This window comes from Microcoleus sp. POL10_C6, from assembly GCF_036701585.1.
In the GTDB taxonomy this organism is placed as follows: domain Bacteria; phylum Cyanobacteriota; class Cyanobacteriia; order Cyanobacteriales; family Microcoleaceae; genus Microcoleus.
The window spans coordinates 57,672-111,797 of the sequence record NZ_JAUBRB010000018.1 but is presented as its reverse complement, the minus strand read 5'-3'; the positions used below and the strand labels follow the sequence as shown (position 1 = coordinate 111,797).

Sequence of the window (54,126 nt, the reverse complement as noted above, 5' to 3'; positions counted from 1 at the left end):
TTACCAGTTGTACCGCCTTCTGTAGCTGTTGTCGAAGTGGGAGTGATTGTGACTCCGGCAATATCGTTATCAGTGATATTAGCTGTCACAGCAGCGACGGGAATGCTGTTGTAATTGGTATCCGCTGAAGTTGCAGTATGAGTAATAGTTCCACTATGGCTGCCTTCAACGAGGTTATCATTAACAGCCGTGACAGTTACGGTTTGCGGTGTATTCCAATTAGTTGAATTAAAGGTGAGTGTGGAAGCTGAAGTATTAGTTTGCGAAGTGTTGCCAATGGCAAGATTAACATCGGCTGTTGGTTGTGATGTTAAAACTACTGTGTAATTACCAGTTGTACCGCCTTCTGTAGCTGTTGTCGAAGTGGGAGTGATTGTGACTCCGGCAATATCGTTATCAGTGATGGTTCGCGAGGCGGTATTGTTGGGGGCAGCGGCGAGGTTGTAAGCTGCACCGTCTGTGAGGGTGATGGTAACGGTTTCATTGGGATCGACAATGGCATCGTCGGTGGGAACGACGTTAATAGTGGCAGTGGTTTGTCCGGCTGGGATGGTGACGGTTCCCGATAAGGTGGTGTAGTCAGTGCCATTGGTTGCGGTTCCCCCTACTGTGTAAGCCACTGTAAAACCATCCGGTGCAATATCGTTGAGGGTGATGGTAAAAGTGCCGCTTGCGCCACCTTCTGCGGGAGTAATGCCTGCGGCGATGCTGACAATGGGGGCGTTTTCGTAGTAGCGCGTGTTGCCGTCAAATGCCCCAACGAAGGCATCTAAATCGCCGTCGCCGTCAATATCGACTAAGGTCGGGGAGGCGTCAACCCCCACATCGGTGAGGTTGAAGGGGTTAGTTTGGGGGGCGGCAAAGGCTGGGGCGCTAGCGGTGCCGGTATTCCGGTAGTAGCGCGTGTTGCCGTCCCGTGCCCCAACAAAGGCATCTAAATCGCCGTCGCCGTCAATATCGACAAAGGTGGGGGAGGCAGCAGAACCCACATCGGTGAGGTTGAAGGGGTTTGTTTGGGGGGCGGCAAAGGCTGGGGCGCTAGCGGTGCCGGTATTCCGGTAGTAGTAAGTGTTGCCGTCAATTGCCCCAACAAAGGCATCTAAATCGCCGTCGCCGTCAATATCGACAAAGGTGGGGGAGGCGTAAGTCCCGACATCGGTGAGGTTGAAGGGGTTTGTTTGGGGGGCGGCAAAGACTGGGGCGCTAGCGGTGCCGGTATTCCGGTAGTAGTAAGTGTTGCCGTCACTTGCCCCAACAAAGGCATCTAAATCGCCGTCGCCGTCAATATCGACTAAGGTGGGGGAGGCGATACTCCCCACATCGGTGAGGTTGAAGGGGTTTGTTTGGGGGGCGGTAAAAGTTTTGGGTATGTTATCGGCGATTTGCAGTACGGCAGTTTTAGTCTTCGTTAGGTTGTATCCTGTGCCAGCAGTGAGGGTGATTTGTACGGTTTCGCTGGGATCGCTGACGTTATCTAAGACGGGAATGACGTTAATAGTGGCTGTGGTTTGCCCTGTGAGGATGGTGACGCTACCCGATAAGGCGGTGTAGTCGCTGCCCGGTGTGGCTTTACCGCTGACGGTGTAGTTGATGGTGGTGTTGGCGGTGGCGGGGGCTGAGAGGGTGACGACGAAGTTGCCGTTGACGGGGGCGGTGGGTTCGGCTTCGCTGGGTGTGGTGCCGGGGGCAATGCTGACACGGGGAAGCAAATCTTGGTAGTAGCGCGTGTTGCCGTCCTGTGCCCCAACGAAGGCATCTAAATCGCCGTCGCCGTCAATATCGACTAAGGTGGGGGAGGCGTAATTCCCCACATTGGTGAGGTTGAAGGGGTTAGTTAGGGGGGCGGCAAAGACTGGGGCGCTAGCGGTGCCGGTATTCCGGTAGTAGCGCGTGTTGCCGTCACCTGCCCCAACGAAGGCATCTAAATCGCCGTCGCCGTCAATATCGACTAAGGTGGGGGCGGCTAAATACCCCACATTGGTGAGGTTGAAGGGGTTTGTTTGGGGGGCGGCAAAGACTGGGGCGCTAGCGGTGCCGATATTCCGGTAGTAGCGCGTGGTGCCGTCAATTGCCCCAACGAAGGCATCTAAATCGCCGTCGCCGTCAATATCGACAAAGGTGGGGGAGGCGTAATTCCCCACATCGGTGAGGTTGAAGGGGTTAGTTTGGGGGGCGGCAAAGACTGGGGCGCTAGCGGTGCCGGTATTCTGGTAGTAGTAAGTGTTGCCGTCACCTGTCCCAACGAAGGCATCTAAATCGCCGTCGCTGTCAATATCGACAAAGGTGGGGGTGGCTAAAAACCCCACATTGGTGAGGTTGAAGGGGTTTGTTTGGGGGGCGGCAAAGACTGGGGCGCTAGCGGTGCCGGTATTCCGGTAGTAGAGCGTGAAGCCGTCACCTGCCCCAACGAAGGCATCTAAATCGCCGTCGCCGTCAATATCGACAAAGGTGGGGGAGGCGGAAGTCCCCACATCGGTGAGGTTGAAGGGGTTAGTTTGGGGGGCGGCAAAGGCGGGCATAGTTTTTTAATGGGTAATTGGCAATTGGATGGGAGGAACGCTCACTAAGAGTGCCAGTTGGCTTTAGTCCTGACTTTTTAAAGCAGTTTAACGGCGATGCGCGAAGAGCCTATTCCGGTTAAATAGGGGCGCAGATGCCGATTAAGGAAGGAGAGCATTGGCTCGTTGTCTGCCGCCACTGAAAAAGTGCCATTCTCTATCTCACTGTCGATTTGCAGTTTAATTGATGCGGCTAACAGGGATATTCCTCGACCTAATTTTTGATACTTTTTTCGCACCAATAAGCTGGAGTAGCGAATAGTATTTGGGGCGACGCGGTGGGTGATCATCCAGCCGATGACTTCTCCATTATGGCACAATCCTAAACTATTGAGCGGTTCGATTCTGGATTCGTCGCTAAAGGGATTCAATGGGTTTGGATATTCCCCTTGTTGAAGAATGGCTTGGCGCTCCTGGGCGGTGATTTCGCTCCCGGGAAAAACGGTAAATGAATCGGGTAAGGGGTATTTGTGCAGCCAAGGGGCTTCGGCAATTTTTTGGGTTGTGGTTTGGGCTAATAAAAAGGTGGTTTGAGGGGGGAGCCAGCCTTTGTTTTTTAATAGGGGTTCGAGGGCTAGTGCTGTTAATTCACTGCTTTTGTAGGAGATTTCGACTCGCTGACAACCGACTTTTTTCAGTTCTTTTTCCAAATTCCCGATCAGGGTTGTGCCGATGCTTTGATGGCGATGGTGGGGAACGACGTAGCAGGAGATGATGCTGGCAGATAAGGATGGCGGGTTCTGGGATTCGGGAAGGATTTCGGCGATCGCCATTCCTACCATTTGATGGGAAATGGTGGCAGAAATTCCTACAATTTCGCCCCGTTTAGTTTGGGTTTGCCAGCGTTTTTGCAGGCTGGGGAAGGTGAAGGCATCGTAGGCGGAAATATTGTCGGCTGTGAGGTTGTAAACAGCTTGGTATTTGACGGGATAGCGCGTTTCTTCTGGTTGACGCGGTGGGTTTAGCAAGGTTGGTTTTCCAGAAGTCAGGCTTTCAAGGGCTGTTCTCACTTCGGTATTGTCGGGTTTGAGGCGCAGCGCTTCTCTCAAATAACCTTCAGCTATGACAGTTTCTTGGCGCGAGGCGTGCAACTTTCCGAGGTTAAGATAGGCGAGATAGAAATTCGGATCGAGGCGTAGTGTTTCTTCATATCCAGCTTTTGCTGCTGCGATATTCCCTTGCAATAGGTAAGCGCTGGCGAGATTGCAGCGGGTGGCTGCTTGATTGGGATTAATCTCGATGGCGCGTTGGAGTAGGGCGATCGCTTCTGGGATTTTTCCCTGTAATTGCAGGAGATTTCCTAAGTTATTGTAGGCAGGGATATAGTTGCGATCGAGGGAAATGGCTTCTTGAAAATAAGCGGCTGCTTCTTCCAATTTTAGTTGTTTTTGTAACTCTCTGCCGCGATCAAAAGCTGCGGCTGCGGTTTCTAATTTTTCTGTGCCAATCACGGCAGGCACGAGGGATTCGCTGACTTTGACAGATGTTTCAGGGGGTTGATGAATGCCGGGTCTGATTGATATAATGCTAGAACCTGGGAAAGTAACTAATCGTTCGATTTCGTCGGTTTGAAATCCTAATGCCATTGGCTGCCGCACTCCGGGCAATACAGCAATGTCAAATAATTCTTTGACGACTTCTTCAAATATCAGCGAGTGGACGATATTGCCTGTGTTTAAATCCACTACCATCAATCCGCATTGAGGTTGTTGCTGTTGGGCGGATAAGCGATCGCTTAATGTCAATCCTTGAAAATTTTCATGTCTGGGTTTGGAGAGTCCGACGATCGCATAGTTGTTATGAAATGCCAACCCTCTGACGAAACCGGGGCAGAAGGCGATCGCCTGAAATTGTCCATTTTCTACATAGCCTAATTCGCCAGTACCGGAGTTGAGTACCCACAGTTTATTCTGGTAAAATCGGGGTGAGTGGGGCATGGTTAAGCCGCTACAAATGATTTCGTTAGAACGGATATCGATAATGCAGCCGCCGCCGCCTCGATGCGATCGCCAACCTGCGGGAATATCGGTTTGGGAACAAGCAGTGACGTAAGCGGGTTCGCCATCTACCATTGCTAAACCGTTGAGGTGACAGCGATCTTCGGCGGCGAGGGAGGAGATAAACGGCGGTTGCCAGATGGGGCGAAAACTGTAGTCGCGATCGCGTGTTGCCAGACAACTAAATTGGGTGTTGACAAATACCCAGTTTTGCGATTTATCTACGATTAGGTCGTGAGTATTTATGTCACCAGTGGTGTAGCCGATGCGGGGAACGTAGAGTTTGTCGTACCCTAAATAATCGCCCACTTCCTCACGGCAAAGATTGTCAAATTGCCAGATTTGATAACAGGTACTCATCACGAGGCCTTCTGAGGTGGCAAATAGTCCCATCGGGCGATCGAATTCGCGATCAAACACTGACAACCTGCCATCGGGTTTCAATCCAATCAAGAATAACCGATTGGTTTGATAGGTGGTGAAGGCGAGGCTGATTTTCTGTGCAGCCAGCCATTGATTGAAGTGTGTTAAGGGGGTAATCTGAATCATAGAACTCATAAATTGACTTTATAGTTAAAGATTTTTGGCCTTACTTAATCAGGGTATGAAAAAGAACCAGGCAAAAATCCAGAAGCTTTGTGGACAAGGGTTTTTATGATTTGCATATTTAGCCGTTCATACCGTAAATCAGCAACGCCGATATAATTATCCCATTGCCTAGTTAGTATCCAGCTTTTATGTGACGAATTTAGCTATGACAGAAACACCAAAATTTTATATTGTCAAACGTCCTGCGGGTAATTGCGATATTTTGCCGTTGGCGGAGCCCTCGCAGAGGATCGCCCAACTCGAAGAACAAAACCCCAGTATTATTGAAAAGTGGGGCCCTTACGATTCGCCAGAAGATGCCATCGCCCGCCGCATCGGATTAATTCGCGCCGGCAAATGCCAGCCGCAATGACCGATTGCCAAAAATAGCGAAGCATTCGAGTGTAAAATCTTGGCTTTTAGCCGTAAATCTTCCCCCGAATGCTTTTTTTAACTGAAACCTTACCCGAAAGAATTGGTTTAAAGCCGGAACCCATAAGCGGGAGAAATTAAAATCCGACTATTCATTACTCCCATCCTCTTCCTTCCAGGTATAGGTCGCTGTCAACTGTCAACTGTCAACTGTCAACTGAAACAGGTTTTCTACTTAGATTTAGAAGGTGCCGCACTCGGTTTTGCTTGCGCCGCATTCGGTTTAGGTGGCGCTGCATTCGGTTTCGACTCCGCCTTATTGTTCCCTGTTTTACCAGTAACTTGCTGTGTCAAAACTTCCATAGCTTTCGCGTACTGCGGATCTGCCGTTGTAGCGATTTTATCGCGATCGCGCCTCAATTCCTGTTTTTGAGCGTCGGTGAGTTCTACCTTAAAATCCGGTTCAATCCCGGCGTGGTTGATATCAGTGCCGTTGGGAGTAAAATACTTGGCAATTGTCACCGCCAAACCCGCACCATTTCCCACGCCGCGTACTGACTGAACTAAACCTTTACCAAACGTCTTTGTTCCCACTAAAACCGCGCGTTTGTTGTCTTGCAAAGCACCGGATAGAATCTCGCTAGCACTTGCTGAACCGCCGTCTACCAGTACAACTAACGGTTTGTCTGAGATCGCTGCCTTGTTTGCCGTTTGTTTATCGGCTTCACCGACTCGATCGACCGTTGAGACGATCGTACCTTCTTTGAGCCACATCCGAGCAATTTCAATACTTCCGTACAGCAACCCGCCGGGATTGGAACGCAAGTCTAAAATATAGCCCGTTACCTTTTTCTGTTCCAAATCCTTAATTGCCGATCGCATTTCCGATGCAGCATTCGCACTGAACTGATTTAAGCGAATATAGCCGACTTCTCCGATGGGAGTTTTCTGCACCGACTTCCGCACAGGATGAATTTCAATTTTAGCGCGCTTCAGCTTAAATTCTAATTCCTTGCTTCCCCGCAAAATAGTCAGCGTCACCTCAGTATTCACCTGACCGCGAATCAAACTTACTGCTTGATTCGTATCCATGCCTTCTGTGCTCTTGCCGTCAATCTTAGTAATGATATCTTTTGCCAGAATACCAGCACTAAAAGCAGGGGTATCTTCGATCGGCGAAATCACCACCAACTTTTTGGTTTCCTCATCTTGAGTCAACTGAATCCCAACTCCTGTCAGTTCCCCAGAAGTTTCAACCTGCATATTTCTGAACTCTTGAGGATCCATAAACCGCGTATAAGGATCATCCAGCTTCTTCAGCATTTCCCGAATTGCTTTGTAAGCTTCGTCGTCGCTGGTATAAGTCCGGTTCAAATAATCATTCCGCACCGCTTTCCAGTCAACCTGGTTAAAAGTGCCATCTACATAACTTTTGTCAATAATCTGCCAAACTTCATCAACCAACTCTTTAGGGCTTCCCCGAAAAGAAGCCAGAGATTTAGAACTGCAACCAGTGTTCGCAAGAGTTACAGCAGTGAGTACCACTGCTGCTGCACTTAGAACAAGCCCTCGTTTTGTTATAACCATTTGTCTGACGCGCGGGAGGAAAAGAGTTCAGAATAATTACGCTCAATCTAACACAGGCAAGGCTCGGTCGTAGTTGGCGTACATATATTATTTAACTTTGCCGAGTTCTGCGGTATCAACTTAAGAGTGAAACCCTCTGTCTTTCTCGTTTGTATCGAAGCCTAGATCCCCCTAAATCCCCCTTAAGAAGGGGGACTTTGAGCGTTATTGTCCCCCCCTTAACAAGGACTTAGATCGCTCTTGTCCCCCCCTTACTAAGGGGGGTTAGGGGGGATCTCCGGGTTTAAAACACGCATTAGGGGCGATCCTCTCCGAGGGCTGCGCTAACGACAGCAATTAAGGATCGACCCAGCGATCGTCCGATTTAATCAAGTCAATCAATTCTGCCACACCTCGGTCTTCTGGCACTTTCTTAATTTCTTCCCGGCCCCGGTACAGCGAGATATAACCCGGTTGCTTCCCGACGTAGCCGTAGTCAGCATCAGCCATTTCTCCTGGCCCATTGACAATACAGCCCATTACTGCTATATCCAAACCCGTGAGATGCTTCGTCGCCTCTCTCACTTTGTGTAACACTTCCTCTAAATTAAACAAAGTGCGACCGCAGGAAGGACAAGCGACATACTCAACCATCGTTTTCCGCAGTCCCAAGGCTTGCAGAATGCTGTAGCAAACGGGAATCTCCTTTTCTGGGGCCTCTGTCAGCGAGACGCGGATGGTGTCACCGATACCGTCAGCTAACAAAGGTGCGAGGCCTGCGGTGGATTTGATGCGGCCGTATTCGCCGTCTCCTGCTTCCGTGACGCCCAAATGCAGGGGGTAATCCATGCCGAGTTCGTCCATCCGGTGCACCATCAAGCGGTAAGCAGCAACCATCACGGGTGCACGGGAGGCTTTCAGGGAAATTACGATATTTCGGAAGTCGAGGGATTCGCAAATTTTGATGAATTCCAGGGCCGATTCCACCATGCCTTCGGGCGTGTCGCCGTAGGTAAAAAGCATCCGTTCGGCGAGGGAACCGTGATTAACGCCGATTCGCAAAGCTTTGCCTTGGTCGCGCAGGGAAATCACCAGAGGTTCCAGGGTTTCGCGGATTTTTTCGCCAATTTCCGCGAATTCGCTGTCGGTGTATTCGCTTCTGTCTGCTTTCGGCTTCTCGAACACGTAAAGTCCGGGATTGATTCTCACTTTGTCTACGTGTTTGGCCACTTCGAGGGCAATTTTCATGCCGTTGTGGTGGACATCAGCCACGAGGGGCACTGGTTGGTAGGTGGCGTGCAGTTTTTGCTTGATTTCGGCTAAAGCTTTAGCGTGGGCCATGCTGGGCACGGTGACGCGGACGATTTCGCAGCCTATCTCGTGCAAGCGCCGAATTCCGGCGACTGATCCGTCGATGTCGAGGGTGTCTTCGTTGATCATCGATTGTACGACGACGGGGTTGCCGCCGCCGATGGTGACGCTACCGACTTTGACTGGCCGGGTTTTGCGGCGTTTGATGGTGGTGTCGAAGGTTGGTTCGGTGGTGGGGGTTTTAGTGGGATTCGGCAGAGTTTGCATAACTGGTTGCGAGTGTTCTGTTACTAAGGTCTATAAAAATGTGTCTGCTGTTTTTCAGGTTGCCATAGAAAGGGTCTGTTTGGACAAAGAGGTTTTGGGATTTAGGATTCTTAATGAGATTGCTGCGAATTTGTCGATCGAATTATGTCGCAAAAGGGCGATCGAACTAAAAGCCAACCATCACCGGGAAGGCGAACTTAAGTTGGGCCCGTGGAACTAAACCCAACTTAAAAAATACAGTTAAAATACAGGCTAGGCCGAGATAAAAATTAATATTGGTTGGCGGTGAGGGGAATGGTTTGGACACCGGGGCAGCGGTTAAATGGCGATCGGTATATTATTGAAGGCAAGTTAGGTGAGGGCGGCTTTGGGGTCACGTACCTAGCACAGAAGGCCCAAAACAGGCAGCGGGTTGTCATCAAAACGCTGAAAGACGACTTATTGAGAGATCCAAATTTTGCCTGGTTTCGGGACAAATTCCGGGATGAGGCGCTACTGCTATCTTTGTGCAGGCATCCCAATATTGTGCAAATAGACAACTACTTCACTCATGGTAATTTGCCTTGTATTGCGATGGAATATGTGGCAGGAGAAGATTTGTGGAAATGGGTGGAAAAGCGCGGTTTTATGTCAGAAACCGAAGCTTTGAACTACATCCGCAAAGTGGGAGAAGCCGTAATAGTAGTTCACGAAAAAGGTTTACTACATCGGGATATCAAGCCACAAAACATTATGGTACGCGACAATCAAGATGCAGTTTTGATTGATTTTGGTTTGGCGCGGGGTTTTATTCCCGATCGCACTCAGCAAATGACTGTTGGATTAACACATGGTTTTGCGCCTCCCGAACAGTACGGGGAAATGGGCAGATTTGCTGAGTACACAGATGTTTATGCTCTGGCGGCAACGCTATACTATCTGCTAACGAGAACACAACCAACTGCTGCATTCTTGAGGCCTTTAAATCATCCTTTAAAGCCGCCGTTTCAGATTAATCCTAATATTAGCGATGCGGTGCATCGAGCAATTATGAAAGGGATGGAAATGGATGAGACAAAGCGTCCTCAGTCGGTGGAAAAATGGTTGGCTATGCTTCCCCAATCCCCCGGCAATCGGGGGCAAAGAGGGGGTGTTTCGCCAACGATTCCTAGCCCGCAGCCAGCGCCACAACCTGTAAAATTGATTTCAGCAAAAGGAGTTGATTATCGTCAACTCGATCGGCTGTTGGCTAGCGGAAAATGGCAAGAGGCGGATGGGGAAACGGCAATAAAAATGCTGGAAGTAGCGGGGAGAACAAAAGATAACTGGCTGAGGGGTGAAGATATCGATCGATTCCCCTGTGAAGACTTACGAACTATTGACCAACTTTGGGTAAAATACAGTAACGGACGTTTCGGCTTTTCGGTGCAGAAACGCATCTATGAAAGTCTGGGGGGAAGCAGAGAATATGATCGGAAAATTTGGGCAGCTTTTGGCGATCGGGTAGGTTGGCGTGTGAATAGTAGTAAATGGTTGCACTATAATGATCTAAAATTCAACACCAAAGCACCTATAGGACACCTCCCGTGTGTGAAGGGAAAGTTAACTGATGGGGTGGTTGGTGGGGGGCTTGTTGTGGGGCGTTCTCTTCTCTCGCGTCGAGACTTGTAGACTGTAACATCTAAGCGTTTCAGGTTTTCATAAAGATTTATTACAAAGGCAAAAACCACGAAGCCACGCCAGTTCTACGTTTCCGATACCTGGCACTGACCGGACTGGGCTAAAAGGCTACCAGTGATACTAATTGTTAACATAATGTTTGATGTCGAATGAACTTTCAAATTATAGGAAACATTACTAATATTGAAACAATAGCAGTAGATAAATCAATTCGGGAAGTGGAACGTTTGCAGAAAAATTATGGTAATGGACGTTGGAGAAAACTCAAAGGCATAGCCACAATTAGCCTGACTGATGGTACAGCCTGCGAAGCTGAGCTACATTGGTACGAAGCACACGGCATTGGAAAAAAAGAAATCAAAATCAAATATATTTTATAGGAGGAGTCATGAATCCCCATAACTTAGAAACACAATTTGTAGTTTGCATTAATAATCAAGACTATCAAGCATCCTTGGAAGTGCGAAAAATTTATCGAATCATACCCGATAATCGCGCTGCGGAACATCAATTTATCCGAGTTATTGATGAATCCGGCGAAGATTATTTGTATCCAGTCGCATATTTCGTGCCGATAGCATTGCCGAAAGCCGTAGAAGCAGTGTTTGCATAGGAGAAATTAACAATGCTATCTGTAGAAAAATGCCCAATTTGCGGCGGTGAAATAGTTATCAAAGAAGTTGATAAACTTTTACGGGGCGGCAAGCATACTGCTATCTTAAAAGTATCCGCTGAAGTTTGCCTAAGCTGTGGAGAACGGTTCTACTCTGTGGAAACAGTTAGGAAATTTGCCAAAATTAGACAGCAATTGCAGCGGGAAGAGACTCAAGAATTTCAAGCGATGGGGCAATCTTTTCGCGTTGGGTAAGTTAGAGGGGGATAATTTGTTTAAAAAGATCGATCGCACTTCCCATCATCCATCAAAAATCAACCCGCGATCGCACTTCACTCCAGAAATCTCTCTCGCGGATGATGCAATCGCCCCTCCTCCCCAGCAAAACTAAAAAATGTACTGGCAAATCCCTTCACAGACCCAGGCTCAGCATTTAAAGCATCGGAGGTTTTCCATTGGACGATCGTACAAACGCACCAACCACCGCAGCTAACAACCGCCGACCTCTAATTATCGCAGGAATTCTCCTCGGTATCGGTCAATCCGGCTTTTTTGACGGCATTGTCCTGCACCAACTCCTCCAGTGGCACCATATGTTTAGCAGCGTTAAAACCGATGCTACTGTTGCCGGTTTAGAATTAAATACCCTTGGAGATGGACTGTTTCACGCTGCGGATTGGTTGGTAACAGTGGCGGGAATCTTCTGTTTGTGGAGTGCGGTGAAGCGCAAAGATGTTCCTTTGTCAACTCAAACTTTTTTCGGTTCAATATTAATTGGTGCTGGATTGTTTGACTTTGTAGAAGGCATTGTTGACCATCAAATTTTGGGAATCCACCACGTCAAACCCGGTATCAACGAGTTAGCTTGGGATGTAGGATTTCTCGCCCTTGGAGTTAGTTTAGCGCTGTTAGGTTGGATGCTGGTACAGAGGGAAGTTCCCGCAGATAGTAAAGTTTAAATGAATGCAGAGATTGAGAATTATACCAAATCCGTGTTACAAATCCCCCACCCTCTTTTTAACTCATCAGTTCATCCCGCCGCATCCAACCACGCAATCAAATCCTCTTGACTCCTAAAATCCAACAAAGCTTCTCCCAAATCCTCTAACTGTTCCGCAGATAACCCCTGGATGCGAGTTTGAACTTCCACTGTAACATCACCCACCCGCCGCACTATCTGACGCATAATTAATCCTATTTCCCCCTCAATTTTACCCCTTTCGATTCCTTGTTCGATTCCTTGTTGTATTCCCTGTTCAATCCCCTGTTGTAGACCAATTTCTATCCCTTTCATCACAGACCCGATTTGGTCTTGGATAAACATTTCTCGCTTGTCTACATCGTTCAATTCGTCTAGGGTCAAATTTGCTCGGTTGGCAATTCCCAGGGCGGTATTAATCTCTTCAATAGACCCCAATGTCTCTGGTACTGCTTCCAAAGAGGGCGCATTCTTCATAAAATAAATCCATTTTTCCGGCAGAGTTTCGAGTTCATTCAATTCTTTTTTGAATTTCGGTAACTCGACAAAGACTAATTTTAACTCGCAGTTGGGATAAACAAATTTCTCTTCGGTTTCTGTGAATTCAAAGTTAGAAATTAGTTTGGTAGTATTTTCAAATAAGATAAAGTCGGTGATGGTTAAAGCAATGACCGGATTTAACTTTAAATAACCTTCTCCCGCTTTGAGTTGAGTAGAATAGGTTTTGGCTGCATTGTACACTACCCGTTTTTCAAAGGCGGCGACGTTGAGTACCTGCATTTCCACAATCACGGTTTTGTTACCGGTAATCTTGGCTTTGACATCGAGGTAAGTGTCTTTCAATCCTGTAACGCTTCCGGCTGAATAAGGATCAATTATTTCTAATTCTTGGATGGTTGGTTCTCCGTTATACAGCATTGCATTTAGGAAGCTGATTAAAATTTCTGGATGTTCGGAAGAAGCGAATATTTTTTTGAATGCAAAGTCTGTTTTAGGACTGATGAAACGCATATTATAGAAGGAAGAATGAAGAGGGAAGAAGGAAGAAAGAAAATGCAATAGTTTAGGGAGTTTTAGATTGGTAGTTGCGCTTTCACGCTTAGCGCAACTACGAAGTTTTTCAATTATCAGCCTGTGGCTTGAGTAGTAGTTGCAGGCGACATAACTAGCTTTCCAGTTATATCCATCGTCGCTAGTTTCAGCACTTCATTAAAAGCTAAACCCCGAATTTTGAGTTCCCACCGAATGCCTTTTGCTTTCATTCGCTTGGCTTTCCGCATATCGACATCAGCAGCTTTTTGATGCAAGAGCAAATATTTCATTGCTGCTGTAGCTTCTACTTTTGTGGGAAATGCAATATAAGTGATAAATCCGCCGTCCCAATGATTGGCGTTGCGGACACTGCTGATAGTCGCCACTCTCGGACTAAAGCGGTTCCAGTAAAAGTCGCTGTAGCCGATCGACTGTGTTTTTACTTGGAGTTTGTTTGCCATTTGACTTAACTCCTATAACCTTGTGTGCGGGGTTGGCAGCAGGGCTTTAATTCTGCTATTTATATTATAGCATTGGGAAGTGGGAATTGGGAGCGAATGCTGGCTGTTGTTTTACCTCCCAGACTGCTTCTGTCAAGTCGGGAAAGTAAAATATCTCCAATACCTTTAGTTCTTTTTTGTCTCGAATACAACTGCCTCAAAAAGTTCTACAAGCTTTAACTCTGAATAAACCGATAAATACAAATACTTTTCCAGTTCCTGCCGATTTCTAGGTAAGAATAAACCTAATCCTGATAAGTTTTTATACTTAGGTCTAATTATTGAGTCCAGTAATTCACCATTCTGTTGGACTCTCTGAATGAGAGAATTATTTAAAAAGAACAATAAATCGTTACAAGCTGACGGGCTTGCACCTGATAATTGGGTAAGTTTTTGTAAAAAGTTTGCGAAATCAACAAAGGTTTCTCCAAAGCTACGATAAACTACTACAGTAGTGTTATTGGAAAAATTGACTTCAGGTTCTAAAATTGAGGATATAAAAACTTTCACTGGCGCAATATCTGCTTGCAAAATAGAATCAATCACAACATTAACTTTTTCTGCAAAGTAGCGGAAATAATGATTGTTAGTTAATGTCAAACTATGGTACATATCACGCTGTTCGTAATCCATAATCTTTTTAGCTAGCTGAGAACCATCAATGTCTGGATAATCGCTCAAATAACTTAACGATTGCTCATAATAGTAATTGGGCGCTCCCAGTTCGAGTTGAGATGAAAGTGTATACTTACCAGTATTCTGGAAGGTATGGTGTACTTCAATATTTCCTTTATTACAATTTTGAAAAAATAATAATTCGAGATTTCCATTTACAGATTGGTGAAAATTCAATATAACTTGATTGATTTTTTGAAGATTCATCCATCTAATTTCTGAAATTAAAGGGGACGTGGGATGTTCGTCGGGGCTGATTTCCATAAGAGTTCCACTATGACCTAAAAACACAATAGCCCAGCGTTTGGCTTGAAAGTGAGATTTTGCCCAACTCAGATACTCACTCAAGACTTCTGGACTACTACTATCTGCTGTTTCTAAGTATTGCGTATCAACTTTACCTTGGCTAATGATGCTTCTAGAAACTTGTGCTGCTCCACTAAAGTCTGATTGTACTACTACCAAAACATTGTCATTCTTTACACCTTTACTTAGCATTTGAATAATTGGTTGCCCGAATCTTGAGAGATTATTGTCATAGGGCATCCAGTATAGTAATATCCAGTCATAATGATTTTTGACCGTACTCCCAAGCATATATTTGTCTCCAGAGTAATATTTTGTCTCTATTAAAGAAGAACTAATACTTACTGTTATGAATTTGATGGCTTGTCTTCTTTTCACATCGTCTGCTCCGGGTTGAGGATCGTCAGCTTTCTGTATACTGTATTTTTGGCTAACTAAAACCTCATTTCATATTCAGCAGTGACGCGATTGTCTCCTTGAAAATTACTGGAACTTCTGAGTAAAATTTTATCGCTCAATCGATAGCGCACAGTAAATTCTGTCGGTTGATTTGCTGACAAAACTCGAATGATAGAGGCTGAAATATTGCGCGTGATGTCAAACCCAACTTCTAAACCTAAACCGAGAGAACCCGCACCTGAACTGGAACTAGCACTTTGTGCTTCGTTGCCTCTAATCCGAGTGGGAAATAAGCGAAATTCGCTCAATCCTGTGGCGTTTGTAACCGCAGATTGAAGGTTGTTCAATAAACCTGCACCGGCTAAATTTGCGATCGCCAGTGTACTGTCTCCCTGTCCCAAAGTCTCCACGAAACTGCCACCTAACAGCGCTATAATCTCTATTTCCGATCGACTCGGAGAACTCCTCAACTCCAGATTTTCCCCCAACTGAGAAGCCCTTCCCTGCACTAACGCTTGAACTCGGACACTCCGCACATTGCCGAAAGTTGTGGGTTCGTCTGCTATTTCAGAAGCTACAGATGTGCCGGGAATGCGGAACCGCGTTACTTCCTGCACCGAAGTTGCTAATCTCACATCCAGGGTCGGATCGAGTCCTTGTGTTGGTACAAAGGTCGCAGTCTGGGGGTATCCTCGATCGAGTCTAAACTGCGTCGTAAACAAATTCACCGACCCGGAAGTCAACCGAATCGTACCCTCCGGGCGAAGGTCATCTAAAGTTCCATTCACCGTCAAGCCCCCAGTCGCCTGAAAACTTAATATCGGCGCACTCGTTACCCGAATTCCCCGGCCCAAATTCAGCCGCAAATCGTTCAATCCAACTTCAAAGGAAGGGGAAGTCGGAGTCGCAGGGGAAGGAGAAACATCAGTCGCAGGGGAAGCAGAAACCTCAGTCGCAGCGGAAGGAGAATCAGAATCAGAAGCAGAAGAGGAAGAAGCTAACTGAGTTGTGCCGCCGGGACTCCGGAGAAATACTTCACCGTCATACAGTTCAATATTACCGCTCAACTGCGGGCGCCTAGCCGTGCCCCTTGCCTGCACTTGACCAACAACGCCACCGCTGTACAATCCTCTCAGGTTCACTGCCAACTTGTCGAGATTCACAGCCAGGGGATTATCCGCATCGACATCGCCCTCCGCGAAGGGCACAGACAGCGGAATTACACCCTGGGCCACAACTTGTCCCTGACTCAACTGTCCCCGAATTCCCTCTACCCGAATACGATCGCCCTCAAAGCGCACCGTCCCAGTTAGCCCTGTCAGCGGTTCTGGGAAGGCTTGCGCGCGGACGGTTGCATTTTCAAAATTCGCAATTCCTTGCGCTACAGGGTCTTGCAGCGTTCCTCCCACGCGAATTTGCACCTGTCCCTTGCCGCTGACCCACGCAACTTGCGGAGTCAATACATTAATAATTGCCAAACCTTCATTTTGCAAATTCGCCCTCAAATCGATTTGATTGCTGTCAGCTTTCACGGCTGCAAACGGCAACTCAAAAGGCAAACTTCCGGCGACTTCAATCGGTTCGGTTTGAGTTACCAAAGCGCTGCCGCCAAAATTCAGGCGGGCATTGCTGTAACTGAAACTGCCGTCGGCTTGTTTAATCGGTTCTCCGTTTAACGTACCGTCAACCAAACTCAATTCTCCGGTGGCTTGCGGGTTTTGCAAACTGCCGGCCAAATTCGCCCGCAAATTCAAATTTCCCGTGACATCCACAAAAGGCAATTCCACCAGTTTTGCCAACTCTTCCACGGGCACATTTTCTACCCGCAACTGCCCGGATTGAGCTTTTTGCCCAAGTTGTCCCGAAAAGCCGATCGCACTTTTGCCCGATCTAATTTCCAAAGGCAAAACAGTTAAGATCCCGTCCTGAAAACTGCCTTCAAGGCTGAACGTTTCAGCGACATATTCTCCCCACTGCCAGTTATCACCTTTCACATTAAATTGAGCTTCCACACCCGTTTGCAAAGAACCGGCGACAGCAATTTCCGCGCCAAAAGTGCCTTGCAATTGGGATAAGGGAGGCAATTTTTCTGATGTTTCCACTGCTTGCTGCTGCTGCAAAAGTATTTCAATTTCTGCCAAACGGCGCAACTGTTCGATTAGCGGGGCTTCTGGTTCTCCGACTGCTACAGTTTGCACGTCGCCACTGTCACCGTAAACAGGAGGTTTTAGGCCTCTCGCCAAGTCGCCTAAATTGAAATATTGCAAAGCGGTTAAAACCTGCTGCAAATTGCCTTGCTGGACGTTAACTTTCCCGGCAAATTGCGGGTTTTTGCCTGTTTGAACATTACCGGAAATTAAGTATTGACCGCTGCCTTGGCGGAATATGCCATTTGTGAGAGTGGCGCTGCCGTTAGCGTAGCTGAATTCGGCTTGGAAACTGTCACCTTTAATGTAGCCGATCGCCGGTTGGGCGATCGCAATTTGTCCGCTTGCTTGCAAAGTCGCCGGATTTAACGGCATCTTCCAACCGGGGACATTTACTTGTCCCGAAACCGTACCAGTTATCGGCCCCAAACCTGCCTCTTTCCCAGGTGATAGATTCAAAGCAGCGAGGGGAAAATCGCTTAAATTAACTCGCAAAGTTTCTCCCTGGGTTTGGCCCCTAGCCACGGATTCCCCGCGTTGAATTAAGAAAGATGTCGGCAAAAAAGATTGATTTAAAGCTACTTCGATTTTGTCGCTGGCGCCGGCCAAACGCAAATCTACACTTTTCCCAGCATCCGCATTCACACTCCCCGCCAGTACCGGGTCAAAAGCGATTTGATTTACTGCTAAATCCCGCACTTCCACGTCGCCAACTAAGCTGAGGGCGGCGAGGGTTCCGGTGAGGCTGCCGGTAAAATCGACATTGCCGCGCAGGGGCTGGTTTTGCTGTGAGGAATTTTTGTCCGCAATTGTAGACAAAAATCCTAGTTGTTCTGCTGGTAAGGCTGCCAGATTAAAGTTGGCGAGTCTGACATCCAAATCTAAGTTGGAAATTGAGGGCCCTCCTTTACCTTCGAGTTCGACGTTAACAAAGCCGTTTGCTGTCAAACCGGGAGTTGTGGCGTTCTCAATTTCCACTCGTTTGCCGTCCCAATTAAATACTGCCTCGAAAGGTTGTTTCAAAAACGGCAATTCCGAGATGCGGAAACTGCCGCCGGCGCGAACTGTTTGTGGGGAACCGGCAATCGGGCCGGATAAATTGATATTGCCGTTAAACAGTCCTGCAAGCTGGGGGAGATTTTGGGTACTGGAGACTACACCTCCGGTTTGCAAGCTTTGGCGCTGGGCTTCAAAGGCTTGCTGGAAGCGACTTAGAGCAATTTGCTCGCCCTCAATAGACGCGCGCCAATTCCCGGATTCTGCGCTGCCTTTAGCATTGACAATTCCTCCGCCGTTGGCGAGTCGAATTTGTCCGTCGCCGTTGGCGGTGATGTTGTTGGCGGTTAGATTATCTACTGTTCCCAAAATGCGGACTTGGCCGTTGAGGGTTCCGTTTATTTCTGGCGGTAAATCCGCTGTCAGCAAACCTGTTTGTTTGAGGGTTTGTTCTAAATTACTGACGGCAATTCCGTTGGTTTCTAGCAATGCTTGCAAGTTGCCGTTTTCTAATTTGGCCGTAGTATCGATCGCCCCGAGTCGATCGACCACAATCACTCCTTCTCCGCTAGCATTAATTCCCTTCGCTGTCAAGTTATCCAAACTACCCGCTGCTTGGAATTCGCCGTTAACTCTGCCGTCAAATCCTTTAGGCAAAGTCGCCGTTAGTGGAAACAGTTGGAGATTGCGAACAGTTTGTTCTAAGCGACTGAGAATAACTCGATCGGCATCGGCGAAAGCTTGCCAGCGTCTGTCTTCTAATTTACCTCTAAAAGCAAGAGTACCGTCCCCTATATTGAGTTTCCCGCTGCTGCTGACGCCTATGTCGGCGGCGGTTGAATTATCAAGACTACCGCTGGCTTGAATTTGATTGGATATTTGTCCGTCAAGCGATTGGAGATTTTGGATTTGGGATTTTAGATTGTTGATATTGGCGACTGTTTGGGGATTGTCAGCAGCGAAAGCTAAGCCAACATCTAACAGGGGCAATCCTAAATCTCCTAAGCGTTTGATGGAAGTGCGATCGGTTTCTGCGGTTCCCTGCCAGTTTCCGGCTACCAATTCTCCTTTTAAATTAACATCACTGCCGGCAAGATTGAGTCTGCCGTTGCCGCTGGCATTGATGCTGCTAGCCGTCAAATTGTCAAGACTTCCCGATGCTGTAAATTGACTCGATAGCAGTCCGTCAATCGATTTTAGATTTTGGATTTTGGATTTTAGATTGTTGAGATTGGCAGATTGCTGATTTTCGGGACTAAATGCTGAAGCCACATCTAAAATCGGCAGTGTCAAATCTACTAAGCGGTCGATGGAAGTGCGATCTGTTTGTGCTGTTACTTGCCAGTTTCCCGCTACCAATTCTCCGTTTAAATTCACATTGCTGTCGGCAAAATTGAGCCTACCGTTGCCACTAACATTGATTCCGCTAGCAGTCAAATTATCAACATTGCCCCCCACTCGAAATTCACCTGCTAGCTGCCCGCCAATCGATTTTAGATTTTGGATTTTGGATTTTAAATTGTCTACATTTGCGGTCGTTTCCCCTGTTAAAAACGGCAATCCAATATCAATTAATTGATTAACAGCTACTTTATCAGTGTTGCCAATAACTTGCCAGTTACCCGATTCTAGTTCGCCATTAACATCAACAATACTGTCAGCAATATTCAGCGTTCCTTTGCCCGTCGCAGCGATCGCATTTAAACTCAAATTGTCCAGAGTTCCCGCAGCTTCGGCGGTTCCGCTGAACAAACCTGCTAGTTCAGGAGGCAAATTAAGGTCGGGCAGGACTTGCTGCAAACTGTTGAGATCCACACCATTGCCCTCGATCAAAGCTTGCCACTGACGGTCTTTTAACGCAGCATCCACGTTCACAGAAGCGTCGCCAATTTTCACAACCGTATTTTGCAAATCCGCCGAATTTCCTCCGGCTCGAATTTCGCCCGCTGCAGGGAAAGTTCCTTGCGGTGCTTGCCATTGAACTCTCGCTTGAATGTTGTCTAACGGGCCGAAAATTTGAGCTTTTGCGGACACCGTGCCAATATTAACACTAGCAGGAATTGGGAGATCGTAAATTTGGGCGATCGCGTCTCCGGGTACATTTTCAGCTTGCAAGTCAAACACTAAACCCGATCGCGAATTCTCCTTTGATAAAGCTAGATCGACTTCACCTTTGCCGCCAATTTTACCACCCGCCGCCGGCACTACCAAAATATCGCTCACAGTCAAAGCTAAAGAGGAAAACGGGGGAATAGAAGATTGAGAATTGGGAGTTGGGGTTTGAGCCATTCTCCCGCGTTCCAATTTGAAATTAGTGCTAATATTGTTTAATTGCAGTCGATCGACCGTAGTAGGTTTTGTCGAGGCGATCGTACCTGTCAGCACCGGCATTGCAACTGTTCCAGTCAGCTTGGCATCCGCCTTCACTTCCCCCGCCACAGCCACGGGTAATACTACTTTCTTCCCTAACTCTGTCTCCACCGCACTGACAACACTTGCCAAAGCGACTGGTTGCACGTTCGTTGTCAGATTGAAGCTAGCGTTCTCCAAATTAAAATTGGTTCCAGTGGCAACTGTTCCTGCTATTCTAAGCGGAATTAAACCGTAATTAGCCGCCAGACTATCGACAATCACATTAGTTCCCTGAAACCGCAACTGACCGCTGCTATTTTGTATGATTTGTTTCAGGGGGGAAATACTCGCTTGCACTCCCCCAAAACTAGCCACTCCGGTAATTCCCGATACTTTATTATCTCGCAATTGCACGGTTAAATTGCCATTAGCCAGACCTTTTTGTAAATAAATGCCGGGAAGTTTTAGCAAGCGAGCGAGGTCGGGCAAAGGCAAATTTTGACCTTGCAACTGCACGTTAGTTTGAGCGGCAGGTAAAATAGAATCAGCTTTAAGTATAAAATTATCGCTGTTAGTAAACTGACCGTTTAGTTCGTAGAGAACGCGCTGATTTTGATCGCGAAATAGAGCACTGCCATTTTTCAAATTTACAGAAATCGGAGCCGAAGTTTTCTGCCCGACAGCAGGATTCGGCACCAAAACTGCGGCGGCATTTTCAGCTCGAATTGCCTCAACTTCAGTTTTAAATAAACCCGGAGATTTTTGCTCCCTAGTTGGAATATTAACCCAGCGGCCCTCAGCCTCCTGTTCGATATAAGCGTTGGGTTTAACTAAGGTAATATCTAATTTGAGAGTGCGGTTGAACAGCAGTGGCCAGATTGAAAATTGCACTTCCACTGCTTCTGTAGAAGCGTAATCGGGATCGGTAGGAGTTGCAGGTAAAGTCGATCGGCCAAACCGCAAACCTGTCAGAGAAAATCCCTCCAAACGTCCGAGTTGCACAGGTCGCTTCAGCAACTGACTGACTTCCGTTTCCACCAAAGGAGCTAACTTTTCCCGCACCCACTGGTATCCTACCGCCGCCCCCACCAAGGCGAGAATACTTAATCCCGTACCGCTAAGCAGCAGCAGACGCCACCAGCGGCGGTGGGGGCGGGGTGCGAGTTGATTTTTGTTATCGTCCGAGTTAGTCATGGGTGTTTCTCAAAAATCAGAGAATTCAGGAATTATAGGAAATCAGCCGATTTTAGACAGGTATAATCTCTGTGATTCGCCAGGGTGCCTTCTGCCTTTGGTAGACTCAAAAGTGAGGTCGGAAGTGCCGATCCCCGGATCGATCGCAGGCAAAAGGCACGCCCCCACTCCAGAGTAGACTCCAGAAACCTTTACCGAACTTAATCAAAACACGCAACACCACCTAAAACCAAGTCCTCCAACTCCTCGAAATCCTCTAGATTCCCCCCGCAGTGCAGGATCGGTGGTCAAGCTAAAATCTAAAATATCAAACCAAGTAGTCCAAATGCCCCAACTCCTTTCGATCCCGCCGGTGCAGGATCGGTGGTCAATCTAAAATCTAAAATATAAAATTTAAAATCGGTTGCCCGATCGCTTCTAAGATAAAAAAACGGTGGTTAAGAAGGTCTTTAAAACTTATGCGAGTGTTCGTCTTACTCTTCAATGCCCGCACCGAGAATGAGGGAATTCATACCATTCAACTCGGCGATCGCAATAAAGTTCTGATGTTTGAGTCAGAAGACGACGCCACCCGCTTTGGCGTGATGTTGGAAGCTCAGGATTTCCCCGAGCCCACTGTCGAGGCGATCGACGAGGAGGAAATTAAGGAGTTCTGTGACAGTGTTGATTATGATTGGGAACTTGTGCCCGCGGGCGCGCTGGCTATTCCGCCAGAAGATAATGTAACACAGACTCAGTGGCAGCCGGAGTCCGATCCCGAACCCGAACCTGATTCTGAGGTTTCCCAAAACGAACTGGATTCTATTCGCCGCCGACTCGAAGGACTTTTGTAATAGGAAGTTCGGCAACGAGTAGTGTACGGGATTTAACGGATTGATATTGAGATTCGAGGTGAAGACGGAAAAGGGAAGAAGGCAGGGCAGTTTCATTCTCAGGGAAATCATCGTTTTGTAGGGGTAGTGTCCCCGTGCCTACCCCCTCCACGGACTAGCCGACAACTGACAATTAACAACTAACAAAAAATGAAGAATTTGGAAGAACGGGGCCATCTGCTGACTGAACAGGTGAATGCCAACAGCGAGAATTTAGACCAACTCAGTTCGATCGAATTAGTGGACTTGTTCAACCGGGAAGACGCCCAAACCTTAAGCGCGATCGCCCGTGCCCGCGAACAGTTAGCCCAAGCGATCGACATTGCAGCCGAGTCTCTACGTCAAGGAGGTCGCCTGTTTTACGTCGGTGCGGGTACTTCCGGGCGTTTGGGGGTGCTCGATGCCGCCGAGTGTCCCCCCACCTTCTGCACGCCACCAGAACTCGTACAGGGCATAATTGCCGGGGGTGCGGGGGCTCTGGTGCGGAGTTCGGAGGATTTGGAGGATCGGGCTGAGGATGGGGCTGAGGCGATCGCCCACCGTCACATTACCAACTTAGACGTGGTTGTCGGGATTACGGCTGGAGGTACGACGCCGTTTGTCGCGGGCGCTTTGCAGGGGGCGCGCCAGCGGGGGGCGAAGACTGTGTTTATGGCCTGCGTACCCGTCGAACAAGTGAATTTTGAGGCTGATGTTGATATTCGGTTGTTGGTTGGCCCGGAGGTAGTGGCGGGTTCGACGCGCTTGAAAGCCGGTACAGTCACAAAAATGGCTTTAAATATCATTTCGACTGGGGTAATGGTGAAGCTGGGGAAGGTTTACGGCAATCGGATGGTTGATGTGGCAGTAACTAATAAGAAATTGCGCGATCGGGCTGTGCGGATGTTGCAGGATTTGACTGATTTAAACCGGGATGAGGCGGGTTTTTTGCTCGAAAAAAGCGGCAAGTCGGTTAAATTAGCTTTGATGATGCACTGGACTAATTTGGAGAAGGAAGAGTGCGATCGAATTTTGGGCGAGTTTCAAGGGAATTTGCGATCGGCTGTAGCATCAATTCGTCAGTAGTCATTAGTCAGTTGTTATTGGTTATTGGTTATTGGTTATTCCCCATTCCCCATTCCCCATTCCCCCTATGATTACCCTAACAAACTACAAAATCACCGCCCAAATCCATGAAAGCTTTAACTCCCTTGTTTATCGGGGAATTCAGCTTGAGGGTGAGACACCAGTTATCCTTAAGGTTCTCAAAGCTGACTATCCCACCCCAGCCCAACTCACTCGTTACAAACAAGAATATGAAATCAACCGCAGCTTAAATATTGATGGAGTCGCCAAAGTTTACAGTTTAGAAAATTATCAGAATACCCGGGTAATGAGTTTAGAAGATTTTGGCGGATCGTCACTCAGTATATTAATCAATGAACATAAATTTTCCCTGCTTCAATTTTTGAAAATGGCAGTCAATATCACCGCTATTTTAGGTGAAATCCATGCGACCAATATTATTCATAAAGACATCAACCCCTCTAATATTGTTCTTAACCCAGAAACGGGGCAAGTCAAAATCATAGATTTTGGTCTATCAACAGTTTTAACCCGCGAAAGCACCACCCTGAAAAATCCCAATGTCTTAGAAGGCACTCTTGCCTATATGTCACCAGAACAAACTGGCAGAATGAACCGCAGTTTAGATTACCGGACAGACTTTTATTCCCTCGGTGCAACCTTCTACGAACTCCTTACCCATCAACTGCCATTTGAGAGCACAGATGCACTAGAATTAGTTCACTACCACATTGCCAAACAGCCAACTCCACCCCATCAAATTAATCCAGAAATACCTAAACTTGTCTCAGAGCTCGTAATGAAATTGTTAGCCAAAACTGCGGAGCAAAGATACCAAAGTGCTTGGGGAATTAAAGCCGATTTAGAAGAATGTCTCAGGCAATTACAATCTTTTAGTAGGATATCAGAATTTCCTTTAGCTTGTCAAGATATTTTAGATAAATTTCAAATTCCCCAAAAACTCTACGGCAGAGAACGAGAAATTGAAACCTTACTAGCAGCTTTTGAGCGCGTAGCCGGAGAAAATATTGAGGTCGCGACTTCAGGAAAAGGGGCGGTGGAAATGATGCTCGTAGCGGGTTATTCCGGTATCGGCAAGTCATCTCTAGTGCAAGAAATTTATAAACCAATTACTAGACAAAAGGGTTATTTTATTTCTGGTAAATTCGATCAATACCAGCGCAATATTCCCTACTGGGCTCCGATCAAAGCCTTTCAGGAATTAGTGCGGCAACTATTAACTGAAACGGAATCTCAACTGGAACAGTGGAGAGAAAAAATCAACGCAGCTTTAGGGGAAAATGGCGGCATTATTGTCGAAGTTATTCCCGAAGTAGAATTGATTGCAGGCAAGCAACCTGAAGTAGTATCCTTGCCCCCTGCTGAAGCCCAAAATCGCTTCAATTTTGTCTTTCAAAAATTCATCCGAGTGTTTGCTCAAAAAGAGCATCCCCTAGTAATGTTCATTGATGATTTGCAGTGGGCTGATGGGGCTTCCCTAAAACTTATGCAGCTTTTAATGACAGCAGCAGAAAGCGAATATCTATTTTTTTTAGGAGCTTATCGGGATAATGAAGTTAGTCCGAGTCACCCATTAATGATAACTATTGATGAAATTAGGAAAAGCGGTACGACAGTTAATTCTATCAGGATCTCGGCATTGAAAGAAGTTCATATCAATCAATTAATTGTTGATACTCTTAAATGCGAGCGCGAGCGCAGCCTACCCCTGACTGAATTAGTGATTGCCAAAACCCAGGGAAATCCCTTTTTTGTTAATGAATTTTTGAAGTCTATGTATGCTGAAAAATTATTGACATTTAATATCCAACAAGTTAGTTCGCAATGGAACTTAGAACAAATTAAAGAGCGAGGTTTTACCGATAACGTTGTTGAATTGATGGCAGGAAAAATTACAAAATTACCGGAAGCAACCCAAGAAGTTTTGAAAGTAGCTGCTTGCATTGGCAACCAATTTGACCTCAAGATTTTAGCTAACAGCATTGAAAATTCCCTAACAGAAGTGGCCTTATCTTTGCGGAATGCCACGGTCGAAGGGCTAATTGTACCTCTGAGCGATACCTACAAGTCAGTAGAATTAGAGGTGACACCTTTAGATTTAAACGCAGAGTTAATTGTGGAATACAAATTTATTCACGACCGAGTTCAACAAGCAGCTTATTCCTTAATTCCCGATCGGCAAAAATCCCTCGTTCACCAACAAGTAGGACGAAGTTTATTACAAAATACCCCTTTTTCTCAAAGAGAAGAAAAAATTTTTGATATCGTCAATCAACTCAACTTCGATCCTCAATTAATTGATAACCAATCAGAAAAAAATGAACTAGCCGAGTTAAATGCGATCGCAGGTCAAAAAGCCTTAGCATCAGCCGCCTACGAATCAGCTTTCAAATATTTAACCTTTGGCATTGAACTGTTAGCCGAAGCAAGTTGGCAAACCGACTATAATCTGACAGTAAAATTGTATGCAGAAGCGGCAAAAGCTGCACAGCTAGTTGGCGAATTTGACCGCATGGAAAACTTAGCTGCGGTGGCCTTGCAACAAGCTAAAACCCTCCTAGATAGTGCCGGAATCTATGAAACACAAATTGCGGCACTCACGACACAATCAAGACGAGTAGAATTAGTTAAACTCGGTATTGATGTCCTGAAACTTTTAGGAGTTGATTTACCAGAAGCTCCTAATTTATCCGACATTCAGCAAGCAATGGCGACTACAAATGCTGCCTTAAGCGGACGAAAAATAGAAGATTTAATTGACCTACCTTTGATGGTAGAACCTGCTCCGCAAGCAGCCATGCGGATATTATCATCTCTCTTCGCCCCTTCTTATCAAGTTGCTCCGGCGCTGCTGCCCTTAATAGCCTGCGAAATGGTAAATTTATCTATTAAGTATGGCAACACAACTAACTCTCCTTTTGGCTACGCTGGCTTAGGCGTAATCTTAAACGGTGGGTTCCAAGATATGGAGAGTTCCTATCAATATGGTCAACTGGCTATGCGTGTATTACAGCAGTTAAATTTTGTGGAAGTTAAAGCTAAAACATTTCATTTGGTAGCAGGATTCACCATTCACGTAAAAGCTCACATCAGGGAATGTTTTGATATTTTCTTAGCGGGATATCAAAGCGGGATTGTCATGGGAGATTTTTCTTTTGCAGGTGAAGCTGCTAATGTTAGATGTCAATACTTATATTTGAGTGGCATGGAATTAGTATCTGTAGAAAGGGAGATAGCTATCTATGACAAAGCAATGGCAGACATCAAGCAAAAAACATCTATTAAATATAATCGCATGACTTGGCAAGCGGTGCTTAACTTGCTTTCTCCCTGTGACAATCCCTGTAGGTTAGATGGTGAAGTTTGCAACGAGGAAGCATTTCTTGCTGAATGTTTAGAAATGGGCGACCGCGCTGGTACTGCTTATGTCTATATTATGCAACTTATTCTATGCTATATATTTAAAGATTACCCGCAAGCTTTAGAGAATGCGATCAAAGGTGAACCTTATTTAGATGGTTTAACGGGAATTTTTTCCGTACCAAATTTTTATTTTTACGACTCTTTAAACCGCCTATCACTTTATCCTGTCGCCGCTAATGCAGAAAAAGAGCAGTACCTCGAAAAAGTAGTTAGGAATCAAGAAAAAATGAAAGTATGGGCAGATAATGCCCCGATGAATTTTCAGCATAAATACGATCTAGTAGCAGCAGAACAAGCGCGAGTTACAGGAGATATTTCTAAAGCGATGGCAGATTATGACTGCGCTATTAAAGGAGCTAGAAAAGGATTATACACCCAGGAAGAAGCAATCTCTTACGAACGAGCCGCAGAATTTTATCTGGCTTTAGGAAGAGAAGATATTGGTGAAATTTATATGAAAAAAGCTCATTATTGCTATCAACTATGGGGCGCTAAACACAAGCTTCAACATTTAGAGAAAGCTTACCCGTACTTGCAGCCAAGAACCTCTGAATCAACAACGAGAACTACTTTATCTAGCCGCACTACCAGTGGCAGCAACAGTTCTCAGGTATTAGATTTTGCCACAGTAATGAGGGCTGCTCAAGCCATTTCTGGTGAAATTGTCCTGGAAAAGTTGCTATCAAAGCTGATTAAACTTGCCATTGAAAATGCCGGCGCGCAAAAAGGTTTTCTTTTATTGTTCGATCGCGGTGAATTAAAAATAGAAGCGGCTTTAGAAATTGCAAACAATGAAGTTAGCGTCCTGCAATCTGTGCCAATTAGCCATAGTAATTTGTTGCCAATAACTGTAGTCAACTATGTGACTAGAACTCAGTTAGATGTGGTTTTAAATGATGCTGTTAATGAGGGATTATTTACGAAAGATTCTTATGTATTAGAAAATAGCCCCAAGTCAATTTCGTGCAATGCGATCCTCAATCAAGGTAAATTAATCGGCATTCTATATTTAGAAAATAATCTAGCAACAAGTGCTTTTACTACAGACAGGTTAGAAGTTTTGAAGATCATTTCTTCCCAAGCTGCTATTTCTCTGGAAAATGCACTACTTTATCAAACTTTGGAACAAAAAGTAGAGGAACGCACGGCTCAATTAGCTGAAGCTAACTCTCACCTTGCGGAAGCCAATCAGGAAATTACTGTACTCAACGAACGACTGAAAGCAGATAATATTCGCATGAGTGCAGAACTAGACGTGACGCGCCGCCTACAGAAAATGCTGTTGCCAAGGGAACAGGAACTCAGCCAAGTTGAAGGGTTAGAAATTGCTGGTTTTATGGAACCAGCCGATGAAGTAGGAGGCGATTATTATGACGTGCTGCAACACAATGGTAGCGTCAAAATTGGCATTGGTGACGTAACGGGACACGGCTTAGAAAGTGGCGTGTTAATGATTATGGCACAAACGGCTATCCGTACTTTATTAACTAATAATGAAGCCGATCCTGTGATTTTTTTAAATATTGTGAATCGGACGCTTTTTGACAACGCAACTCGGATGAATTGTGAGAAAAATATGACGCTAGCTTTGCTGGATTATCAAGATAATATCCTGCGTTTGAGTGGACAGCATGAGGAAGTAATTATCGTGCGCGCTGATGGCGAAGTGGAGCAAATTGATACAATGGATTTGGGATTTATAATTGCGTTAGAACCGGATATAGCTGATTTTGTGAGTTCGACAGATATTGAGTTGCATTCAGGAGATGTTGTGGTTCTCTATACCGATGGGATTACAGAAGCGTTTGATATGGATCGCGAACAATACGGTTTAGAACGACTTATTGAAGTTGTCTGCGAGTGTAGGGAAGAATCGGCGGAAGCTATTAAAGAAGCTGCGATCGCAGATGTGCGGCGACATATTGGCAAGCAAAAGGTTTACGATGATATCACCATAGTCGTGATTAAACAGAAGTAGCGATCGGTAAGTTGTTTACGTTTAGGGTTAATTATAAATAAAAAATAATCTTTGGAAATTTTTGAGCCTCTGCCCTACAAACTATAAATATCCAGGAAGAAAAAGAGTAAATGTAATGTTGAAAGACGAAATACTCGACGTGGCGATCGTTGGCGGCGGTGTATCAGGAGTTTACAGCGCTTGGCGACTAATGACTAGCCAAACTCAAAAATCCGAACGACTCGAACAAATGCTCTCAAAGCGAGGAGAAGATCGGCTGAAAATTGCTGTGTTTGAAGGTAGCCACCGCATCGGTGGGCGATTGCTATCGGTAACTCCGCCGGGAATACCAAACACCCGCTGCGAATTGGGCGGGATGCGTTATATGTCATCGCAAAAACTGGTGAGATCGCTAGTTGAAAATAAACTTAAACTAGAAACCCGCCCTTTATACGTCAGCGAACCTGAAAACATCGCTTATTTGCGAGGCCAACACCTACGCCTTTCTCAACTTACCGATCCGAAATTGGTGCCCTATGCCCTCAAAAGTGCCGAACAAGGGATAGATCCCAGCAATTTTATTGGTTTTGCCCTCGAACAGCTTATGCCCGGAATTAGCAAACTACATGGGGAAGAATTGCGGCATTTTGTGAGAACTCATAAATTTGAGGGCAAACATCTCTACAATTGGGGCTTCTGGAATTTGTTGGCACGATCGCTCTCCCACGAAGCTTACACCTGAGCCTACCAAGCAGGCGGCTACGATACCACCGTCTTAAACTGGAACGCCGCCGACACCATCTTATTAAACTGCGACTTCACACCGGATGTAACTTACAAAGCGATAGTTAAAGGTTACGAACAAATACCTTTAGAAATCTGCCAACAATTCGTCCAATCAGGCGGAGAAGTTTATCTGGAACACCGACTCAAATCCTTTGCAGCAGCAGAGTTGCCCGATGGTAGCAGCGGTGTCAAAATGAGTCTCATCTCGCAAAATCAACCAGGTGAAACCATAGAAATCTTCGCTCGCGCCTTAATCTTAGCGATGCCACGACGCTCCCTGGAACTACTAGATCCGACAGGCGAGGTTTTAGATCCACGAAACCGTAAAGTTCAAACACTGATCCGCACGGTGACACCAGTGCCTATGTTTAAAATGTTTGTCTCCTACCACACACCTTGGTGGGAAAAGGTTGAAGTCACGAAAGGGCGATCTGTTACCGACCTACCAGTGCGGCAATGTTACTATTCGGGCACAGAAGGAGAACAGCTCAAAGCCGATCGACAAAACCAGAATTCAGTGCTGTTGGCAAGTTACGACGATACCCTCAATGTCACTTTTTGGGAAGGACTGCGGGACAAAAAAGAAGAACCGCCCTTTGAGACGAAAGCAGGTTACTATGGCTCAGACTACTCCGGTTCCCCCGACTGGCATCATTACAAAGCACCAGCCGCAATGGTGAGAGAGATCCAGCGCCAGCTACAAGAAATGCACGGATTAAGTGGGGTTCCAGAACCTTACAGCGCTGTCTATATGGACTGGGGCGACGATCCCTATGGCGGTGCAGTTAATTTCTGGAATATCCACGCCAAAAGTTGGGAAGTTATCCCCCAAATCGTCCACCCGCAAGAGAATGTCCCGGTGTATATTTGCGGTGAAGCTTATTCAGATGGTCAGGGGTGGGTGGAAGGAGCGCTATCTACAGCCGAAATTTTACTGCAAGACCACTTCGGCCTGCAACCGCCCGATTGGGTGACAGAGGAGGGTTGAACTATGGCTAACTATGATGGCATTGCTATCATCGGCACAGGCTATGCGGTACCGTCACAGATTCGGACTAATGATGACCCGATATTTGACTGGCTCAAACAACATCCTGTACTGGATCAGGATTTGTTTAAAGGCTACAAGGAGCGCCGTGTCTTGTCCTCAGGGGAAAGTGTGACGGATCTTATGGTAAAGGCTGCCTTGGTAGCTATAAAGGATGCAAGATTGAACATCGGCGAGATTGACGCGCTACTAGGCTATGATTCGGTTTCTGAGTATCTCACACCCAATGGACTAGCTAAAGTTCACCAACAACTGGGTTTGTCGCCCACAACTTGGATATTTCCGATTAACGATGAATACACGAATTTTAATACAGGGCTGTTGATGGCAAATGCCCTAGTACGGGCGAGGCAAGTGAGAAACGCACTGGTTGTATGTGGCTGCAACTGGACTCGCTATGTGAGCTATCATACCCCCCAAAGTATTAGTGCCTCAGATGGAGCGGGGGCGGCAGTGGTGGGTGAGCTCAGAGATCCATCGCAATTTACTTTAGTGGACGCTGAAAACTCGGTGTATACAAAAGTATATGGCTGTATGTATATGCAACCAGATGCGATCGCGCCTGATGCTTTGGATTTTCAAAACAACCTCGAACAAATTTACACCAGACCATACTTTCACATTACACCGCAGGGTCAGCAAGCGTTTGTAGAATTTATAGAAAAAGAACCGCCGATATTGACTCATCGGCTGTTAGAACGTCACGGCCTTCGGGGTGCTGACATTGCTTTAATTACCCATCAAGCTTCCACTGTACTCATGGATGCTTGGGCGAGTGCGATCGCGCCTGCTCAATATTTGCAAACCTTAGAAACTTTTGCCAACATGACACTGGCAAGCATTCCAGTAAATCTTGCCTATTTCTATCGCGAGATTAAAACGGAGTACCTAGTATTGCTGGGTTTAGGAACTGAACTCAAGACAGCCGCACTATTGCTGAAGCGCAAGTAGTAGACGGGGCGGGTTTTTGAATTTTTACTACACATAATTAAAGCAGAGGTAAGGACACTCCAAGAGCCCATAGGTGCCAACTTAACTTCAAGCCCAGTCACAGAATGCTGTTTGACCATTAAACTTAGATCCCCCCTAGCCCCCCTTAAGAAGGGGGGGACAAGAGCCTTCTCAAAGTCCCCCTTCTTAAGGGGGATTTAGGGGGATCTAAACTCGGGTATGAGCGAGATTTTTCAAGGGTTTTAGTCTTAAGTTGACACCAATGGGAGTGTCCCTACTACTAGGATCGCGAGCGATCGCAGTGTACTTCATAAACGTGGAATCTGCTGTAAATTGGGGAACTTACAACCAGATCTTCCTATCACTCAGCTTTGTGAAGGTGGATAATAATGTGGCACCTCATAGTTATTAATGTGAGCAACTATTACCTGCGGTTTTTTATTTTCTAGTGCATTTTTCATGGCTCTGGGAAATACTTCTCTCAGCTCAGTAGGACTCTAAATATCAAAAGCATCAGCACCCAAAGCTGCGGCAAACTGCGCCAAATTGGGATTACCATTTTTATAATAATCTTTCCAAAATCCCGGATTTCCAGGTTTAGGACAAAACTGGTTCATGTACTGGCTAATCATCCCCAAGTCGTTATTGTCCATGACCACCCAAATTGCGCCAACGCCGTATTGCGCGGCTGTTGAAATTTCGTTTCCGTGCATCATAAACGCACCATCGCCAACAATCGCAACGCAGGTTTTATACGGCGCTCCCATTTTACCGCCGATTACCGCAGCAGTACCAAAACCCATCGACCCCATTGCCAGCGAATTGTGCATTTGCAAAGGCGGATTGGCAACAATATAATGCACCGACCAACCAACGCAGTTAGCACAATCTATAAACAAATGTCCGTCTTCTGGCATCATCTCATTGATGCACTTCATCAACGCTTGAGGAAAAATAGGGGAAGCTTCCGAGTCTCGTTTTTCGGGGTTGCGGAACGGAGATTTTGTACTTTTAATTTCGTCGATCAACCGCCTGCGGAAATCAATTCCTTTTTCATCAGCTTTTACTTGCTGACCTAACTCGCACAAGTAGTCGATCGCGCGGCCAACTTCCGACACAATTCCCAATTCAATCGGAAAAGAACGGGCGATCGCATTTTGATTCAAGTCAACTTGAATAAAAGGCCCGTTGGGAATCAAAATCGAGTCCTATTTGGAAGTAGCCAGTTGACCCAAACTCGATCCCCAAACCATCAGTGCATCGTAGTGTGATGGTAATTTAGGATTAACCCTCTTCGGTAACTCTGGGAAAATAAAAATAAGAGCCAAATTTTTAACTGTAGATATAGCGAGCATTTGAGCGTTTATTTTCTAACAGAATAGCTGAAATCAGGATTTTTGGTAAAAGTCTTATGCTCTAAGCGTTCCTGATTATTTTTTCCCGAAAGTGACAAAAGAGGGTTAAGAAGTTGCGGGTTTAAATAATACTTAGGCCACTCGCAACCCGCCAAACCGTAATTTCGCAGCGATAACTAAATATTTTCTGGAAAAATGCTCTTTGCGTCGGGAGTTGTCCTCACCGGAATGGCAAATTTGTTAACAAACTCTACAAATTTTCGCAGGCGATCGCCATCTTGCAAAGCGCGGCGACAGCCATTTCCCAAGAAAAATAACGGCAGTTGCGCTGACAACAGCAACTTAAAAGCTTGCTCTATTTTCCCTGGGCTAAAAGCATCGGGAATGGCGCGATAATTATCAGGGCTATTGGGAATTTGGACATTGCTAACCGTACTCCCAGCAACATCGTCGGGAAGGCTAATGTGAGCGGCGCGGTTAGGAATTGAAAGCGCATCCCGTAAAGCTTGGGAAAACAGCGTTTGGAAATTGGTCGCATTAGTAATTACAGCACTGTACTGCGAGGCGCTGCGATAAATATTATCAATGTCTAGATTGGCATCAATTCCTTCTTGAAGATAACCTTTACCAAAATAAACTTCTGGCACTTCCCCAGTAATAGTCAACAGCGCCGAGTTACTATTGTGAGCGTTCACCGTTCCCGTCAAAGCATTGGTGGCACCAGGGCCAGAAGTTACCAAAACCACCCCTAAGTTTCCCGTTACCCGTGCATAACCATCAGCGATAAAAGCCGCCCCAGTTTCGTGGCGACAAATGATATACTCAAATTTATCTTGTTGCTCGCTTAGTTCGTCTAATAGGTGCGTGAGTGCGCCGCCTGGAAGACCGAATAGTTTATTTACTTGCTCAAGTTCGAGGTACTTGAGCAGAAGCTGGGCAACAGTTTTGTCTTGTACAGTTGTGTAGTATGTAGTCTGATTTTGAATCACAAGCGTGTCCTCTCCCGATGCGATATACCTAACTGCGTATAAATTATACATACAGTAAAATATATTTTACATCACTGCTTCGGCCTTGCTACATAGATTATTTCTCGAAGAAGAAATGGTTATTAAATCAGTAGCGGACTAAAAGCTGAAGACAGAGCGAATTTGTAGCTTTCAAAAAAGTAAATTTCGGTGATTTTTGGCGCGCTCGTTGACGTTTTTGAGAAAGGCGATTAGAGTCAGTATATAGATTTGTTGTTTGGCGATCGCTCATTAGTTAGGAAAGCCGTTTCAGAAGCCAACGCACCTAGTACCAGACTGCTGGATAGCCTACCAACTTTGAATTTTCAAACCGAGTCCTATGAAACTAAAGCCTAACCTTAACCTATACTCATCCTTGGGGCATCTCCCCTGGCTGTCAACAGTCAACAGTCATTAGTCCTTTGCAATATCGATTCAAAAAATTGTGAAATCTCTTCAGTGGATCTGATGTGATAAACACTTTTGGTTTTTTGAGCGCGATCGACATACTCGCGATATCTGGGAGTCAAATACTTGTGACACAACCAAAGAACGCGGTAACTATTAATTGAACCCTTCAAGATAGGACTCTTTTCCGGCCAGCCTTCTGGCGGTATAAACTTACCTGTAATCAGCCGTTTAGTCACCCACCAGAAATGCACGTATAAGGGCAGATCGACAAAAACCAGACTATCTGCCTCGTTGAGTCGAAGCCAGACGGTTTCCATACAACCAAAACCGTCTATAATCCATCGGTCAGTAGCCAAAATTTTCTCATGGATCTGCTTATATTCTTCATTGGGAACCTCAGCGCCCCCAGATTGATATTTAATCTTATCCAAAGGGTAAAGTGGCAAACCAGTGATTTCTGATAATCTCTTGCTGAGAGTTGATTTACCGCCTCCAGCGTTGCCAAACACGGCTACTTTTTTCATAGTTACCCCTCTTAGTAATGATGCAAATTGTAGCAACACTGTGGAGAATTGCTATAACAACTGAAGTAGTAGGGTGCGTCAGCTTCGACAATCTGGGCTACCCATCCAATCCCTACGAACTGACGCACCTTACAAGCTGCCTAAGTGAAATTTTACACTACCGATTCCCCGTTACCCATTCACAAAAACGCTCGATGTAAGCTGACTTTGACTTACACCCTGCACGATGCCCAAATAATTACTGCCAGACTTAATCGCCGTAGAAGCGACACTTGCACCTCCATCCAACTGCAAACTCACAGCTTCAAAAGTCAAGTTGGCAAACCCGATACCGTCCGTCAAACCAATGTTATCCCCAGCCCCAAAATCGACGATTACATCTGCACTTATTAAAGTAGCCGCCGCAGACAAACCTCCTGCCAAGATAAACGTATCATTTCCAGCACCGCCGGTCAGCATATCTTGACCGCGATCGCCCGCTAACAAATCGGATCCGTTACCGCCAATTAAGATATCATCTTCTTTGCCGCCGCGAATAGTATCGTTACCGTCAGATCCGATTAGTCGATCGTTATCGTTGTTGCCGCTGATAAAATCATTGCCAACACCGCCATCAATTGAATCCGATTCTTTGCCACCCGATAAGCTGTCATTGCCGCCTGCGCCATTAATTGTATCCGCACCTTGCATTCCATTAATGCTATCAGCACCTTCTCCCCCCGTGATATTGTCTTTGCCGGAAAGGGCAAAAATTGGCAATCCCGCAGCATTTGTCGGTATTTGACTATCGGCACTATCTGAGAGGAAATAATTGCCGTCGCTGGCTGTATTTTTGGGTGCTGTCGTCGGGCTGCCGTCCCCTATAGCATTGGGTATTGGCGAAGTAATCGATACCAATGTGTTGGGAGTAGGTGTGGGAGTAGGTGTGGGTGTCGGTGCGGGATTGACACTACCGTCAAGAGAAGTCGCAAAAACTTGCGTCCAATAGTGATTGAAATTTTCTGTGCCAGTATCGTCGGCTAAGAAATAGTAACCAATCCCAATTTCTTTGAGATTCGGGTTTAGAATGTTAGTGCGATGGCCGCTGCTGTTCATCCACGATGATACAACTTGTTCGGGTGTAGAAGATCCAGCAGCAATATTTTCTGCTGCCGCTGAGAACTTATAGCCCGTTGTAGTAATGCGACTGGTGAATGACGAACCATCTTTTCCGGTATGCGAAAAGAAGTCTTGCAGTGCCATGTTTTGGCTGTGATTTTCCGCCGCATTTAGTAACTGAGTATTTAAGGTTAGCGGTGATAAACTCAATTTGCTGCGTTCGATGTTTGTAAGTTCTAAAACTCTATAAATAAAGTTTTGATTGGTTGGAGTTGGTGCGACTTGAGAGGCAGATCGCTCTCCTGGTAAAATGTCCGAGGACTGAGAACCTGAATTTTGTAGTTGTTCAAGCATGGGGATGATCAAGAGTTTTAAGACTTGGCTTTGCTGGTAGATGGCTTACCGTCTTAACGATAGTTTCCCCGATCGCTAGCTGGCTGGACACAATTTAAGAATTGTGTTAATCCCTGCCGCTACTGTATTTATTTTAATTATAGCTTTTGTCAAAGTGGGGATGTCAAGAGGCAGACTCTGGTTTGGATTGGGAAGAGTGCGATCGACTTTGAGGAGAGTTTTCAAGGAATGTGCGATCGCCCGTGGCATCAATACAATTTTAGATTTTAGATTTTAGATTTTTCCTGATTAGTAAGGTTTACGCTACGCAACCAGCCCGCTGGCTGGCTGGCTAGAAACCCGGTTTCTACGAGTTTTGCAGATAGGAACAAGAAATATAGGAAGAAACCGGGTTTCTGAAATATGTGTGCGATCGCGAACAGACTTTTTAGTAGAATCTTCACAAAAAATTCTAAATTAATTCAAAATTCACAAGCGTGCAGGGTTGTTCGCGATCGCCAAAGCAATCTCAAGATTTCAAACTATTTTCTTGTCCGGCTTTAGCCTCCTGAGCAACTTGTTCAACCTCATCTTTGGCGAGAATTTCCAAAGCTGTCTGTGCTTCTGCACCGCCCAACCGCCCCAAAGCTTGGGCGACTCTGTAACGGATCTGCCAATCTGCATTGGAAGCGTAGGGAAGCAGCAGCGGCAGCGCCCGTTTATCTCCCAATTCACCTAATGCGCTGATGGCAATGGTTTGGATCAATTCGTTTTCAGAATTCAGGGCATTTTCTAACATCGGAAAGGCTTTCGGATCTCCCATTTCTCCCAAAGCCGCGACGATGCTCAGTTGCACCAGCCATTCAGAGGTACTGCTATAAACTTGCTGCAAATCTTCTAAAGCATCGGTTAATTTCAATGCGCCCAAAGCATCGGCTGCTGCTGCTTGCACGTCGGGTTCGGGGTCGTTGTTCAAGCTGTTTCGCAGTACCTCTAAAGCGTTCGCCAGATTCTGCGTGCCGAGGGTTGATAATTGGCTGACTGCTGCGTAGCGAACCCGGACGTTTTTGTCGCCGATCGCAATTTGAATCAGTTTATAGGCGATCGCGGGTTCTAGTTGCCGCAGTTGGTTGACTGCTCGCAGTCTTTCGCCAAAATCCTCGGAATTCAGCAATTGTTCGACAGACTCAGGGGTAATGCTCATCGGATTTGAGATTTTAGATTTTAGATTTTAGATTTGGTAATTGGTAATTGCCAAAAGCGAGCGAGATTTAAGGAGCGATTCCCTACGGGATAGCTTCGCTTCACGACTTATTTTCTGATACAGTCCTGGAACTGCAACAGTTAATTTAAGATTCGGCAGCCATCGCTCGGATAATATCTCCCCTAGTGAGGATGCCGATTACTTTGCCCGCAGTATCAAGCACTGGCAATCGGTGGATGCTGCGATCGTGCATCAGTTTGGCAGCTTCTTGCAGAGATTTGTCGGGTTCGATGGTAACTGGCTCTGTACTCATCGCTTCTCCTACTGTTTGTCCTAAAGCCTTGTGGAGTTCTCGCTCGTAACGAGATGGATTTTCCAAATAAATCACGCTGTCAAGCACCATGATATAAGCGGGGGGAGTTACGCCGGTTTCCCGCCACATCAAATCGGTTTCGGAGATGACTCCTACCAACAAGTCATTCTCATCTACGACGGGAAGACCGCTAATGCGTCGATCGGCTAAAATTTTAATCGCTTCGTTCAAGGGCATTTCGGGTCGCGCCAAAATCGGCTCGCGGCTCATTACATCGGCTACTGTTTTTGGCATGATTAGCGGTTGATTGAGTTGTTGCTCTAAATCGATCATATAGGCAAAGCGTGACACAGACTGAAGAAAGGCAGCTCTGCTGAAGGGATTCGTTAGAAGGTAGAAGGAAGGAAAAAGTTTGAATGCCAGAATTTTGCTGTTTTTTCGATCGCACTGTAAAATTCTGCCCTTTGCCGGACTCCGGCGAGCGATCGGCCTGACAAGATTGTTAAGATATCTTAAAGAGCGGATAAATCCTTACCAATGCCAGAATCTCCCACCTCAGAACCAGACTCCCAATCAGAAGCCCGCTGTGTATTGGTTTGCCAGTATCAATCTTGCCTGAAAAATGGTTCAGCAGCAGTGCTAGCTGCTTTTGAAGCTCAACAAGTTGCCGGGGTGAAAGTGGAGGCCTGTAGTTGTCAGGGACAGTGCACCACTGGCCCGACTGTGCGAGTTACCCCGGACGAAATTTGGTATTGTCGAGTTAAACCGAGTGATGTACCGTTGATTGTGGAAGAGCACCTCAAAGGGGGAAAACCTGTAGAGGCGCTGTTCAATCCGAGAATTCATGCGCGTTATTATTATTAATATTGACTTGATTCGGTGAAACTTCCAAGCTCTGGCGCATCTAATTTTAATAGTTATTGTTAAGGAACTGGCACTGTGAAAATCCAAGGAATTGCGCTTAGTTTGTTAGTCTTAATTCTGGGGCGTCCGTCGGCGGTTGCGGCTCAAACTTCGGCGGTTGCTGGGGATATTTGTCCTGGGGAATTGGGGGCGCAAGTAGATGCGATCGCCAATCGTCCCGAATTTAGTCGATCGCGCTGGGGCATTTTGATTCAACCTCTATCTTCTACTACTACTCTCTACAGCCGCGACGCCCAAAAATATTTTATTCCAGCATCAAATGCCAAGCTGCTAACAACAGCGGCTGCTTTGCAGAAACTCGGTGAAGATTTTCGGATTAAGACATCGGTTTACAGCGGCGAAAATGGCAGTTTGTACGTGGCCGGCAGGGGAGATCCGAGCATTGCTGAGGCTCAGTTGAAATCTTTGGCGCAGCAGTTGAAGCAGCGGGGAATCAGTCAAGTTAACCAGTTGATTGGCGATGACAGCTATTTTCAAGGCAGTGCAGTCAATCCGAATTGGGAATGGGAAGACGCGCAAGCTGGCTACGGAGCGCCGATTAACAGTTTAATTTTCAATCAAAACGCGATCGACCTTCTATTGTCCCCGCAGGCTCTTGGGCAACCTCTGAAAGTTACTTTTGCCGAACCAAAGCTGGCAAATCAGTGGCAAGTTCAGAACAATACTGTTACCGTCGCTCAAAACGAATCCGAGTTTATTGAAGTTGGCCGGGAGTTCGATCGACCTATAATTCGAGTTAGTGGACAGTTGAAAGTTGGTGGCGAACCTGAATCAGCTTATGTCGCCGTTGTCAACCCCGCTAATAATTTTTTGCAGTATTTTCAACAAGCCCTGGCAGCAGAGGGAATTCCTGTTAAACAGGCTTTAGTTGCATCGGCTTCTCGCAATTTAAATCAAGAATTAGCGACCGTTGAATCGCCGCCGCTGGCCCAATTGGTGAGAGAAACTAATCGCGAAAGCAACAATCTTTATGCAGAAGTTTTATTGAGATTGCTGGGAAAAGTTACAGACAAGATGCCTGTGCCACAAGAGAATACAGGTGAAAGCGGTTTGAAAGAGCTAAAGACAGTTTTAACTCAATTAGGAGTAAATCCAAACAGCTACATATTGGCCGACGGTTCCGGCTTGTCTCGGCACAATTTAATTACTCCAGAAGCCTTGGTGGAAACTTTGAGATTGATGGCTAATTCACCTGCTGCATCGATTTACCGCCAGTCACTGTCGATCGCTGGCGAGAGCGGCACTTTGAAAAATCGCTTTAATATTACACCAAACCGCGTAATTTTGCAAGCTAAAACAGGAACTATGAGCGGAGTTTCGGCGCTATCGGGATATATCGAAGTTCCGAATTACGAGCCGCTGGTGTTTAGCATTATCGTCAATCAATCTGACCTATCGACTGCAAAAATGCGATCGGCAACGGACGAAATTGTGCTATTATTGAATCGCTTGCGCCGCTGTTAAAACAACAGATTTAAGGTGAGAAAGTTAACCTCAGTAGTTACACCTAAGTTACACCTAAAAGACAGGGCACCCAAAAACCCTACAAGTTTTAAGTTTCATTAGATTGCACCGACGGGAACCGAAAAGCAGCTACAATAAAAGTAGAAAAATTAACACCATTGGGAAGTTTTAGCCTGCTACCAGTCGGCGGGTTCTGTACTTCCCGAAAATAAGTCTAACTTTCCAACTATGAATTCTTTAGATTCCGAACAGCAACACATCTTTGTCGAAACCAATAACATCCGCCTGCACTGCGTTTCTCAAGGAGAAGGCGAGCTCGTTCTCCTCCTGCATGGGTTTCCAGAGTTTTGGTACTCTTGGCGTCATCAAATCCCTGCTTTAGCGCGTCATTTCAAGGTTGTGGTGCCGGATTTGCGGGGCTACAACGATTCCGACAAGCCGGAAAGCGGCTATGATTTAGATACGCTGAGCGCGGATATTCGCGGTTTGATTTCGAGCCTCGGTTATACAAAAGCTCACGTTGTAGGTCATGATTGGGGAGGGGCGATTGCGTGGCACTTAGCTCAAAAATTCCCTGAACAACTCAACCGCTTGGCAATTTTAAACGCTCCGCACCCGCAGCGATTCGTGCAGGAAATGGCGAGCAATTTAGATCAAATCCGCCGCAGTTGGTACGTTTTGGCATTTCAGGTTCCCGGCCTTCCCGAATTGTTGATCCGGCAAAACTTGAAAGATTTTGTTCACAATGTTTTTCAAGGACAAGCTGTTCGCAAAGGATCTTTTAGCGCTGAGGAAACTAAGATTTATCAGACTGCTTTAGAAAAGCCGGGAGTATTAGCCGCCGCTATCAATTATTATCGGCAGATGTTTCACCCGCAGAGGCTTTGGAATTTGGGGCAGAAATTAGAACCTGTGACAGTGCCTACTTTGGTACTTTGGGGAGAAGAAGATGCGTTTTTGAGCCACAAACTTGTAGAAGGTTTAGACAGATTAATTACGGCTCCGTTTAAGTTAAAATTAGTTCCTCACTGTGGTCACTGGATTCAGCAGGAAGCGCCGCAAACGGTGAATCGAGAATTGCTGAGTTTTCTGAGAAATTCTTCTCCTTCTGTGGCTTCGGCATAGAAAAAAATTAACGCTTGCACATAAGAACGGGCATCTTGCCCGTTCCACAAGAAGATTGAATTTTTGTGGAACGGGTATCTTGCCCGTTCTTAATATCTGACGCACCCTACTTATTTATTAGTCCCAGAGCAAATTTTCTTGGATCAGCAGTGCAATCATCGCAGTTCTGGAACAAACACCGAGTTTGATAAAAATCCTCCTCACGTAAGTAGCAACCGTCCAGTGACTGATATTTAAATTTTTGGCAATACATTTGTTGGGCAGGCCTTGGGCTACTAATTGCGCGATCGCTCTTTCCCGCGGACTCAGGCTAATTTCCGGTTTGTAACTTGTGCTTTGCATACTTTTGTAATGAGGTAATGAGTGAAAATCTAATCAATTAAGGGTAGAATTCCGAGTTTTTCTCGAACTTCATATAAAGAAGTTTCCCAATCAGATGCAACGTCCCAATTAATTAACCGAGTGGCTAATTTTCCGTGTTTTAAGCCTTTGATAATTTGTCCGATCACGCATTTGCCGCTGATCAGTCCAACTAACACTAAAATCGCACAAGAAGGAAGAAATACTTGAGCACGAGTAAACGCTTGAAGTATAAATTCATCTTCTGTTGAAGCTGAAAGACCAGTCAGAACCCGTTAAACGTCGTGGTTTCGCTGAATCCAGTCTCCCGATGCGATCGGCTCAAAGCCTTGTTCGTCTAGAAATCGCGCCACTTCGCACCCTAATGTTCCTGCTGGCAGTTGGCGCAATTTTGCCAAGTCTATTTCAAAGTGTCGAGCGCTCTCAATTTGAGGATTAATGGTTTGAGCCATCTTTAATATAACTCCTAATTGACCGTCAGCCATAATTTATTATCCATTCAACAATGATTTAAGTTTCGAGCAAATTAATTTGTGTTGGTCAAGTTCATTTTTGCGCTGAATCAAGACTACTTTTTTTACCGACTCCGCTTAAAAATCGTACTTTCTGTCAAACCAATCGGCGATCAGGAGCTTTTACATTTCTTTACAAGTATTCTTAGATTGGAAATCTGCTACCTGTAAAAATCGCCCTAGTGTTTGTAATCGCAACTTGACCCACCGGGGAGTAGCCGTAAAATCCACAGTATTTAGCGGTGATTGGAACCCCCTTACTTACGTATATAAATTTATTCTGCTGCTAATTATTGGAACCTGCAATGAGTCAGAAGTTGAAGCTTGTAGGCATCGTGATGCAAGTGCATACAAGTGAAGAGAGTGGAAGAGAGCTGAAGCAAGGTGAAGTTATGCAGAGTTGATGCCGGGGATAGTCGGCACGCAGGGTCAGACGAGTGCGCTGTCGCTCAAATGAGTGTCACTCATTTGAGCGACTGGTCAAGTATTTTCACCAACAGCTATAAATAAAGTAGAGATTCATATCATACAAGGTGTTGCGGTGAAAAAACTTTCCATTTTGTTATCCACAGGAGTTGTGTCATTAATTTGGTGCGCTGCTGCTAGCGCTACCACTTATGTTAATCCTAACGGTAAAACTACTTTAAACTTGTCAGAAAAAGGAAACAATCGCAGCGGTTTTTACTTGACCAAAGTAGGCAATCGGGAATTTTTGGGCAATATTCAAATTACCCGTTCCGAAGGAGCAGCAGGCTCTTACTATTACAATGGGACTTTCAAAGACAGTGCGACCGGCCCTGGCCGAAAAATTGTTTGTTCTGGAGATATTGCCATTGTCAGGCGTCAAGTTGGAAGAAGCAGCCAATTGGGAGCCGAAGTTACTTGGAAGGTGAAAGCAGGAGAAAATTGTCCTTCTATTGGCCAGACATTTAAAGTAAATTTAGTTGAAGCTTTACCGCGTCCTAATGCAAGTGGCGACTATACTTCTAGCAATGCTAATACTTGGTCGAGTCCAACAAATGGTTTTGTAACTTGGCCTGCTTGGCGAGTCACCTCGCGAGATGGACAACTCAACTGTCGCAAGACCGCAAACGGAGCAATTCAACAAGTTTACCGCGCGGATAAAGATACAGTTGCTGCTGAACTCAGGGGAGCAAATGCTATTACGATGGCGAACGGTCAACCCTGGTTGCTCACAAGACAAGGCTGTTATGTGCGCGCTAATTCTCAATACATTCAGCCAGTTTCTATGCCTGAATAAGTGATCGTAAGTAGGGAGCATCTCAATGAAAGCAGCCAAGCCCAAAATTGGAGTTTTGAGGCCAGAGGCAGAAGGCAGAAGGCAGAAGGCAGAAGGAAGGAGCCAGAAGAAGTATTTTTACAAATATGAGAGGCTCCCAGTTCCGCTGTCAGAGCCACGCGGCTGACCAAAAGACATGAATCCAGTTTAGAAGGAGTATTTTGAAAACAATTCTGTTGGGATAAGCTGTTGTGGATTTAAATTGTATGTCAAAAAACAATAAAACAATGAGTGGGGTGGGCGTCCCGCCCGCCTCGAATATGCAATTTAAATAAAAAGTCCGCGTTATTTTGTGGCTTCACTGCTAAACAATCGATCACTGCATAACAATTGCCATGCAAAGGAGTACCCTCTCATCCCTGTTTATCCTGCAAAAGTTACATAGCGTGACAAAAGTTACGCTCGCCCGTTAAATAGAAACTCGCTATCGTCATAAAATTAAAATTAAACTGCTCAAAAAAACGCCGACTTTCCTGTTAAACAAAAACGCCGCACCATAGCTACAGCCTGCCAAGGAGGATGTCAATCATAATAGTGGTATCGACAAGAGATAATCGTTAGATACTCGTCATCCACAGCATAAACTAATCGATTCGTATCATCAATTCGCCGCGACCAAAAACCAGCCAGATTCTCCCTCAGTGGTTCGGGCTTTCCGATCCCCTCAAACGGCAATCGGATTGTTGCCTCAATTAGCTTGTTAATTCGTTTTAAGGTTTTCTTATCTTGCCCTTGCCAATATAAATAATCGCCCCAAGCCTCATCCGTCCAGGCTAACTTTCTAGTCATCCAACAAATTTCGCTCTACCACTTTCCCCTGCTTAAAGTGAGCGATAGAACGCTCCAAATGGGCAGCATTGGCGGGAGATTTGAGTAAATGAACTGTTTCCAGCAAACTATTAAAGAACTCTAGCGACATCACCACCGCATCCTCCGCATCTCGTCTAGTGATGATGGTATAGTCCGTATCTTCCACTACTCTGTCTAAAACAGCCTTGAGGTTATTTCTCGCTTCGCTAAAAGAAACAATATTCATGTACTTGACACTTGTACTACTTACTGTACAAGTATAGCAATCCGCAATATATTCGGCAATCCCGATCTCATATCATGTCCGGTCAATTTACTGGTTCTATGGCTGGAGCCTGGGAACCGATACCTAGAGGAAGAGCCTCGCGAGCGAAAATTAAATTCGAGGCTCTAGGTAGCTGTTGAGTGTTACTTTCGCTCCAGCCTGGTAACGAGTAAACAATCAGTAAACAACCAGTAAACGAGTAATAATTGAGGACTAAAAAACTTAGATTTCTTCGTCCAAACCATCTACATCATCTACCTCATCATTTACATCATCTACATCATCTACATCATCTACATCATCTACCTCAATAGGAGCGACAGAATTAGCAGAAACCAGAGCACCTGTCTCAAGTTTCTTTTTAACTAGCTCCTCAATTTCATTTTTGAAATCGATGTTTTTCTCCATGTGCTGGATCACTTTGTCTCGTCCTTGAGCTATGTTCTCTCCGTTGTAGCTATACCAAGAACCTTTTTTCAGAATTACTCCCATTTCGTCGGCCAAGTCAGTCAGACAGCCTAAAGTAGAAATGCCTTTGCCAAATACAATGTCAAATTCGGCAATGCGGAAAGGCGGAGCAACTTTATTTTTAGCAACTTTAACTTTCGTGCGGTTGCCGTATTCTTCGGTACCTTTTTTCAAGCTTTGAATGCGGCGAATGTCGAGCCGCACGCTGGCGTAGAATTTGAGTGCGTTACCGCCGGTTGTGGTTTCCGGGTTGCCGTAAGTTATGCCGATTTTCTGCCGCAATTGGTTGAGAAAGATGACGGTACAGCCGGATTTGCCGATATTGCCGGTGATTTTCCGCAAAGCTTGACTCATCAAGCGCGCTTGCAAACCCATGTGGGAGTCGCCCATGTCGCCTTCGATTTCGGCGCGGGGGACGAGGGCGGCTACGGAGTCAATTACTACGATATCGACGGCGACGGAACGGACGAGTTGATCGACTATTTCTAGGGCCATTTCGCCGGTATCCGGCTGGGAAACTAAGAGATTTTCAATATCCACGCCTAAAGCTGAGGCGTAGGTGGGATCGAGGGCGTGTTCGGCATCGACGAAGGCTGCTATACCGCCGGATTTTTGGACTTCGGCGATCGCGTGGAGAGCTAGAGTGGTTTTACCGGAACTTTCCGGGCCGTAAATTTCAATAACTCGACCTTTTGGCAAACCGCCGCCCAAAGCAATGTCTAGTGTCAGGGCTCCGGTGGGAATGGTTTCTACCCTCATGCGAGTGGAGTCTCCCAATCGGACGATCGCCCCTTTGCCAAAGCTGCGCTCGATTTGGGAGAGTACGGAAGTTAGAGCTTTTTGCTTTTCTGAGTTTTCAGTGGAAGTTTTTATAGACGCTTCTTTTTTTGCCATTTGCGGTACGCGGGTAGACCCCTTGCGGAGCTTGTTGATTAACTGTACAACACGTATGTTAGCAGTTATTTTTGGGGTCTGGAGGTTCTGGGAGCATTTGGTTGAAGATTCTTGATTTTGGGGTGGTTCAGCCTGCTCCCGCCTTCAGAATGCCCAAGATGTAGAAGATATTTAACTGGTTCCCAGGCTCTGTCTGGGAACCGATGTAAGCGAGGCTCTGCCTCGAAAAGCTTACATTAAAATTGGAGGCAGAGCCTCCGGATCTGTGTTACCAGGCAGAGCCTGGTAACAAGTAATCGCCACAATTAGGACAAGCATGGCATCTACAACACATCAAGACACATCTGTCAATAGCAAAAATTTCCGCTGGTTGATTAACTTATTGGCGATCGGCATTTTACTTGGTATCGGATTTCGGTTTTTTGAGATCGATCGCAAACTGTACTGGCACGACGAAGCTTACACATCAATCCGCGCCGCTGGTTTCACCCGCCAAGAAATTGACGACGAACTATTCCAAAACCGGATTTTTCCCGCACCAGAATTGCAAAAATATCAGCGGATTAAACCGGGAAGTACAGAAGCAGACACCATTCGTTCTTTAGCACTAGAAGACCCGCAGCATCCGCCTTTATACTTTCTCATGGCTCGTTGGTCGATGCAGCAATTTGGCAGTTCTCTAACAGCATCTCGCAGTTTGCCAGCACTATTGAGTTTGCTGTCGCTGCCTTTGATGTACGCTTTAGCTCAGGAACTTTTCGCCTCGAATTTGGCTGCGTTATTAGCAACAGCACTTTTGGCTTTATCACCCTTTGATATATTGTTTGCTCAGACAGCAAGGCAGTACAGTTTGCTGACAGCCACAGTTATTGGGAGCAGTGGGCTGCTGGTGAGAGCAGTGCGGTTGCGGGATTGGCAAAATTGGGTATTTTACTCGCTGGCGATCGCCCTTGGTTTCTACACTCATCCTTTCTTCAGTTTAACACTCATTGGACACGGAGTTTTTATAATTTCTTACTGGTTGTTTGTCAAAAAAACAAAATTGCCCGGTCACGTAACTAATTCCCAATTTTTCTTAGCAGTAACAGCAGCTTTAATATTGTATATCCCCTGGATTTACGTGCTGGCGACCAACCTGGGACGAGCATCAGCTACGACAGATTGGACGCGAGTATCTCCGGGTTGGCTGTATCTTGTCAAATTGTGGACACTCAGCTTTACAGCTTTATTTTTTGACTTCGACTTCGGGTTTGATAATATTTGGACTTATCTGCTGAGATTGCCATTTTGGCTGTTATTTGCGGCAGCCCTTTACACAATCTGCCGCCGCACTAGCAGTTCAACTTGGCTGTTTATTGTAATATCAATTTTTGTACCTTTTTTGCTCCTGGCTTTACCGGATCTCATCCTAGGTGGCAAACGTTCGGCAGTCAGCCGTTATCTGATTTCGTGCTTTCCGGGAGTGCAGCTAGCAGTTGCTTACTTGCTCGCCAGTAACGTGAAAACTCAGCAGCGGTTTTGGCAAGTCATTTTAGCCCTGGTCTTTACAGCAAGTATAGCATCCTGTACTGTCAGCGCTTTTTCTGATACTTGGTGGAGCAAAGACTTGAGCTATTTTAATGCTGAAGTTGCGAAAATTATTAACAAAGAGGCGATAGCTAACCGATCGATTAAAGATACAATTGTAATTAGCGATCGCGGCAACGATTTTACGAACATGGGAGATTTGCTGTCTCTGAGTTATTTGCTCGACAAAGACGTGCGGCTGATGCTGATGAGCCAGTCGCCAGAAATCGAGATGCTGAACAAATATTCGGCTCCCCTGGTGTTCCGCCCCTCGGAAAAATTGCGATCGGCTCTCAAGCAAAATCAACGCCGCTTAGAGCCAATATTGCAGTATGCCAGACTTTTTCGAGCGCGGCGAGCTTCTTAGAGCAGATTGAGAGAAATAGACGATCGTCCCCAGTAGGGTGCGTCAGTGGATTTTAGATTTTAGATTTTAGATTTATTCCACAGATGAATCTGGGAGATTAAACTTTGGTCTAAAATTTTTGGATATTCACGATAGGATTACGTGGCACGCTATCGGTTTTTGGGCGTGGGCAGAAAAAACTGTTTGAGTGGCCTCAAATATTTCGACTGACGCACCTTAAATCACTATTTTGGCATTTTTGTCAATTCTCCCGGTAAGGTGCGTTAGACAAAAAAGTGTGTGAGTTGTCTCAAATATTGGGGCTGACACACCCGGCACGATCAGCAATAATTATTTGAATACTTAGGATAAAAAGCAATGCAAGAGTTAAATAAATCATCTTCCGAATCCGCGCAGAAGTTTCGCAATCTTCAGACAGAATTACGCGAGCGTTGGCGAGCGATAGAAGAATTCGACAGCGGAGATTGTGACATTATTATCATTCCTTCTGTCAGCTTAGATCAGCAAGAAATGCGGAAAATTGAGGGTGCTTACCACTACGAAGAGCGACATTTATTTTCATTGATTCGCCTGCGAAATCCCCACACGCGCTTAATTTACATTACCTCGGAGCCCTTGCACCCGATGATTGTGGATTATTACCTGCAATTGCTGCCGGGAATTCCGTTTTCTCACGCGCGCGATCGGCTTTTGCTGTTCAGTGCTTACGATGCTTCTGCCAAATCCCTCACCCAGAAAATTTTAGAGCGCCCCCGCTTGATGGAGCGCATTCGTCAAGCAGTACGGCCGAAAAAATCTTATATGGTTTGTTATAACTCGACGCCCTTAGAACGCGAGTTATCTGTTCAATTGGGGATTCCTTTGTGGGCCAGCGATCCCGATCTGTTATACTGGGGAACAAAAAGCGGTAGCAGGCAAATTTTCCAAGAATGTGGCGTGCCTTATCCTGACGGTTCCGAGTTGGTTTGGAATGCGGAAGATTTAGCAGAAGCTGCCGCAGGGTTGTGGGAACGGCAGCCACATTTGCAGCGGATCGTAATTAAGTTAAATGAAGGTTTTTCGGGGGAAGGGAATGCAATTTTAGACCTGAAGTCCCTGGCAGGTAAAGCGCCTACAGAAAGAGCAAAGGCAATTGGCGATCACTTCCATAATTTACGCTTTCAATCCAAAGGCGAAACCTGGGACAACTTTAGCAGCCGCATTCCCGAATTAGGGGCAATTGCCGAAGCATTTATCGAAGGAGAAGAAAAGTTCTCCCCCAGCGTTCAAGGCAGAATTATTCCCAGCGGCGAAGTAGAAATCCTCTCCACTCACGACCAGATTTTAGGAGGCCCAGACGGCCAAATTTTCTTGGGTTGCCGATTTCCGGCGGACGAATCTTACCGGCTGGCGTTGCAAGAATTGGGATGGAAAGTCGGGCAAAACTTAGCTAAAAAAGGCGCTTTAGAAAGATTTGGAGTAGATTTTCTCGCTGTAAAGCAATCCGACGGAAAATGGGATCTTCAAGCAATAGAAATTAACTTACGTAAAGGAGGCACAACTCATCCGTTTATGGCTTTGAAACTGTTAACAAACGGTCGTTACGAGCGTACTACCGGATTATTTTATAGCCAGCAGGGCCGTCCGAAATATTATGTCGCTTCGGACAATTTGAAAAAAGAGCGCTATCGGGGATTATTACCGAACGATTTGATGGATATTATTGCGGACAATCAACTGCACTTTGACAGCGGTACAGAGACGGGCAGTGTGTTTCATTTAATGGGTTGTTTGTCGGAGTTTGGCAAATTGGGAGTGACGAGTATCGGCAATTCGCCGCAACAAGCTGAGGAGATGTATAACAAAGTTGTGAAAGTTCTCGATCGCGAAACGCCAGGCGATTTTAAATTTTAGATTTTAGATTTGAGAATTGATCCAGCCAGTCAGCTTAGATCCCCGGCTTCTTGAAGAAGTCGGGGATCTAATATCCTTAGCGTTTTGTATAGCAAACGATACGACGATTAGGATGTTCTTAATCACCCAAATCATTGCTATTATTGAATGGGCTTTTTTGCTTCTTCCTTCTTCCTTCCGTTAGAGCTAATTTTTAGCGGGATAAAGGGGCGTGGGGTCGATCGAACCTGTGCGGTTGAGTGGCCAAAAACGCACAATTGCCCTACCGATGATATTTTGCTTGGGTACAAAGCCCCAATAATGACTGTCACAGCTTGCGTTGCGGTTGTCGCCGAGTACCAAGTAAGAATTTGGCGCTACAACTACAGGCCCGTAGGGATACTGCGGAATTTCTTCAATATATTTTTCCTGTAGCGGCTGCTTGTTAATAAAAACTTTTCCTTCTCTGACTTCCACACTGTCCCCCGGCAGTCCGATCACTCGCTTGATATAGGCATCTTTGATCGGTGGCGGCTGTCCCGTGCACAAACTAGCCGGATCGGGAGGCATAAATACAATAATATCTCCTCGCTGGGGCTCTTGGAATCGATAGCTGACCTTATCTATAATTAATCGATCGTTAATTTGTAAGGTTGGGAGCATCGAGCCGGTGGGAATGTAGCGTGCTTCGGCAACCAGGGTGCGGATACCAAAGGCTAAAAATGCTGCTAAGCCGATCGTCTTAATTCCTTCGATCCAAGGATTTTCGGTGTCTTGCGGAGGTTTTTCGTCGGCTGACTTGTCTAGACGAGTCATAGTGTATTGTAGTGACTGAGCTGGATACGAATTATAAACTTAATAATGCTTCCATGCTAGCACGCTGTTTACTCAATTAATGATATCTTATGACTCCCAAATCAAGTTTGTTAATCCGTCGCGCTCGCATTCTTTTGCCCAACGGTGAGTTTTTGGTAGGAGATGTGCAAATCTGCGATCGCAAAATTGTCAAGGTTGCTGCGGAAATTGTCGAATCTGGCGATCGAGAAATAGATGCGAAAGGCTTAACTCTGTTACCCGGAGTAATTGATCCCCAGGTACACTTCCGGGAACCGGGTTTAGAACACAAGGAAGACTTGTTTACGGCTAGCTGTGCTTGCGCTAAAGGCGGCGTGACATCGTTTCTGGAAATGCCGAATACGCGACCTCTGACCACAACCCAAGCTGCCTTAGATGATAAACTAAGTCGCGCTGCCGAGAAGTGTTTGGTGAATTACGGCTTTTTTATTGGTGCAACGCCAGAGAATTTGCCGGATTTGTTGAATGCGAATCCGACTCCGGGAATTAAGGTGTTTATGGGTTCGATGCACGGGCAGTTGTTGGTGGATGGAGAAGCAACTTTAGACCAGATTTTTGCCAAGGGCGATCGGCTAATTGCGGTACACGCAGAAGACCAAGCTAGAATCAACCAGAGGCGTCAGGAATTTGCCGGGATTTCCGATATTGCAGTTCACTCGCAAATTCAAGACAATCAAGCAGCTTTATTGGCAACTCAACTAGCAGTAAAACTTTCTAATAAATATCAGCGGCGACTGCACATTCTGCACCTTTCAACGGGGGATGAAGCTGAGTTTTTGCGCCAGGAAAAACCGAGTTGGGTGACAGCAGAAGTTACGCCGCAGCATTTGTTGTTAAATACCAGCGCTTATGAAACTATTGGCAGTTTAGCTCAGATGAATCCGCCTTTGCGCGAGCCCCGCGATAACGAAATACTTTGGCAAGCTTTACTCGACGGGGTAATTGATTTTATCGCCACCGACCACGCGCCGCATACATTAGCAGAAAAAGCTCAAGAATATCCAAATACGCCGTCGGGAATGCCCGGAGTCGAAACTTCTTTGCCTTTGATGCTGACGCAAGCAGTAGAGGGAAGATGTACAGTTGCTCAAGTTGCTAATTGGATGTCGGCGGCTGTTGCTAAGGCTTATAAGATTCCGAACAAAGGGGCGATTGCTCCGGGTTTTGACGCCGATTTAGTCTTAGTTGATTTGGAGAACTACCGCCCGGTGATCGGAGCAGAGATGGCGAGCAAGTGCGGCTGGAGTTCCTTTGAAGGTTGGAGTTTGACTGGATGGCCAGTTGTGACTGTTGTGGGAGGAAAAGTTGTTTTTGAGAATGGTAAATTGGATACAAATGTGAGGGGAGAAGCCTTGACATTTGACGCTGAGTAAGCATGGATTTGACTCAAGTGTTATAATTGGGTATTCCTGCATCGCAAAGGCGATTTTACCCATGCTTCTCCAAGAACTAGAAACACAACTCCTGGCCTTAACTCCGACTGAGAAAGCTGAAGCCATCGGGCTTTTAACCCAAAGTTTAAACAATAGCTGGCCAGGAATTACCAAGACTCCCGACGTGTGTGGCGGCGATGCTTGCATTGCCAAAACTCGACTTCCCGTTTGGCTGTTCGTGAGTTTACGTCGTCAAGGTTCAAGCGATGCTGAACTTCTACAATTTTATCCCCAGTTGAATGCTGCAAACTTAGTAAATGTCTGGACTTATGCTGAGGCTAACTCAGAAGAAATTGAAACAGCACTCCGAGAAGAAGCAGCAGCAATGATGCAGGAAGTATAATTTATGGCACGTTTCTATGCAGATGAACAGTTCCCGTTTCCTGTTGTGGCATTGCTGCGAAATTTTGGTCACGATGCCCTGACTATTCAAGAGGCAGGAAATGCGGGAGATGATGACCCCGAAGTATTAGCCTTTGCTGTGAATAACGATCGGGCGGTTATGACGCAAAATCGTCGGCATTTCATTCGCTTGCATACTCAACAACCAAATCATGCTGCTATTATCGTGTGTACAGACGATAAAAATCTAGAAAGGTTGGCAACAGGCATCAATGATGCTATTGCTGGTGAGGAAACTTTGAGGGGGAAATTGATTGGAGTCAACCGTCCGACGCAGTAAGTTCGATCGCCTTTTCTCAAACTTCCAATTGCCAATCCAATAAGTCGCCATTACCAATTACTTCAGCTTGCCGCCAGTTATCTAGATAACTCAAAGAAATTTGCAAATAATTTTCTGGCTTGTACTGCAATCTTTCCGCCCATTCGATCGCCACAATTCCCAAATCCATTTCTAACCCGTCCCAATAACTTTCTAAGTGCAAAGCCTCCACTTCTTCGGGTTCTAATCGATATAAATCTAGATGATACAGCGGAACTCGCCCTTCAAAATACTCGTTAATCAGCGTAAAAGTAGGACTCTCAACCGAGTCTGATATTCCTAAACCTTCAGCAATGCCTTGAACCAAGGTAGTTTTGCCCGCACCTAAATCTCCTTGTAATAAGATTAGAGTGCCGGCGGGGAGCGCTCGACCTAACGCAACACCAAACTTGCGCGTAGCCTCAGAATCGGGAAGCAAAGTTTTCATTTCAATAGTTAGTCATTAGTCATTTATTATTTGTTATGTGTTATTTGTTATTTGTTACTCGCTGGCGGCTGCCAATAACCAATAACCAATAATATTAGTCAACAGTCAACAGTCAGCAGCTTAAATGTTGTGCGCGCGGCCGTACCAACGCAGCAACATCCCCGCCAACCTTTGAGAATTGTGGCGAATTAAACCCGTATTTTTATCTTCATCCATCACATTTGCGATGACAATTCGCCGCCCCAATTGCGTTACGGCTTCTCGATCGAGCACAACCGGATAAGAATTCTCCTGAGAATAGCGGATCAAAGCCTTTGCAGAAGGGACTTTGCCTTGAACTACTACAGCATCGAACAGGGGCCGGCCGCAAGCGCGATCGATCGCCCGAATGTGGTCTGCAACACTGTATCCGTCGGTTTCCCCCGGCTGAGTCATAATATTGCACACATAAATGCGCGGAACTTCGCTGTTGGCGATCGCATCAGCAATTTCCGGCACCAACAAATTCGGAATGACACTCGTATAAAGACTCCCCGGCCCAATAATGATAAAATCCGCTTCCCGAAGTGCTTGGGCCACCTTCGGTAACGCCGGAGGATTAGCAGGAGTGCAGCCTATTCTGAGGATTTTTCCGTTAGCTTTTGTAATGCTGGACTCCCCCTCAATCCTGCGGCCGTCAGCCAGTTCTGCCCACAAAGAAACGTCGCTCAGAGTGGCCGGCAGCACTTCTCCCCTAACTGCTAAAACTTTAGAACTCGCGGCGATCGCCTGTTCCAAATCTCCAGCAATATCGCTCATCGCCGTCAAAAACAAATTCCCAAAACTGTGACCCATCAAACCGTCACCGGCCTGAAAGCGATATTGAAATAACTCAGTCAATAACT

Annotated in this window: 46 protein-coding genes (1 of these 46 cut by a window edge); 23 read left to right on the top strand and 23 right to left on the bottom strand. The window is 45.9% G+C overall.

The genetic code is table 11. The annotated features are described in order from the left end of the window. On the bottom strand, positions 1-2,519 hold a 2,519-nt coding region (locus tag QUA34_RS12570; protein ID WP_333386984.1), incomplete at its 3' end, for an FG-GAP-like repeat-containing protein. Between the two features lie 77 nt (positions 2,520-2,596). Continuing rightward, positions 2,597-5,113: a TIGR03032 family protein gene (locus QUA34_RS12565; protein ID WP_333330557.1), complete on the bottom strand. Its 2,517-nt coding sequence runs from the start codon at positions 5,111-5,113 to the stop codon at positions 2,597-2,599. A 196-nt stretch (positions 5,114-5,309) separates the two neighbouring features. Between QUA34_RS12565 and QUA34_RS12560 the strand changes: the two genes are divergently transcribed. Then, positions 5,310-5,516 (top strand): DDE transposase family protein, encoded by a 207-nt coding sequence (locus tag QUA34_RS12560; RefSeq protein WP_190741122.1) that lies wholly within the window; start codon positions 5,310-5,312, stop codon positions 5,514-5,516. Positions 5,517-5,746: 230 nt separating this feature from the next. On the opposite strand, the gene ctpC is transcribed toward QUA34_RS12560, so the two are convergent. Together ctpC and ispG are read right to left on the bottom strand one after the other, a co-directional pair. Then, complete coding sequence (ctpC, locus tag QUA34_RS12555) at positions 5,747-7,102, bottom strand: carboxyl-terminal processing protease CtpC (protein WP_333330553.1); 1,356 nt, start codon at positions 7,100-7,102, stop codon at positions 5,747-5,749. 336 nt (positions 7,103-7,438) lie between these two features. Then, positions 7,439-8,659 (bottom strand): (E)-4-hydroxy-3-methylbut-2-enyl-diphosphate synthase, encoded by a 1,221-nt coding sequence (gene ispG, locus QUA34_RS12550; protein ID WP_333330550.1) that lies wholly within the window; start codon positions 8,657-8,659, stop codon positions 7,439-7,441. 79 nt (positions 8,660-8,738) lie between these two features. On the opposite strand from ispG, the gene QUA34_RS12545 reads away from it, so the two are divergent. From QUA34_RS12545 to QUA34_RS12520, 6 genes are all read left to right on the top strand, one after another. Then, positions 8,739-8,879: a hypothetical protein gene (locus QUA34_RS12545; RefSeq protein ID WP_333063325.1), complete on the top strand. Its 141-nt coding sequence runs from the start codon at positions 8,739-8,741 to the stop codon at positions 8,877-8,879. A gap of 74 nt (positions 8,880-8,953) precedes the next feature. After that, positions 8,954-10,309: a serine/threonine-protein kinase gene (locus tag QUA34_RS12540; RefSeq protein ID WP_333386981.1), complete on the top strand. Its 1,356-nt coding sequence runs from the start codon at positions 8,954-8,956 to the stop codon at positions 10,307-10,309. 158 nt (positions 10,310-10,467) lie between these two features. Further along, positions 10,468-10,698: a hypothetical protein gene (locus tag QUA34_RS12535; RefSeq protein ID WP_333330545.1), complete on the top strand. Its 231-nt coding sequence runs from the start codon at positions 10,468-10,470 to the stop codon at positions 10,696-10,698. 8 nt (positions 10,699-10,706) lie between these two features. After that, on the top strand, positions 10,707-10,931 hold the full coding sequence (locus QUA34_RS12530; RefSeq protein WP_293157603.1) for a hypothetical protein: 225 nt from the start codon (positions 10,707-10,709) through the stop codon (positions 10,929-10,931). Between the two features lie 12 nt (positions 10,932-10,943). Beyond that, positions 10,944-11,186 (top strand): YgiT-type zinc finger protein, encoded by a 243-nt coding sequence (locus tag QUA34_RS12525; RefSeq protein WP_333386979.1) that lies wholly within the window; start codon positions 10,944-10,946, stop codon positions 11,184-11,186. Positions 11,187-11,386: 200 nt separating this feature from the next. Continuing rightward, positions 11,387-11,890 (top strand): DUF2243 domain-containing protein, encoded by a 504-nt coding sequence (locus QUA34_RS12520; RefSeq protein ID WP_333386976.1) that lies wholly within the window; start codon positions 11,387-11,389, stop codon positions 11,888-11,890. Positions 11,891-11,961: 71 nt separating this feature from the next. On the opposite strand, the gene QUA34_RS12515 is transcribed toward QUA34_RS12520, so the two are convergent. From QUA34_RS12515 to QUA34_RS12500, 4 genes are all read right to left on the bottom strand, one after another. Beyond that, the gene (locus QUA34_RS12515; RefSeq protein WP_333386973.1) at positions 11,962-12,921 is read right to left on the bottom strand and encodes an Rpn family recombination-promoting nuclease/putative transposase; all 960 of its coding nucleotides are present in this window, start codon (positions 12,919-12,921) and stop codon (positions 11,962-11,964) included. 116 nt (positions 12,922-13,037) lie between these two features. Beyond that, a complete protein-coding gene (locus tag QUA34_RS12510) occupies positions 13,038-13,403 on the bottom strand; it encodes a hypothetical protein (RefSeq protein WP_333386970.1) in 366 nt (121 codons plus the stop codon). 165 nt (positions 13,404-13,568) lie between these two features. Next, positions 13,569-14,801: a clostripain-related cysteine peptidase gene (locus QUA34_RS12505; RefSeq protein WP_333386967.1), complete on the bottom strand. Its 1,233-nt coding sequence runs from the start codon at positions 14,799-14,801 to the stop codon at positions 13,569-13,571. Between the two features lie 56 nt (positions 14,802-14,857). Beyond that, positions 14,858-21,511 carry a translocation/assembly module TamB domain-containing protein gene (locus QUA34_RS12500; protein WP_333386964.1) on the bottom strand — a complete coding sequence of 2,218 codons (6,654 nt, stop codon included), beginning with the start codon at positions 21,509-21,511 and terminating at the stop codon, positions 14,858-14,860. Between the two features lie 458 nt (positions 21,512-21,969). Between QUA34_RS12500 and QUA34_RS12495 the strand changes: the two genes are divergently transcribed. From QUA34_RS12495 to QUA34_RS12470, 6 genes are all read left to right on the top strand, one after another. Next, on the top strand, positions 21,970-22,344 hold the full coding sequence (locus tag QUA34_RS12495; protein ID WP_333330530.1) for a DUF3110 domain-containing protein: 375 nt from the start codon (positions 21,970-21,972) through the stop codon (positions 22,342-22,344). A 189-nt stretch (positions 22,345-22,533) separates the two neighbouring features. Continuing rightward, positions 22,534-23,448, top strand: a complete 915-nt coding sequence (gene murQ, locus QUA34_RS12490) for an N-acetylmuramic acid 6-phosphate etherase (RefSeq protein ID WP_333330527.1) — start codon at positions 22,534-22,536, stop codon at positions 23,446-23,448. A gap of 67 nt (positions 23,449-23,515) precedes the next feature. Further along, positions 23,516-28,870, top strand: coding sequence for an AAA family ATPase (locus QUA34_RS12485; protein ID WP_333386961.1), 5,355 nt, complete (start codon positions 23,516-23,518; stop codon positions 28,868-28,870). A 115-nt stretch (positions 28,871-28,985) separates the two neighbouring features. Further along, positions 28,986-29,591 (top strand): NAD(P)-binding protein, encoded by a 606-nt coding sequence (locus tag QUA34_RS12480; protein WP_333330521.1) that lies wholly within the window; start codon positions 28,986-28,988, stop codon positions 29,589-29,591. 57 nt (positions 29,592-29,648) lie between these two features. Further along, positions 29,649-30,623, top strand: coding sequence for an FAD-dependent oxidoreductase (locus QUA34_RS12475; RefSeq protein ID WP_333330566.1), 975 nt, complete (start codon positions 29,649-29,651; stop codon positions 30,621-30,623). 3 nt (positions 30,624-30,626) lie between these two features. Beyond that, positions 30,627-31,634 carry a 3-oxoacyl-[acyl-carrier-protein] synthase III C-terminal domain-containing protein gene (locus QUA34_RS12470; RefSeq protein WP_333330518.1) on the top strand — a complete coding sequence of 336 codons (1,008 nt, stop codon included), beginning with the start codon at positions 30,627-30,629 and terminating at the stop codon, positions 31,632-31,634. 497 nt (positions 31,635-32,131) lie between these two features. On the opposite strand, the gene QUA34_RS12465 is transcribed toward QUA34_RS12470, so the two are convergent. The 4 genes from QUA34_RS12465 to QUA34_RS12450 all read right to left on the bottom strand — a co-directional run bounded on the left by QUA34_RS12465 (position 32,132) and on the right by QUA34_RS12450 (position 36,383). Further along, on the bottom strand, positions 32,132-32,833 hold the full coding sequence (locus QUA34_RS12465) for a thiamine pyrophosphate-dependent enzyme (protein ID WP_333330515.1): 702 nt from the start codon (positions 32,831-32,833) through the stop codon (positions 32,132-32,134). A gap of 332 nt (positions 32,834-33,165) precedes the next feature. Then, positions 33,166-33,978: a thiamine pyrophosphate-binding protein gene (locus QUA34_RS12460; RefSeq protein ID WP_333330512.1), complete on the bottom strand. Its 813-nt coding sequence runs from the start codon at positions 33,976-33,978 to the stop codon at positions 33,166-33,168. A 422-nt stretch (positions 33,979-34,400) separates the two neighbouring features. After that, positions 34,401-34,931: an adenylate kinase gene (locus QUA34_RS12455; RefSeq protein WP_333330509.1), complete on the bottom strand. Its 531-nt coding sequence runs from the start codon at positions 34,929-34,931 to the stop codon at positions 34,401-34,403. A gap of 171 nt (positions 34,932-35,102) precedes the next feature. Beyond that, a complete protein-coding gene (locus tag QUA34_RS12450) occupies positions 35,103-36,383 on the bottom strand; it encodes a CAP domain-containing protein (RefSeq protein ID WP_333330506.1) in 1,281 nt (426 codons plus the stop codon). Between the two features lie 103 nt (positions 36,384-36,486). Between QUA34_RS12450 and QUA34_RS12445 the strand changes: the two genes are divergently transcribed. Next, entirely contained in the window at positions 36,487-36,660 is a 174-nt protein-coding gene (locus tag QUA34_RS12445; protein ID WP_333330503.1) for a hypothetical protein, read from the top strand. 231 nt (positions 36,661-36,891) lie between these two features. On the opposite strand, the gene nblB is transcribed toward QUA34_RS12445, so the two are convergent. Continuing rightward, positions 36,892-37,566 carry a phycobilisome degradation protein NblB gene (gene nblB / locus QUA34_RS12440; protein ID WP_333217864.1) on the bottom strand — a complete coding sequence of 225 codons (675 nt, stop codon included), beginning with the start codon at positions 37,564-37,566 and terminating at the stop codon, positions 36,892-36,894. Between the two features lie 145 nt (positions 37,567-37,711). Next, positions 37,712-38,212, bottom strand: a complete 501-nt coding sequence (locus QUA34_RS12435) for a CBS domain-containing protein (RefSeq protein ID WP_333386955.1) — start codon at positions 38,210-38,212, stop codon at positions 37,712-37,714. Between the two features lie 204 nt (positions 38,213-38,416). Here QUA34_RS12435 and QUA34_RS12430 point away from each other — a divergent pair, with 204 nt between their 5' ends. From QUA34_RS12430 to QUA34_RS12420, 3 genes are all read left to right on the top strand, one after another. Further along, positions 38,417-38,743 carry a (2Fe-2S) ferredoxin domain-containing protein gene (locus tag QUA34_RS12430; protein WP_333386952.1) on the top strand — a complete coding sequence of 109 codons (327 nt, stop codon included), beginning with the start codon at positions 38,417-38,419 and terminating at the stop codon, positions 38,741-38,743. 75 nt (positions 38,744-38,818) lie between these two features. Next, positions 38,819-40,267, top strand: a complete 1,449-nt coding sequence (gene dacB, locus QUA34_RS12425) for a D-alanyl-D-alanine carboxypeptidase/D-alanyl-D-alanine endopeptidase (protein WP_333386949.1) — start codon at positions 38,819-38,821, stop codon at positions 40,265-40,267. Between the two features lie 228 nt (positions 40,268-40,495). Next, on the top strand, positions 40,496-41,392 hold the full coding sequence (locus tag QUA34_RS12420; RefSeq protein WP_333330493.1) for an alpha/beta hydrolase: 897 nt from the start codon (positions 40,496-40,498) through the stop codon (positions 41,390-41,392). Between the two features lie 117 nt (positions 41,393-41,509). On the opposite strand, the gene QUA34_RS12415 is transcribed toward QUA34_RS12420, so the two are convergent. The 3 genes from QUA34_RS12415 to QUA34_RS12405 form a co-directional block, all read right to left on the bottom strand. Further along, a complete protein-coding gene (locus QUA34_RS12415; RefSeq protein ID WP_083888111.1) occupies positions 41,510-41,734 on the bottom strand; it encodes a response regulator transcription factor in 225 nt (74 codons plus the stop codon). Positions 41,735-41,763: 29 nt separating this feature from the next. Further along, a complete protein-coding gene (locus tag QUA34_RS12410; protein WP_333386946.1) occupies positions 41,764-41,931 on the bottom strand; it encodes a hypothetical protein in 168 nt (55 codons plus the stop codon). A gap of 96 nt (positions 41,932-42,027) precedes the next feature. Next, positions 42,028-42,237, bottom strand: a complete 210-nt coding sequence (locus QUA34_RS12405) for a hypothetical protein (RefSeq protein WP_333330487.1) — start codon at positions 42,235-42,237, stop codon at positions 42,028-42,030. 568 nt (positions 42,238-42,805) lie between these two features. Here QUA34_RS12405 and QUA34_RS12400 point away from each other — a divergent pair. Then, complete coding sequence (locus tag QUA34_RS12400; protein ID WP_333081497.1) at positions 42,806-43,525, top strand: hypothetical protein; 720 nt, start codon at positions 42,806-42,808, stop codon at positions 43,523-43,525. Positions 43,526-44,086: 561 nt separating this feature from the next. Here QUA34_RS12400 and QUA34_RS12395 read toward each other — a convergent pair. The 3 genes from QUA34_RS12395 to recA form a co-directional block, all read right to left on the bottom strand. Beyond that, positions 44,087-44,353, bottom strand: a complete 267-nt coding sequence (locus QUA34_RS12395; protein ID WP_333325838.1) for a Txe/YoeB family addiction module toxin — start codon at positions 44,351-44,353, stop codon at positions 44,087-44,089. Continuing rightward, positions 44,346-44,600 carry a type II toxin-antitoxin system prevent-host-death family antitoxin gene (locus QUA34_RS12390; protein WP_333325836.1) on the bottom strand — a complete coding sequence of 85 codons (255 nt, stop codon included), beginning with the start codon at positions 44,598-44,600 and terminating at the stop codon, positions 44,346-44,348. The genes QUA34_RS12395 and QUA34_RS12390 overlap by 8 nt, the downstream gene beginning before the upstream one ends. 261 nt (positions 44,601-44,861) lie before the next feature. Further along, positions 44,862-46,001 carry a recombinase RecA gene (gene recA / locus QUA34_RS12385; protein WP_333081494.1) on the bottom strand — a complete coding sequence of 380 codons (1,140 nt, stop codon included), beginning with the start codon at positions 45,999-46,001 and terminating at the stop codon, positions 44,862-44,864. A gap of 316 nt (positions 46,002-46,317) precedes the next feature. Between recA and QUA34_RS12380 the strand changes: the two genes are divergently transcribed. Further along, complete coding sequence (locus tag QUA34_RS12380; protein ID WP_333386942.1) at positions 46,318-47,934, top strand: glycosyltransferase family 39 protein; 1,617 nt, start codon at positions 46,318-46,320, stop codon at positions 47,932-47,934. Positions 47,935-48,291: 357 nt separating this feature from the next. Continuing rightward, entirely contained in the window at positions 48,292-49,827 is a 1,536-nt protein-coding gene (locus QUA34_RS12375; RefSeq protein ID WP_333386938.1) for a peptide ligase PGM1-related protein, read from the top strand. Between the two features lie 186 nt (positions 49,828-50,013). Here the strand turns inward: QUA34_RS12375 and lepB are convergent, their stop codons facing one another. After that, positions 50,014-50,622: a signal peptidase I gene (gene lepB, locus QUA34_RS12370; protein WP_333081491.1), complete on the bottom strand. Its 609-nt coding sequence runs from the start codon at positions 50,620-50,622 to the stop codon at positions 50,014-50,016. Between the two features lie 89 nt (positions 50,623-50,711). On the opposite strand from lepB, the gene QUA34_RS12365 reads away from it, so the two are divergent. The 3 genes from QUA34_RS12365 to QUA34_RS12355 all read left to right on the top strand — a co-directional run bounded on the left by QUA34_RS12365 (position 50,712) and on the right by QUA34_RS12355 (position 52,776). After that, positions 50,712-52,034, top strand: a complete 1,323-nt coding sequence (locus QUA34_RS12365; RefSeq protein WP_333325827.1) for a dihydroorotase — start codon at positions 50,712-50,714, stop codon at positions 52,032-52,034. Between the two features lie 61 nt (positions 52,035-52,095). Next, a complete protein-coding gene (locus tag QUA34_RS12360) occupies positions 52,096-52,437 on the top strand; it encodes a DUF433 domain-containing protein (RefSeq protein WP_333325824.1) in 342 nt (113 codons plus the stop codon). A 3-nt stretch (positions 52,438-52,440) separates the two neighbouring features. Further along, complete coding sequence (locus QUA34_RS12355) at positions 52,441-52,776, top strand: DUF5615 family PIN-like protein (RefSeq protein WP_333325822.1); 336 nt, start codon at positions 52,441-52,443, stop codon at positions 52,774-52,776. 16 nt (positions 52,777-52,792) lie between these two features. On the opposite strand, the gene tsaE is transcribed toward QUA34_RS12355, so the two are convergent. Both tsaE and QUA34_RS12345 read right to left on the bottom strand, forming a co-directional pair. Further along, the gene (gene tsaE / locus QUA34_RS12350; RefSeq protein ID WP_333325819.1) at positions 52,793-53,242 is read right to left on the bottom strand and encodes a tRNA (adenosine(37)-N6)-threonylcarbamoyltransferase complex ATPase subunit type 1 TsaE; all 450 of its coding nucleotides are present in this window, start codon (positions 53,240-53,242) and stop codon (positions 52,793-52,795) included. A gap of 120 nt (positions 53,243-53,362) precedes the next feature. Continuing rightward, a protein-coding gene (locus tag QUA34_RS12345; protein WP_333081488.1) for a gluconeogenesis factor YvcK family protein crosses the window boundary here: on the bottom strand, positions 53,363-54,126 show its 3' portion. Its footprint extends 637 nt past the window's final position; only the last 764 of its 1,401 coding nucleotides appear in the window; the start codon falls outside the window, past its right edge; it ends in the stop codon at positions 53,363-53,365.

Coding starts and splice junctions, on each gene's coding strand:
- QUA34_RS12430 (WP_333386952.1), top strand. CDS start 38,417: ATGCCAGAATCTCCCACCTCAGAACCAGACTCCCAATCAGAAGCCCGC.
- QUA34_RS12535 (WP_333330545.1), top strand. CDS start 10,468: ATGAACTTTCAAATTATAGGAAACATTACTAATATTGAAACAATAGCA.
- murQ (WP_333330527.1), top strand. CDS start 22,534: ATGAAGAATTTGGAAGAACGGGGCCATCTGCTGACTGAACAGGTGAAT.
- QUA34_RS12515 (WP_333386973.1), bottom strand. CDS start 12,921: ATGCGTTTCATCAGTCCTAAAACAGACTTTGCATTCAAAAAAATATTC.
- QUA34_RS12525 (WP_333386979.1), top strand. CDS start 10,944: ATGCTATCTGTAGAAAAATGCCCAATTTGCGGCGGTGAAATAGTTATC.
- QUA34_RS12360 (WP_333325824.1), top strand. CDS start 52,096: ATGCTTCTCCAAGAACTAGAAACACAACTCCTGGCCTTAACTCCGACT.
- QUA34_RS12500 (WP_333386964.1), bottom strand. CDS start 21,511: ATGACTAACTCGGACGATAACAAAAATCAACTCGCACCCCGCCCCCAC.
- QUA34_RS12565 (WP_333330557.1), bottom strand. CDS start 5,113: ATGAGTTCTATGATTCAGATTACCCCCTTAACACACTTCAATCAATGG.
- nblB (WP_333217864.1), bottom strand. CDS start 37,566: ATGAGCATTACCCCTGAGTCTGTCGAACAATTGCTGAATTCCGAGGAT.
- QUA34_RS12495 (WP_333330530.1), top strand. CDS start 21,970: ATGCGAGTGTTCGTCTTACTCTTCAATGCCCGCACCGAGAATGAGGGA.
- QUA34_RS12450 (WP_333330506.1), bottom strand. CDS start 36,383: ATGCTTGAACAACTACAAAATTCAGGTTCTCAGTCCTCGGACATTTTA.
- QUA34_RS12365 (WP_333325827.1), top strand. CDS start 50,712: ATGACTCCCAAATCAAGTTTGTTAATCCGTCGCGCTCGCATTCTTTTG.
- QUA34_RS12540 (WP_333386981.1), top strand. CDS start 8,954: ATGGTTTGGACACCGGGGCAGCGGTTAAATGGCGATCGGTATATTATT.
- QUA34_RS12485 (WP_333386961.1), top strand. CDS start 23,516: ATGATTACCCTAACAAACTACAAAATCACCGCCCAAATCCATGAAAGC.
- QUA34_RS12470 (WP_333330518.1), top strand. CDS start 30,627: ATGGCTAACTATGATGGCATTGCTATCATCGGCACAGGCTATGCGGTA.
- QUA34_RS12420 (WP_333330493.1), top strand. CDS start 40,496: ATGAATTCTTTAGATTCCGAACAGCAACACATCTTTGTCGAAACCAAT.
- QUA34_RS12390 (WP_333325836.1), bottom strand. CDS start 44,600: ATGAATATTGTTTCTTTTAGCGAAGCGAGAAATAACCTCAAGGCTGTT.
- QUA34_RS12395 (WP_333325838.1), bottom strand. CDS start 44,353: ATGACTAGAAAGTTAGCCTGGACGGATGAGGCTTGGGGCGATTATTTA.
- QUA34_RS12455 (WP_333330509.1), bottom strand. CDS start 34,931: ATGAAAAAAGTAGCCGTGTTTGGCAACGCTGGAGGCGGTAAATCAACT.
- recA (WP_333081494.1), bottom strand. CDS start 46,001: ATGGCAAAAAAAGAAGCGTCTATAAAAACTTCCACTGAAAACTCAGAA.
- ctpC (WP_333330553.1), bottom strand. CDS start 7,102: ATGGTTATAACAAAACGAGGGCTTGTTCTAAGTGCAGCAGCAGTGGTA.
- QUA34_RS12560 (WP_190741122.1), top strand. CDS start 5,310: ATGACAGAAACACCAAAATTTTATATTGTCAAACGTCCTGCGGGTAAT.
- ispG (WP_333330550.1), bottom strand. CDS start 8,659: ATGCAAACTCTGCCGAATCCCACTAAAACCCCCACCACCGAACCAACC.
- QUA34_RS12510 (WP_333386970.1), bottom strand. CDS start 13,403: ATGGCAAACAAACTCCAAGTAAAAACACAGTCGATCGGCTACAGCGAC.
- lepB (WP_333081491.1), bottom strand. CDS start 50,622: ATGACTCGTCTAGACAAGTCAGCCGACGAAAAACCTCCGCAAGACACC.
- QUA34_RS12480 (WP_333330521.1), top strand. CDS start 28,986: ATGTTGAAAGACGAAATACTCGACGTGGCGATCGTTGGCGGCGGTGTA.
- QUA34_RS12435 (WP_333386955.1), bottom strand. CDS start 38,212: ATGATCGATTTAGAGCAACAACTCAATCAACCGCTAATCATGCCAAAA.
- QUA34_RS12415 (WP_083888111.1), bottom strand. CDS start 41,734: ATGCAAAGCACAAGTTACAAACCGGAAATTAGCCTGAGTCCGCGGGAA.
- QUA34_RS12355 (WP_333325822.1), top strand. CDS start 52,441: ATGGCACGTTTCTATGCAGATGAACAGTTCCCGTTTCCTGTTGTGGCA.
- QUA34_RS12405 (WP_333330487.1), bottom strand. CDS start 42,237: ATGGCTGACGGTCAATTAGGAGTTATATTAAAGATGGCTCAAACCATT.
- tsaE (WP_333325819.1), bottom strand. CDS start 53,242: ATGAAAACTTTGCTTCCCGATTCTGAGGCTACGCGCAAGTTTGGTGTT.
- QUA34_RS12375 (WP_333386938.1), top strand. CDS start 48,292: ATGCAAGAGTTAAATAAATCATCTTCCGAATCCGCGCAGAAGTTTCGC.
- QUA34_RS12380 (WP_333386942.1), top strand. CDS start 46,318: ATGGCATCTACAACACATCAAGACACATCTGTCAATAGCAAAAATTTC.
- QUA34_RS12530 (WP_293157603.1), top strand. CDS start 10,707: ATGAATCCCCATAACTTAGAAACACAATTTGTAGTTTGCATTAATAAT.